We start from the raw sequence: 57,523 nt of genomic DNA on the forward strand, positions 1-57,523 counted from the left end.
ACGGGCACCCACGGGATCTCGTAGCCGATCATGAACTTGCCGAACAGTTCGTGGACGGCCAGGAGGCGGTCGCCCAGGAATTCGTACGGCCCCACGGCGTTCGCGTCCGTCGACGGCGTGCCGGTCTCCGGGTCGACCTTCGTACCCTGCGCCATCATCAGGCGCGAGAGGATTTCCGAGTTGGTGAGGTCGCCGGCGCCGTGGGCCTGGTCGCGTCCCATCTCGACGTGCTGGATCTGCGGGGCAATCTCTTCACCGGTGGCGTCGTTCTTCGTCACCAATCGGAACAGCTGCTTGATCGAGCCGGTCCACGCGGGGTCCGGCGCGTCCTTGTTGACCATGAACCATTCGACCGCCTGGTTGTACCCATCGCGGTCGCCCATGAAGATCGAACCAGACATCTTCGCGATGGTCGTGTACAGGTGCTGGTTCATGAACCGGCAGTTGCAGTTGTCGTCGGTCAGGATCACCGGCACGATGAGGTTGGCCGAAAACCTCTGTGTGTCGTCGTCCGTCCACGCGAGCGCAGGATCCTGGGTGCTGGAATAGCGAAGGATTTCCGCCGCGCTCACCATGCGCTGCATCGGGATCCCCGTATGGATGTGCGCATCGGTGTAATACGCGTACTTGGCCGGATCCATCTGCTCGTACAGGCGGATGATCCGCATGGCGTTGGCGCGATAGACCGAATCGCCCGTGACGTAGTACAGGATCGCCTGCGTGTAGGCGGTGAGCGCGTCGGCGATGAAGATGCCTTCGGCGCCCTGCGAATCGATCCCGTCGATCCGCGGTTGCGTCGGATCCGAGCCGTTGACGTTCGAGATGCCCGGGGTGCGCGACGCCTTGGCCGACTTCAGCATCATGTTGAAGTGGGTGTTCCAGGGTTCCTTCTTCGCGAGCACTTCGGCCCGCATGTTTTCCAGCATGTCCTTCGTGAGCCCGACGCCGGGATGCTTGAAGCCGCTGGCGTCGACCGATTCGCTGATGACCGGCTGGTAGCTGGTGACCATCGTATCGATCGGGTCCGCGGCCAGCGCGACCCGGGCCGGGACCAGGGTCGCGACGATACCGATTGACAAGGCCACGCACGCGATGCGCCTGCATGCATGGTCCAACTTGAATGCTCTCATGTATGTCCCCTCATTGTTCGACCTCGTTATGTGTCGTTGTTACCGATAACATCTAGCGCCGAAAACGGTGCGGACGGGCAGGGCGCGGCGACGCCAGCTGCGACCCGGCACCGGGTTCCAGCGGTATTCTTTGATGAAGTACGGTTGAATCCAAGGCATATCGACGACGTCCCGCACCGTCCGGACGGCTGCGTGCCGGACAACGCCACCGCAGGCCCCGCGCCGCGCGACGAACACGGCGGGGGCACGTCAGCGGGTTTGCGTTATCGATACCACGCAATTGTAGACCCGATTGCAACCCGCGCACACGATTTTTTTTTGCATTCTTGTCGCGTCGGGTGGGCGGTTACCGGATTTGCCGATTGGGCACCCGGCCGACGAGAAATCCGTGGACAGGCATGCAACGGACGTCTAGTATCCGCGATCGATAACACGTGCCATTCTCATCAACACGAACCATGTCGATTCAACGCGCAGCCAACCGTCCCGACCCCTTCCGCCGCCGCGCCGCCGCGCTCGCCGCCCTGTTTGCCGCAGCCGCCGTCGCGACGGCGCCGTCCCGGGCCGCAGAGGCCGTGGCCTGGGGCGCCTGGACGCAATGGGGCGACCTCGGCAACGGCCGCTATCGCAATCCCGTGCTCCCGGCCGACTACAGCGACCTGGATGCGATCCGCGTCGGCGACGACTATTACGCCATTTCATCGACGTTCCAGTTTTCGCCGGGGATGGCCGTGCTGCATTCGCGCGATCTGGTCAACTGGGAGACCGTCGGCCACGCGGTGTCCGACCTGACGCAGATGTCGCCGGAACTCGACTGGCGCCGGATGAACCGCTACGGCCGCGGCATCTGGGCCGGCACGATCCGCCACCACGCCGGCCGTTTCTGGATCTATTTCGGCACGCCGGACGAAGGCTATTTCATGACGAGCGCCGCGCAGGCGGAAGGGCCGTGGACGCCGCTCAAGCGCGTGCTGCCGGAGGCCGGCTGGGACGACTGCGCGCCGTTCTGGGACGACGACGGCAAGGGCTACCTCGTCGGCACGCACTTCAGCGACGACTACAAGATCCACCTGTGGGAACTGGGCGCCGACAACGCGAGCCTCGTGCCGGGGACGGACGAGGTGATCTACCAGTCCAAGGGCAGCGAAGCGAGCAAGCTGTACAAATTCAACGGCACCTATTACCACTTCTTCAGCGAAGTGCAGGCGGATGGGCGCGTCATGATGATGCGGCGTGCGCCGTCGATCCACGGGCCGTGGTCGGACAAGCGCCAACTGATGCGGGGTGACACGGCGGCCATGGAGCCCAACCAGGGCGGCATCGTGCAGGGCCCCGACGGCAACTGGTATTTCTTCACGCACCACGGCAGCGGCGATTGGGCGGGCCGGGCGGCGAGCCTGTTGCCCGTCCACTGGATCGACGGCTGGCCCGTGATCGGACAGCCCGACACCGCCGGCATCGGCACGATGGTGTGGGAAGGCCGGATGCCGGCCGCGCCGTCGACGCGGCGTTTCCCGCAGGGCGGCAACGACGACTTCAATGCCGCCGCACTGGCCCCCGTCTGGGAGTGGAATTACCAGCCGAGGGCAGGCAAGTGGTCGCTCGCCGCCCGTCCCGGCCATCTGCGGCTGCACGCGTTCCCCGGCCTCGACGGCGGCAACCTGCTCAAGGTCGGCAATGTGCTGACGCAGCGGGTCGTGCGCGCGCGCGACCCGGCGTTCGTCGCGCGGCTCGACCTCGCCGGCATGGCCGACGGCCAGCATGCGGGCCTGGCGCACTTCACGGCGCAGCCGTGGGCCGCCAATCCGGCCGCGTCGAGCGCGTCGGCCGGCGTCGTGATGGTGGAAGGCAGGCGCTACCTGGAAGTGTCGCGCGACGGCACGTACACGCGGCTGCAGCCGTGGCCGCACGACCTGATCTGGCTGCGCTCGGCGTGGGGGCTCGACGGCAAGGCCACGCTTGCCGTCAGCGCCGACGGCAAGCGGTTCGTCCCCCTGCTGTCCGACGTTGCGTTGACGTGGGGCGCCTATCGCGGCAGCCGCGTGGGGCTGTTCACGTTCAATCCGGACGGCGAACGTGGGTATGTCGACGTCGACAAGGTGACGTACGACATCGACGGCGCGGCCCGCTAGATCAAGCCGAGCGGCGCTGGCGCACGTCCAGCCCGGAGCCGGTCTCGCGGCCGAGTTCCTCGAACGCGTCGTGCGTCAAGGCCATCAGGCGCTCCGGATCGGGCACCATGGCCTGGTCGACGAACAGTGCCAGCTGCATCTGGCCCGCGTACGAGATGAGGGCGAGCCCGACGCCGATCATGCCCGCCTGCGGCACCCAGCAGATCACGTCCGTCATGCGCGCGCCCGCGAGGAAGCGGGTGCTGGCCGGTCCTTCGATATTCGTCAGCACGACGGAGCCCTTCGACGTGAACAGGTTCAGCGCGAGCCTCTGCAGTGCCCGCGGCAGGGCGCCGGCGATCGACAGGAAGGCCATCGTGGCGCGCGGTTGGTGCGAGCGCTTGATGGCGTTCATGCGCGCGCTCGACAGGCGCAGCCGTTCCAGCGGGCTGGCGACGTCGGTGGGCAGCGCCACCGCGACCAGGCCGAACTCGTTCCCGAGCTGGAACGCATTGCTCTTCTCGCGCAGGTTGAACGTGACGGCGGCGCGCAGCATGCCATCGTCGACCTTCTCGCCGCGCTCCAGCAGGTAGGTGCGCAGCGCACCGGAAACGGCCGCCACCCACACGTCGTTGATCGTCGCGCCCATCTTGCGGGCGAGGTCGTGCACCTGCCACAGCGCGATCGGCGGCAGCCACACGAGCTGCTTGGCGCCTGCCATCTTGTGTTTGAGCCGGGTACGCGCATCGAACGGCAGCGCGGCCAGCCGCGCGATGTGGTACGCGACCTTCAGCCACGACAGCCCCGCGCCGAGCACGAAGCACGCGGGGCTGCGCGCGCCGACGCTCCAGTGCGGATGGTCGCGCCGCGCGGGCAGCGCCGCGCCGTGGCTGTCCGTGTCGTCCGTGAGGTGGCGCAGCACGTGCACGAGCCCGAGGCCGTCCGTGATGCAGTGGTGGACGCGGAACACGATCGCGTGGCCGCCTTCGACGCGGTCGATCACGCTCATGTGCCACAGCGGACGGTTGTCCGCGAGCGGCGTCAGGGCCATGCCGCTCACGAGCGCCTGCAGCGCGTCGCGGCTCGTGACGCCGGCGACGGGCAAGTGCTCGACGTGCGCGTCGATGTCGAACGTGTCGTCCTTGACCCAGTACGGCACGCCCCAGCGCGTGCGCACGACTTCGGTGAAGCGCGGGTAGTTCGGCAGGCGCTGCGCGATGGTCGATTTCAGGCGCTGCAGGTCGAGCGGTCCGGCGAACAGCAGCACGCTGTTGATGACCATCAGGTTGCGGTCGCCATCCATGCGCAACCACGCGAAATCACGCCGCGTCATGCGGGTGCCGGTCTGTCTCTTCACTTGGGCGCTCCTCGATGCTTTTTATTCCCACCCCTGTCCTCGACGATCGCGACGCGACGGGGTATTCACTCAAGAATAATTTAGTGGCAACAACTTGTTTTGGATTGTGCTTGTTCCTGGAGGCCAAATTGATGCCTTTTGGAGTCAGTGTGGCGCGTTGAGCAAACCGCGTCCGGCAAGCGCATTGTCGCGAACGCCCGTACGCTGATGAGTCGCTGATGCGCTAGTGCTAACATGCACTTTTTTACTTTGTGACACTGCATGAAGCTGCCGTCGGCATTCACCGCGGTCACGTCCTGCGTCATCGTCCTGCGTCAACGTCCTGTTGATCGTGTTGTTCAGGTTGTCGGTCAGCTTTTGGGCGAAGATCAGTGAGCGCCGGGCTTCGGACGCACGAACGCATAGGTGGTCGCCGAGGATCGGGCCGGGGTGTCCGCCGCGCCGCCGCCACCACCACCACCGCTGCATCCGGTCAGCAGGGCGGAAATCAATAGGCCAGCGGCGAAGTGCTTGCGGGTCATCGTTGCTCCAGTCTTGAAGGGTGTGCGGATCGGCAGTGCGGGCGCGACTATACCGTTGTCAAACCAGAAATTAATTGCCGGAACATTACGATACAATTTGTGACGTCCCGGACGTAGGCCCGAACGCAGCGGGTATGGCATTCGGATCCGCTCGTGGAGAGCGGCAGCCGTCTGGCGGATATATCCCTTGACGAAAGTCAGCACGCCCGGTGCACAATGTGGCAACCATCACGCGCCCACATTCCATGACTTCCTTACCTCTCCATTTTCAGCCGGTCGCTTGCGACGAGCCCGGCGTCTATCGCACGTTGTTGGAATCGACGAAGGCGATCCCGTGGCGGATCGACTGGGCCACGATGCGCTTTACCTATATCGGTCCGCAGATCGAAGCATTGCTGGGATGGAGCCCGGCGAGCTGGCAATCCGTGAACGACTGGGCCGATCGCATCCACGAAGAGGATCGGCAGAAGACGGTCGATTTCTGCGTGGCGCAATCGCAGCGGGGCGTCGATCACGAAGCCGACTACCGGGCCATCACGCGCCACGGTGACTACGTCTGGATCCGGGACGTCGTGCACGTCGTACGCCGCCCGGATGGCAGCGTCGATTCCCTGGTCGGCTTCATGTTCGACATCACGGCGCGCAAACAGGCCGAGGAGAAGATCCTTCAATTGCAGCGCGAGCTCGAAATCCTGTCGTACCGCGACAGCCTGACCGGCGTCGCCAACCGGCGCATGTTCGACACGGTCTATCCCGTGCAATGGGCGAAGGCGCGCGACACCGGCCACCCGCTGTCGCTCGTCATCGTCGACATCGATTACTTCAAGCAGTACAACGACCATTATGGCCACGTGCAAGGCGACGATTGCCTGCGCCGCGTGGCCCAGGCGCTGGACGCGGCTGCGTCGCATCCCGGCAATTTGTGCGCACGCCTCGGTGGCGAGGAATTCGTGCTGCTCCTGCCGGGGACGGACGCCGAGGGGGCGCGCCATCAAGCGGAGCGCTGCCGCAAGCTGCTGATGCAAGAAGACATCCCGCATGCCCGTTCGGGGGCGGGGCGCGTGGTGACCATCAGCCTGGGCGTCGGCACCATCGTTCCCACCGCCGATGACGATCCCGGCGTCTTCCTCGACCGGATCGACCGCCGCCTGTACCAGGCCAAGTCCGCAGGGCGCGACCGGCTTTGCGACGTCGAAGCATAGATCGCCACACGCCCATTCAGGCGGCCCGACCATGAAACCGACATCCATTGCGTTCCCACTGTCCGCAACCCTCGCGTTCCCACCATCACACGCGGGCGGGCCAACCTCGTCGAACTGGACGTGAGCGGCCATTGGACGCTGCATTTCGCAAACCTGGCCAATGGGTTGATGACCGACCCGATGGAGGGCTCGTTCAAGGACGGCCAAGGCATCTTTTATGGCAAGGACACGGTGAACGGGCGCGAGGTGGCGGTGCGCTTTCTGATCTTGCCGATGAGCGCCGGCCAGTGGCGCTTCGAGCAGGCATATTCGGCCGACGGCGGGCAGCGTTGGGAGACCAACTGGATCGCCATCGATACCCGCCGCGGCGCGCCCCATTAATCGCGGGCGACGCGCACCAGGCGTTCCGCCCGCTGGGGCAGCACGATCACGAGCAAGAGCATGCAGGCGACGAGCGCGCCGGACGCCGCGTACCGGCTCAGCGCGAGGCCGCCGGCCGCGACGGGCTTGTCGAGATAATCGCCGACCGTCGCGCCCAGCGGCCGCGTGAGGATGAACGCGGCCCAGAACAGCACCGTACGCGATGTGCGCGTCCACCGGTACAGCGCGACGACGACGAGGAGGCCGGCGCCGAACAGCGCGGCGCCCCCGCCATAGCCGAAGCCCCACCCGGTGTCCGGATCGGCCACCCAGTCGCCGAGCGCCGTGCCGAGCGTCTGCGAAAACAGGATCGTGAGCCAGTAGAAGATTTCCGCCGCGCGGGTGTCGAGCCGCCGGATCGACACGGAGCCGAGGCTGCGGTGCCACGCGAACAATGTCGCGGCCAGCAGCGCGAACAGCAGCGCGGAGCCGCCCAGGTGGCCGATGCCGAGCGAGCGGTCGCACAGGTCGGCCAATGTGGTGCCCACCGTCGTCGTGGCGACGATGACGGTCCAGAACAGGAACGGATGGAAGCGGCTGGCGCGGATCTGCGCGGCCAGCGCCAGCGCCAGCAGGGCCGCGAACACGCCGGTGCCCGCGAGGTAGCCGAGGTGCATCGACATCGTGACGGTGTCGCCGGCCGTCTCGCCGAGCGTCGTCGCGAGGATCTTGATGATCCAGAATCCCAAGGTGACGGCGGGGACCTTGGCCAGGTCGGCGTGATGGCCATCGTGGGCGGCGGCTGTGGAATGCATGGGGACTCCGATGAACGACGATGCGCGCCATCCTAGCCTAATGCCGCGTCCGCCAGCGTGATTTCTCGGTAACGTCGTGTAGCGGCAGGCGCGATCGCATCCATGCTGGGTTAGCGTGCGACGTCAATCGATAACATTCGTTATATTTAATTCAACTTCCGGCCGCATGCGGCCAAGCGATCGTTGGGTTGACGACATGACGACAACAAAAACAATCTATGGCGCGCTGCTGCTCGCGCTGGCGGCCGGCGCCGCCCGGGCCCAGGACCCAGTGCCGCCGCCCGTGCAGGACCCGCTGGCCGATCCCGCGCCCCGAACGGCCGATGACCGGCCGTACAAAAGCGATGGCGCGGCCGCGCTGGAAATCGTCGGCTTCCAGTTCGCGCTGAACCGCATCGACCACGCGTTCGTCCGCCCCGACGACTACGGCGTGAGCGTGGGGTCGATCCGGCGCAACCTGCACAGCAGCTGGGTCGTCGACAAGGATCCGTTCGAGATCAACCAGCTGGGCCACCCGTACCAGGGCTCCATGTACTTCGGCCTCGCGCGCAGCAACGGGCTGACGTTCTGGGAATCGCTGGGTTATGCGTTCGCCGGCAGCGCCGTGTGGGAGATCGCCGGCGAGACGACGACGCCGTCGCGCAACGACCAGATCACGACGAGCTTCGGCGGCAGCTTCCTCGGCGAGTCGCTGTACCGGATGGCGAATCTCGTGCTGGAACAGGGCTACGGCCTGTCGCCGCGCTGGCGCGAGGTGGCCGCGACCGCCGTGGCGCCGTCGCTGGGGTTCAACCGCTACGTGCGCCCGGGGCGCGCGGGCGCCATCTGGCCCAGCAACAGCCCGGCCGTCTACACGCGACTGCAGCTGGGGGCCGGCGGCATCTCGCGGCGCATCGTCGGGCCGTCGCTGGCGCCGCGCCGCAACGAGCTCGCGGCCGATTTCGCCCTCGACTACGGCCAGCCCGGCAAGCCCGGCTACACGTACCACCGGCCGTTCGACTATTTCCTGTTCCGCCTGCGGCTGTCGAACGTGCAGGGCGTCGAAAGTCTCGCGTCGCGCGGCCTGCTGGTCGGCGCGCCGTATGCGGCCGGCAGCGCCGTGCGCGGCATCGCCGGGCTGTACGGCAGCTACGACTACCTCGCGCCGCAGGTGTTCCGCGTCGCCAGCACGGGCCTGTCGCTGGGGACCAACGCGCAGTGGCGGCTGGCGGACGTCCTCACGCTGCAGGGCCATGCGTCGGCCGGCGTGGGCTACACGTCGACGGGCACGATCCGCGCCAGCACGAGCGGGCAGTACAACTACGGCTTCGCCCCGCAGGCGATGGTGATGGTGCGCCTGATCGGCGGCGGCAAGGTGTCGCTCGACGCCACCGCGCGTAAATTCTTCGACGGCAAGCTGACGAGTCCCGAGACCGGCGGCACCGACCGCGTGTTCCGCGGCGACGCGTCGCTGACGTACCGGTTCGCCACGCACCACGCCGTGGCGCTGAAGTACATCACGTCGCGCCGGACGTTCGCGTTCGCGGGCGTGCCGGAACGGCAGCAGCGGCGCGACACGGTCGGTCTGTACTACAGCTATGAGCCGACTGGAGGCCTCGGCGCCGTGAACTGGTGACGTGCGCCGGCGACGGCGATGGGAGGTGTATCCCTGCGTATCACCTTGTGAGAAACTGGCTGTATTTTACGTTTCTTCAACGGCATCCCGCCCATGCATCACATCGAAAAAACAGTCGTCGCCGCGCCCATGAACGGTGACTTGTGGGACCTGCTGGCCGCACGCCGCCACGTGGGCCTGCGCCGGCTCGTGGCGCCGGGCCCCGACGATGCGGTGCTGGCGCGCATCCTGGAGGCGGCCGCGCAAGCGCCCGACCACGGCCTGCTGCGTCCGTGGCGCTTCGTGCTCGTCCCACAGGCGCGGCGCGACGACCTGGGTGCCGTCTTCGAGGAAGCGCTCGTGGCGCGCGACCCGGCGGCCGACGATGCCACGCGCGCGGCCGCGCGCGCGAAGGCGCAGCACGCGCCATGCGTGCTCGTCGCGATCCTCGTCGACGATCCCGCGACGCCCGTCCCGGGCACCGACAAGCTCGTGTCGCTGGGCTGCGCGATCCAGAACATGCTGCTGGCCGCGCAGGCGCTGGGCGTCTCCAGCGGGCTCGCGAGCGGCGGCGCGCTGGAGACGCCCGGCATGCGCCGCCTGTTGCGCCTTTCCGCGCACGAGCGCGCCATTTGTTTCATCGGCTTCGGCACGGCCGGCGCGATGAAGCCACCGCGGCCGCGGCCGCAGCCCGCGCAATTTTTTTCGAGCCTGTAGCGCCCAGGGACGCATCGGCGTTTGTCGTAGAAATTGTGACATCGCCCGCGTGCAGAATTGCCTGAAACGGGCCTATCGCTTGTCATACAGGCACTGGAAGTGTCTTTGTTATGACACAGTCGGTGCAATACACGAACATTCTCCACGGCAATGTTTTATAGTTCCGGTGTACGGCTTGATTTATCTTAAGCCTTGTGAGTTCTTCAGACACTGCCATGACCGCAGCCAATACACAACATCCAGCGACCACCGACCGCAGCATCATTTGCGGTCCGGTGCGGTCCGCCCCGGTGCCGGTGCCGCCTTGCCCCGCCGGGTACGTCGCGCTGGAATGGCTCGAGCACGCACCCGGTTTCGTCGCCTGCCTCGTCGGCCCCGACTTCGTGTTCGCCCACGCGAACGACGCGTACAAGCGGCTGGTGGGGCGCGCGGACCTCGTCGGCCTGCCGTTCCACGTCGCGCTGCCGGACGTGGCCGAACAGGGCGTCATGCCCCTGTTGAAGAGCGCCATGGCGACGGGCGAACGACTCGTGCAGAGCGCCCGCCCGGTGCATCTCGCGAGCCCAGACGGCGGCACCCAGCTGCGCTACGTCGACTTCGTCGCCCAGCCCATCCCGCACGGCGGGGCGGAAGGCGGCACGGCCCTGCTGATCCTGGGCAGCGACGTCACGATGGAGACCGTGTCGCAGCGCGACCTGGAGTTCAGCCTCACGCACGACGTGGTGACGGGCCTGCCGAACCATGCGCTGTTCCGCGACCGGCTCGAGCACGCGCTGCGGCGCGCGGCGCGGGCCCAGCATCCGCTGCAGGTGGCCGCGCTGCGTCCCGACCTGTTCAAGCGGGTCAACGCCCTCGTCGGCAGCGAAAGCGGCCAGCGCATCCTCCACGAGATCGCGCGCCGCATCGAGCGCGCGGCCGGGCCGGAGGCGACGGTCGCCAGCGACAAGGGCGACAAATTCCTGATCCTGCTGGAAGGCGGGCAGCAGCCGCAGGCGGCGAGCACGATCCAGGACATCGTCCGCGCCGTGGCGGAGCCGTTCGACCACGCCGACCAGGCCGTGTACGTCACGTGCTCCGTCGGCGCCGCCGCGTTTCCCTTGAGCGGCCAGACGGCGGACAGCCTGCTGCTGGCGGCCGACCGCGCCCTCGCGCGCGCGAAGGAAGCGGGTGCGGGCGTGGTGCGCTGGGACGACACGCCGCCGGACGGCGCCGACATCGAGCGGCTGCGCCTCGGTTTCGCGCTGCGTGAAGCGCTGGCGGACGGCAAGCTGCAAGTCCGTTACCAGCCGCGCGTCGACCTCGTGACGGGGGCGATCACCGCGGTGGAAGCGTCGGTGCACTGGGACCGCGACGGCGAGACGGTGGCGCCGGCCACGCTGACCGGGATCGCCGACGAATGCGGCTTGAGCGGCGACCTCGGTCACTGGGTGCTGCGCACGGCGTGCGCGCACGCGGCGGGGTGGCGCGCGCAGGGCCTGACGGCGGTGCGCGTTGCCGTGAACCTGACGGCGCACCAGTTCACGATGTGCGACCCGGAGCAGTCGATCGCGGCGGCGCTCGCGGAGGCCGGCCTGCCGGCGGACGGCCTCGACCTGGGACTGACGGAAAACCTGCTGATGGGCGACATGGAGCGTGCCGTCGCGTGCCTGCAGGCGCTGCGCAACCTCGGCATCCGCCTGTGCCTCGCGGGCTTCGGCACCGGCTACTCCAGCCTCGCCAACCTGCAGCGCCTCCCGCTCGACGTGCTCAAGATCGACGGCTCGTTCCTCACGCGCGTGCCGGACGAGGAGGGCGCCGCCGCCGTGGTGAACGCCATCGTCACGATGGGCCATAGCCTGGGCATGCGCGTCGTCGCCGACGGCGTCGAGCGCGAACCGCAGTGCGAATTCCTGTCGCGCCATATGTGCGACGAGGTGCAGGGCGGCTACGTGTCGTTTCCGCTGGCCGTCGACGCCATGACCGCGATGCTGCGGGCGGGCGCCGGCCTGGCACCGCGCCTGCTGCGCTTCAACCGCACGCAGCCCACCTTGCTGCTCGTGGACGACGAGCCGAGCATCCTGTCGTCGCTGCGGCGCCTGCTGCGCGGCGACGGCTACCGCATCCTCACGGCGAACAGCGGCAGCGAGGGCTTGCAGATCCTGGCGGAGAACGCCGTCGACGTGATCGTGTCGGACCAGCGCATGCCGGAGATGACCGGCGTGGAATTCCTGCGCAAGGTCCGCCAGTCGTACCCGGACACCGTGCGCATCGTGCTGTCCGGCTTCACGGAGCTGCAGACGGTGACGGACGCCGTCAACGCGGGCGCGATCTACAAATTCCTCACGAAGCCTTGGGACGACGAGCAACTCCGCAGCCATATCCAGGAAGCCGTCGCGTACAGCGCGATGGCCAACGAGAACCGGCTGCTCGCGCTGCAGGTGCGCACGGCGAACCAGAAACTCGCCGCCGTGAACCGCCAGCTCGAGACGGTGCTGGCGCGCCAGCAAAGCGAAATCGAGCGCGGCGAGATCAGCCTGGACATCGTCCATGAGGCCCTCGACAACGTGCCCGTACCCGTGCTGGCCAGCGACGACCTCGGTATCGTCGTGCTCGCGAACCGGGCCGCGCAAGGCATGTTCGCGGCGTACGGGCTCCTGCTCGGCTGCGACGTGCGCCAGCTGTTCCCCGACCTGCCTGACCGCATGGAGGAAGGCGCCGGATTCTCGTTCGACTACGAGCACGAGGGCAAGCGCTTCGCGGCCAGCGTGCAGCCGATGGGCAGCGGCAGCCAGTCGCGCGGCTGGCTGATCGCGGTGACTTTGCCGGCATGACGACGATGACACGGTTCCGAGCAGTTCCCATCGACGAGGCCCGCGAAGGCGCCGTCCTCTACGACGACGTGCGCGACGCGGCGGGCAACGTCCTCCTGCCCAGGGCGACGGCGCTGGACGGCGCGATGCTGCGGGCGCTCGTCCGGCGCGGCGTCGCGACGCTGCACGTCGTCGCCGACGTGCCCGCGCCGGACCACCTCGCCGCCGAGCGCGCGCGCGTGCGGGCGCGCCTGGCGTACCTGTGCCGGCACGCGGGCGACGGCCCCGCGAACGGCCTGTTGCGCCTCGTCGTCGAGCAGTACCGCCTGGCGGAGTTGCCATGACCGCACGGGACGTCACCTTCGTGGTGAACAATCTGCGCGACCTGCCGGCCCTGCCGTCCGTCGTCCTCGACCTGATCAGCGCCTTCGGGCGCGACGACATCGACGTGACGACATTGGCGGACAAGATGTCGATGGACCAGGGCATGGCGGCGAAGATCCTGCGCATCGCGAACTCGTCGTTCTACGGCCTGGCCGGGAAGGTCAGGACGGTCAGGCAGGCCGTCCTCGTGCTCGGGTTCGACAATGCGCGCGCGCTGGCCGTCGCGAGCAAGGTCATCGACCATTTCGCGGGTGCGCACCGGGCCCGCATCGCCGAATTCTGGCGCCATTCGATCGCGACGGCGGTGTGCGCGCGCAGCCTGGCACGCCACGCGGGCCTGGACCACGATGCCGCGTTCATCGCGGGCCTGCTGCACGACATCGGCCGGCTCGTATTGGCCGTCGGTTTCCCCGACGAGTATGCGCGCGTGCTCGACGCGTGCGCGGCCGACGAGGCGACGCTCCATGAGGCCGAGCTGCGCATCCTCGGCGTGGACCACGAGCGTGTCGGGCAGATGCTGGCCGAGGCGTGGAAATTCCCGCCCGTGATCCGGCGCGCGATCGGCAACCACCACGCGCCGGCCGGCGCCGACCTGGCCGACATCCCCGGCGTCGTGCACGCGGCCAATGCGGTGGTGCTGGCGCTCGACCTGGACGGCGCCACGCACGCCGCCGTGCCCCCGCTGCTGGACGGGGCCTGGGACAGGCTGCGCCTTACCGATTCACACCTGCTGGCCGCCTGCCGCGAGACGGAAGGACAGTTCGAGGAAGCGTGCCGCCTGCTGATGCGAAGCGAGGATCATGAACGATAACGTCGACATCGATAAAGTGGATGCATCGGAAGGTGCAGCGGTCGAGGCGGAACTGCTGCGCGAACAGCTGTCCATGGCCCAGGCGCAGCTGCTCCAGTCGGAAAAGCTCGCGTCGATCGGCCAGCTCGCGGCCGGCGTGGCGCACGAGATCAACAACCCGATCAGCTTCGTGTTCTCGAATTTCGGCACCTTGCAGACGTATGTCGCGAGCCTGCTGCGCGTGCTGGCCCGGTACGAGGAGGCCGAACCCTTCATCGCGGACGCGGACGTGGTGAAGGGCATCGCCGACCTGCGCGAGGAGGTGGACCTCGCGTTCCTGCAGGAGGACGTGCTGGCGCTGATGGCCGAGTCGCGCGACGGCATCGAGCGGGTGCGCAAGATCGTGCAGGACCTGAAGGATTTCTCGCGCGTCGACGTGCACCAGCAGTGGCAGTGGGCCGACCTGCACCAGGGCATCGACTCCACGCTGAACATCGTCAACAATGAAGTCAAGTACAAGGCCGACATCGTCAAGGAATACGGGACGATTCCGGAGGTCGAATGCCTCCCGTCGCAGATCAACCAGGTCATCATGAACATCGTCGTCAACGGCGCCCAGGCGATCGAGGGCCCGCGCGGACGGATCACGATCCGCACGGGCGAATCCGGCGGCAACGTGTGGATCGAGATCGCGGACAACGGCTGCGGCATCCCGCAGGCGATCCAGTCGCGCATCTTCGACCCGTTCTTCACGACCAAGCCCATCGGCACCGGCACGGGCCTCGGCCTGTCGCTGTCCTATGGCATCATACAAAAGCACCGCGGCCGGATCGACATGCAGAGCGAGGAGGGCGTCGGGACGACGTTCCGCATCGAGCTGCCGATCCGGCAACCCGACGCGGACGACAGTACGGAGAAGCTGGCATGAATACGAGTGCGGCCATGACCCTGGACGAGCCCGTGGGCACGATCCTGTGCGTCGACGACGAGCCGAACATCCTGGCGTCGCTGCGGCGCCTGTTCCGCAGGGAGAACTACCGCGTCCTGTGCGCGGGCAGCGCCGCGGCCGGCTGGGCCGTGCTGGAGGAGGAACACGTCGACATCGTGATCTCCGACATGCAGATGCCCGAGGTGAACGGCACGGAATTCCTCGAGACCGTGCGCCAGCGCTGGCCCGACACCTTGCGCCTGCTGCTGACGGGCCACGCCGACCACGAGGCGACGATCGGTGCCATCAACCGCGGCGAAGTCTATCGCTACATCACGAAGCCGTGGAACGAGGACGCCATCCTCCTGATCATCCGCGACGCGTTCGAACGCCAGGCGCTGCAGCGCGAAAAGGTGCGGCTGGAAGCGCTGACGAAGGCACAGAACGAGCAGCTGCGCGAACTGAACGCGACGCTCGAGCAGCGTGTGCGCGAGCGCACGGCGGAGCTCACCTCGGCCCAGAAATCGCTGCAGGCATCGCACGAACGGCTGAAGACGAACTTCCTCACCCTGATCAAGGTGCTGTCGAGCCTGACCGAGATGCGCAGCGGCGCCGTCGCGGGGCACGGCCGCCGCGTCGCCGACCTGGCGCGCCGCATCGCGCTGCGCATGGGCCTCACGGCGCGCGAGGCGCAGGACGTGTTCGTGGCCGGCCTGCTGCACGAAATCGGCAAGACGGGCTTTCCCGACACCTTGATCGGCATTCCGGAATCGCTGCTGAAGGGCGACAACCTGGGCCTGTACCGCAAGTACCCGCATCTCGGCGAAGAGCTCCTGATGCCGCTCGAGGAATTGCGCGAGGCCGCGCGCATCATCCGCACGCACCGCGAGCGCTTCGACGGCGCCGGCTTCCCGGAAGGGGCGGCCGGCTTCGACATCCCGCTGGGCGCGCGCATCCTCGCCGTCGCCCACGACTTCGAGGCGCTGCAGCAGGGCGTGCTCGCGCAGCGCCGCATCGACGCCGCGCAGGCGACGGAGCTCGTGGCCGAAAGCCGCGGCAAGCGCTACGACCCCAGCGTCGTCGAGGCGTTCTACGATATCCGCACGGGCCGCACCATTGCCGAGGTGATCCCGGAAGTCGCCGTGGGCGTGGCGCAGCTCAAGCCGGGCATGGTCCTGAGCCGCGACCTGATGTCCGCGGAAGGCGCGCTGCTGCTGTCGGCCGACCACGTGCTGACCGACCGGATGCTGAAACAGCTCGCCGAGTTCGAGCGCCGCGCCGGCAATGAATTGCAATTGTTCGTGAAATCGGGAGCCGCGGATGCGCCGGATACTCATTCTTGACGACGAGCCGTCCGTGCTCCAGGCGCTGCGCCGCACGCTGCGCGCCGCGTTCCCGCAGGACGACGTCGTGATCGAAGCCTTCGACGAGCCGGAACTGGCCGTGCACCGCGCGGGCGAGCAGGACTTCGACGTCGTCATCTCGGATTACCGCATGCCGGGACTGAACGGCGCCGACGTGCTCCAGCTGGTCAAGGGACTGCAGCCGGACGCGATCCGCATCGTCGTCAGCGCCACGACGGAAATCCTCGACATCGTCGCCGCCGTCAACCGCGCCGAGGTCTTCCGCTACCTGGCCAAGCCATGGGACCAGGAGGAACTCGTGGCGACGGTCACGGAGGGTTTCGCGCGGCGCGACCAGCTGGCGGCGGCCAAGAAGGGCAAGCTGGCCGTGCCTCCTGCCGCCGTGCCTGTCGCCGCGCCTGCGGCCGTGCCGGACGACGCCGGGGACGGCGCCCAGGAGGCCGTGCTGCGCCGGCTCGAGCAGGAGGAGCCGGGCATCACGCGCGTGGATTGGGACGAGCATGGCAACATCCGCCTGTTCTGACCTGCGGGGGCCGCACGGCCCCGAAAAATTCATGCCGGGGCATTGGCAATCGGATGCCGCGGGACTAAGATAGTTGCAATACGGAATTTTTTTGGCATAATCCGGGACCGATCGGTTTAACCGTTTTGCCAAGGGGTGATATCTCATGGGTTTCTTATCTCGTTTAATGGGCGGCGCGGACAGCGGCGCCAGCCAGGTGGACGCCGCCGCGCAGGCCCAGCAGCAGGCGCGGCAGGCCGAGCGCATCAGCCATGAGATCGACGCGGCATACTACCGCTGGCTGACGGGCACCGCGCGCTACGAGGCGCCCGCCGAGGTGCAGACCACGATCCTCGACCAGGTGCGCGGACTGACGGCGCGCCCGGAAGAGGCGGCCGGGCTCGTGCCGCGCGTGCCCGAGGTGATTCCGCAGCTGCTCAACAGCCTGGCCGAGGAAGACGTGTCGGCGTCGGAGTTGTCGCGCCTCGTCGTGCAGGACGTCGTGCTCACCGCGGAAGTGATCCGCGAGGCGAACAGCGCGTACTACCGCCCCATGACCCAGGTGAAGACGGTCGAGGCCGCCATCATGATGCTGGGCCAGAACGGCTTGCGCATGCTGCTGGCCCGCGTCGCGTTCCGGCCCATCATCAAGATGCAGGGGGACGGTTTTTCGCGCCGCGCCGCGCCGCACGTGTGGGGCCAGTCGGAACGGTGCGCGCTCGCGGCGAGCCTCGTCGCGCCCGGCCTCACGGCCGACGTGTTCGAAGCCTACCTGGCAGGCCTGATGCAGAACGTCGGCCTGATCGTCGCGTTCCGCCTGGCCGACGGCGTGTGCCCGAACGCCACGATTCCCGGCGGCGACGACTTCGCCCGCGAACTGCTGGCATGCGGCCGGCAACTGTCGGCCGGCATCGCGCGCCACTGGGAATTCCCGCAAGAAGTCACCGAGGCCATCGCACACGCGGGCGATCCGGGCGACTTGTACCTCGCGCAGGCGCTGTCGCTGGGCGATCGCATCGCGAAGCTGCGCCTGCTGATCGACGCCGCCGTCGTGGCCGAGGACGACGATCTCGTGACGGAAGGGCTCGACAGCTTCCAGCGCCGCTGCCTCGGGAAGCTGAGCCATCTCGAAGCCTGACGCCGGCCGGCCCGTATGTACAGCAAAACGCATCGATAAATGTCAATTTTTCGCAACAATTTATCGATAACGGCTGTCGTTTAATTTACGACACAAATGCCGGTTTTGATGCATGTCATACGCAGAATTGCGGTTTATTAACGGAAATTTCACGAAATCCGCGTGTTAAGCCCAGCCGGGCGGTCTTTACATGCGCATTTGTAGTGCATCACGGCCGCGCCCGCCTGGGACGTCTTGGCCGAGGTCCGCTAGGATCGAGTCGTGTGAGCAGAATGCCATCGGTCGAATGGCCCTCACGCCGACAGGAGTACGTCATGGTTTCATCCGCCTTCGCGCCCGAAGCGGTGTTGTCGATGCGCCCGTGGGGGGGCGCGCATGTTGAGGCGCTATGAGCACACCACCCGACAACCGCAACGACATCGAGATCCTGGTCGTGGAGGACAGCGCGACCCAGGCCCGCCAGCTTGCCCGGCTGCTCGAGACGGCGGGCTACCGCGTGCGCGTCGCCGCCGACGGGCGCGCCGGCCTCGAGGCGGTCCGACAGACACCGCCCACCTTGGTCGTCACGGACATCGCCATGCCCCGCATGGACGGCTTCGAGATGTGCAAGGCGATCAAACAGGACGAGGCCTTGCGCGACATTCCCGTGATCCTGCTGACGTCCCTGAGCAGCCTGTACGACGTGATCAAGGGCCTGGACTGCGGCGCCGACAATTTCATCCGCAAGCCGTTCGAGGCCGACTACCTGCTGGGACGCATCCGCTTCATCCTCGCCAATCGGGCGCTGCGCTCGAACGAGCGGGTGCAGCTGGGCATGAAGATCAACCTGGGCGGGCAGACGCATTTCATCACGGCGGAGCGCCAGCAGATCTTCGACCTGCTGATCTCGACGTACGAGGAAGCGATCCACATGACTGAGCAGTTGCGCGCCCAGCAGGAGCGCATCGCCCATTCGTACCAGTCGCTGGAAGGCCTGTACCGCGTCGCCGAGGCGATCAACCCCGTGCTGTCGGAGCAGGACGTGGCCGAGCGCGCGCTCGACCGCGTGCTCGACCTGCCGCGCGTGTCGGGCGCGACGATCCACCTGCTCGACCACGACGGCAAGCCATCGTTCGCCGTCGCGCGCGACGCCAGCGGCGCCGTGGTCGCGCCGTGCGACTGCGCCGTTGCGCCGGGAACGGGGCAGCCGGCCGTCGTCGCGCGCGCCACGTGCCGCGGGGAGCCCAGCGTGCGCGTGCCGCTGACGACGGGCGTGCGCAGCCGCGGGATGATGTGCCTGACGCTCGCCGACGGCACCCTGGCCGACGACGACCGCCAAGTGCTCGAGACGGTCGGCAGCCAGATCGCCGTCGCGATCGAGCGCGCGCACCTGTACGGGAACATGGAGCGCCTGGTGGACGAGCGCACCGCGGCGCTGGAGTCGGAACGGGCATTGCTGTCGGCCGTCGTCAACCTGAGCGGCGCGCTCGTGTGCGTGCTCGACGGCGACGGCAACATCCGCCTGTTCAATCCGGCCTGCGAGCAGAGCTCCGGCTGGCGCGCCGACGAAGTGCTGGGCCGGCCGTTCCGCGACCTGTTCCGCCGGGCCGACAGCGCGCCCGTGGAAATCAACGCGTCGCCCGCCGGCGCCGTCCCGGTGCAGCAAAGCGGCGAGTGGGTGGCGCGCGACGGCAGCGTGCGTCAGGTGATCTGGTCGTCGACGATGCTGCGCCGCGCCGACGGCGCCGTGCAATACGTCGTCACGACGGGCATGGACGTGACGGAGCTGCGCCGCGCCGAGGAAAGCCTGCGCTACCTGTCCAACTTCGACCGCGAGACGGGCCTGCCGAACGACGTGCTGCTGCGCGACCGCGTGCGCCAGATGCAGGCTCGGGTCATCGACGGCAAGCCGCTGCTGGGCCTCATGCTGCTGCGCCTGACGCGCCTGCAGGTGATCCGCGCGACCCTGGGCCTGGACGCCGAGCAGGCGTTGCTGCGCCAGGTGGCCGCGCGCCTGGGCGAACTGGGCGAAGCCGACCTCACGGTCGCGCGCACGGGCGAGCGCACGTTCGCGCTCGCGGTGCTGCGCGCGAACGAGGCGGAGCTGGCCGCGCTCGCGCGCCACGTGCTGGAACGGATGGACCAGGTCTTCGTGCATGGCGACGAAGAGGTCCACCTGGACCCCTGCGTCGGCATCGCGCTGTTCCCGAACGACGCCGACGACTACGACGGTCTCACGCAGGACGCCGAAGCCGCGCTGCAGCGCGCGCTGGCCAGCAAGGACGAGCGCTATGCGTTCTACCGGCCGGAACTCAACGACGGCGTGTACGAGCGCTTCCGCTTCGAGAACGCGCTGCGGCGCGCGCTCGAGCGCGACGAGCTGGTCGTGTACTTCCAGCCGCAGGCGAGTCTGTCGACGGGCAGGATCATCGGCTTCGAAGCGCTGCTACGCTGGCAGCATCCGGAGCAGGGCCTGATCCCGCCGGGCCGCTTCATCGCGCTGGCGGAAGAGACGGGGCTGATCCTCGCGATCGGCGAACGCGTGCTGCGGCGCGCGTGCGAGCAGTGCTGCGCGTGGCAGCGCGCGGGCCTGCGCGCCGTGCCGGTGTCGGTGAACCTGTCGGCGCGGCAGTTCTCGGAGCGGGTCGTGGAAACGGTCGGCCGCATCCTTGCCGAGACGGGGCTGGAACCCCGGCTGCTCGAACTGGAGCTGACGGAAAGCGCGTCGATGGAAGACCCGCAAAAGACGGTCGACATCCTGTGCGAGCTGAAGGCAATGGGCGTGCGCCTCGCCATCGACGATTTCGGCACCGGCTATTCGAACCTGAACTACCTGAAGCGCTTCCCCGTCGACCGCCTGAAGCTCGACCAGTCGTTCGTGCGCGACCTCACGTCCGACCCGGACGACCTCGCGATCGCGCGCGCGGTCGTCGCGATGGGGCATGGCCTGCGGCTCGAGGTGATCGCGGAAGGCGTCGAGACGGAAGGGCAGCTGGCGCTGCTGGCGCAGAACGGCTGCGACGAGATCCAGGGTTATCTGTTCGGCCGCCCCGCGCCCGCCGACGAGTGCGCGCGCATGCTGCGCGACGACAAGGCGCTCGATCTCGGCAAGCTCTCTCCGCAGCCGTACCACCGCACCCTGCTGTACGTGGACGACGAGGTCAACCTGCTGACGGCGATCCGCCGGTCGATGCGCCAGAACGGCTACCGCGTGCTCGTGGCCAGCAGCGCGCGCGAGGCGTTCGAGATCCTCGCGACGACCGAGGTCGGCGTCATCGTGTGCGACCAGCGCATGCGCGGCATGAGCGGCACGGAATTCCTCGCGCGCGTGAAGCAGATGTACCCGGCCGCCGTGCGCATGGTGCTGTCCGGGTACACGGACCTGCAGTCGGTGACGGACGCCGTCAATCGGGGTGCGATCTTCAAGTTCCTCACCAAGCCGTGGATCGACGAGGAGCTGGAGGAGGCCGTGCGCGAAGCGTTCGTGGAGTTCGAGGCGAAGCGGGGAACGACCGGGCGTTGATCGCGCCACGCCAGGCAGGGTGTGCTATCGCGCTTTTGGATACCCGCCCGGCCAATTCGTATAGGTGCGCGCGGCGGGGCTGGCTCATACTCCAGCTTTCCCTCTCGACAACCCGCCAACGACCGATCCGTGACCATGACGCTCCTTCCCCGTTCCCTCACCACCATCGCGTTCGGCGTCGCCGTGCTGTGCGGCGCCGCGCATGCAGCCGATATGCCCGCGCGCGAACGCGCGTCGTTCGACGCCGACTGGCGCTTCGCGAAAGGCGATCCCGCCGGCAGCGCCGCCCAACTCGACGACGCGAAACTCTCCGACCCGGCGACCGCCATTCCCGCCGCCCAGCCGGGCTTCGACGACGCCGCGTGGCGCAAGCTCGACCTGCCGCACGACTGGGGCATCGAAGGGCCGTTCAAGCAGGAATATCCGGGCGAGACGGGCAAGCTGCCGTGGTGGGGCGTGGGCTGGTACCGCAAGCACTTCACGCTGCCGGCCGCGGACGCGGGCCGCCGCCTGTACCTGGACATCGACGGCGCCATGTCGCACGCCGCCGTCTGGATCAACGGGCATTACGTCGGAGGCTGGCCGTACGGTTACGCGTCGTGGCGCGTGGACCTGACGCCGTACGCGAAGCCGGGCGGCGACAACGTGGTGGCGATCCGCCTCGACAATCCGCCCCATTCGTCGCGCTGGTATCCGGGCGGCGGCATCTACCGCAACGTCTGGCTCGTCAAGACGGCGCCCGTCCACGTCGCGCAGTACGGCACGTACGTGACGACGCCGCAGGTGTCGAAGGACGCGGCGACCGTGTCCATCCAGACGACCGTGGAAAGCGACGGCCAGGCCGCGCAGGTGCAGGTGGCGACGGAGATCTACGCGCTCGACGCGGCCGGCAAGCGCAGCGGGGCGCCCGTCGCGCACCAGGCGGCGTCGGCATCCGCCAAGGTCGTCGCGGACCGCCAGGCCCAGCTCACGCAGACGCTGACCGTACCGAAGCCTCACCTGTGGAGCATCGCGAGTCCGCAGCGCTACGTCGCGGTGACGACCGTGACGGACAACGGCAAGGTGACGGACGTCGTCGAGACGCCGTTCGGCATCCGCACCGCGACGTTCGACCCGGCACGCGGCTTCCTGCTGAACGGCCAGCGCGTGCCGCTGAACGGCGTGTGCATGCACCACGACCTGGGCGCGCTGGGCACGGCGATCAACGTACGGGCGCTGGAGCGGCAGCTGGAAGTGCTGCGCGAGATGGGCACGAACGCCATCCGCACGAGCCACAACCCGCCGGCGCCCGAGCTGCTGGACCTCGCGGACCGCATGGGCTTCGTCGTGCTGGACGAGGCGTTCGACATGTGGCACGAGGCGAAGACGCCGAACGACTATCACCTGTCGTTCGACGCCTGGCACGAGAAGGACTTGCGCGCGCAGATCCGGCGTGACCGCAACCACCCGAGCGTGATCGCCTGGAGCACGGGCAACGAGATTCCGGAGCAGGGCAGGCCGGAAGGCTGGAAGCTGGCCGCGCACCTCGCGGAAATCGCGCGCGGTGAGGACCGCACGCGTCCCGTCACGTCCGCGTACAACCACACGGAATCGGGCTATAACGGCTTCCAGAACGTCGTCGACCTGTTCGGCTACAACTACAAGCCGGGCGAATACGGCAAGGTGCATGCGTCCGCGCCGTACCTGCCGATTTTCGGCAGCGAGACGGCATCGACGATCAGTTCGCGCGGCGAATACTTCTTCCCCGTCAGCGACGACAAAGCCAAGGGCGCGGCGAACTTCCAGGTCAGCAGCTACGACCTGACGGCGCCGCCGTGGGCCACGTCGCCCGACGTCGAATTCAAGGGCCAGGACGACAATCCGTTCGTCGCGGGCGAATTCGTGTGGACGGGTTTCGACTACCTGGGCGAGCCGACACCGTACAACGACGACGCGACGAACCTGCTGAACTTCACGGACCCCGCGCAGCAGCAGCGCGCCGCGCAGGAACTGGCCACGTTGAAGAAGATCGCGATGCCGTCGCGCAGTTCGTACTTCGGCATCGTCGACCTGGCCGGCTTCAAGAAAGACCGCTTCTACCTGTACCAGGCCCGCTGGCGTCCGGACCTGCCGATGGCGCACCTGCTGCCGCACTGGAACTGGCCGGAGCGCGTGCGCCAGGTGACGCCCGTGCACCTGTACACGTCCGGCGACGAAGCGGAGCTCTTCCTGAACGGGAAGTCGCTGGGCCGCAAGAAGCGCGGCCCGCGCGACTACCGCCTGCGCTGGGACGACGTCGTGTACCAGCCCGGCACGTTGAAGGCCGTCGTCTACAAGCACGGCAAGCGCTGGGCCGAGGACACCGTCGCGACGACGGGCCAGGCCGCGAAGCTCGTCGTGTCGGCCGACCGCACGAAGCTCACGGCCGACGGCCACGACCTCGCGTTCGTGACGGTGGCCATCGCCGACAAGGACGGGCGCCAGGTGCCGCGTTCGCATGACCGCATCGCGTTCAAGCTGTCGGGCCCGGGCGAGATCGTCGCAACGGACAACGGCGACGCGACGAACCTGGAACCGTTCCAGTCGCACGAGCGCAACGCGTACAACGGCCTGGCGCTGGCCATCGTCAAGACCCGCGCCGGCGAGGGCGGCAAGGTGACGTTGACGGCGAGCGCGGACGGCCTCGAAGGCGCCCAGGTCACGCTCGACAGCGTGGCGCACTGAAGGGATCACCGTGCCGGACGCCGTACCATGCGGCGTCCGCGCACGGGTTCGGCTAGACTGTCCCGCCACGGCTTCATCGACAGGGGGACAACCATGCAGGATGATTTCGATGCCTTCATGCGCCAGCGGATCGCGGCGTCCGACGCATTCGTCGGCGGCGACTACGGCCCGCTCGGCGCCATCTCCACGAACCGGCCACCGGCCACCATCTTCGGACCCAAGGGCGATTGCGTGCAGGGCCCCGATGCCGTGAACGCGGCCAATCGCGCCGGCGCCGCGCAATTCGGCCCCGGCGGCGAGAACCGCTTCGAGGTGCTGCACAGCGCCGTCGACGGCGACCTCGCGTACTGGGCCGGCATCCAGCGTTCCGTCGTCAACGTCAAGGGGCAGCCGCATCCGGTCCCCATGGACTTGCGCGTCACGGAGGTGTTCCGGCGCGAGGAGGGCGCCTGGAAACTCGTCCACCGGCATGCGGACAAGCTGGCCGGCGACCACTGACGGGCCCCTCATGCGCGGAGTGTTGTAATCAGGCGATAGCGCCTGTAACACTTGCGTATTAGAGTTTCAATAAAGCACCATCTTTGTCCGTTTCCTCCGGATAATGGAACTCCGCACTTACGTCGAGCCACCGCCATGGAATTTGAAGTTTTCGACTCGTTGACGTCGAGCCCCGCGCCCGCGCAGGCCGACGCGACGTCACCGCTCGTCCGGTTGCAATATCTGATCGATAACACGCCGGCCATCATCTATGCCACGGTGCCCAGCGGCGACTTCAAGATGACGTTCGTGAGCAACAACGCGTACAACGTGCTCGGCTATCGACCGGAAGAGATGGTGGCGGACCCGAACTTCTGGTTCGACCACATCCACCCGGACGATGCGCCCAGCATCTTTTCCAGCCTGGCCCAGCTGTTCGTCGATGGCGAGAAGACGTACGAATACCGGTTCCGCACGGCGAGCGGCGAATTCCTGTGGATGCACGACCGGCTGCGCCTGATCTACGACGACCGCGGCACGCCCGTCGAGGTGATCGGCGCGCTGACGGACATCACGGTGCGCAAGCTGATGGAGCAGGAGCAGCAGCAACTGATCGCGAAGCTGAGCGAGGCGCACGACCAGCTGCTGCAATCGGAAAAGATGGCGTCGATCGGCCAGCTGGCGGCGGGCGTGGCGCACGAGATCAACAATCCGATCGGCTTCGTCAACTCGAACATGGGGACGTTGCGGCACTACGTGGGCACGTTGCTGTCGGTGATCGACCAGTACGGCCAGGCCGTGCAGCAGGCCGCGCCCGGCTCGCCCCTCGCGACGCAGATCGAGGCGATCGGGCGCAAGGCCGATCTCGGCTATTTGAAGGAAGACATCGCCGACCTCGTCACCGAGTCGATGGACGGGCTGAAGCGCGTGAAGGACATCGTGCAGGCGCTGAAGGATTTTTCGCACGTGGGCCTGATGGATTGGCAATATGCGGACGTGCACTCGGGCATCGACACGACGTTGAACATCGTCGCCAACGAGATCAAGTACAAGGCCACCGTCGAGAAGCACTACGGCAAGCTGCCCGAAATCAAATGCCTGGCGTCGCAGCTGAACCAGGTATTCATGAACCTGCTCGTGAACGCCGCGCAAGCGATCCAGAGCAAGGGTGTGATCACGATCGCCACCGGCGCGTCCGAGGGCTGGGTGTGGATCAGGATCAGCGACAACGGCTCCGGCATCGCGCCGGAAAACCTGAAGCGCGTGTTCGAGCCGTTCTTCACGACGAAGCCGGTCGGCAGCGGCACGGGCCTCGGGCTGTCGCTGTCGTACAGCATCGTCAACAAGCACGGTGGTCGCATCGAGGTCGCGTCGAAACCGGGTGTCGGCACCGTCTTCACGATCCGCCTGCCGGTCGTGCCGCCGGGCTCCGCGGCAGGCGCCGGCGTCGCCGCGGACTGATCCGCCTATTCGTCGTGCAGGGTGATCGCCCGCTGTTCGTCGGCCGGCTTGTCCAGCCAGCGGCGGTGCAGCGCCCGTTCGATGGGCTTGCCGCACACGAACAGCACGAACACGAGGACGAGGGCGATGGCCGCGATCTGCCACGACCCCATGCCGCACAGGACGCCGAGGATGGCCGTGATCCAGATCGACGCCGCCGTCGTCAGGCCGCGCACGCGGTCGCTGCCGTTCTCGCGGATGATGACGCCGGAACCGAGGAAGCCGATGCCGGTGACGAGGCCCTGGATGACGCGGCTGATGGCGGCGGTGTCGGCCTGGCGGCCCGTCGCGAGGTCCGCGCCGGCCAGGGTGACGGCGCAGGCGCCCACGCACACGAGGCCAAGCGTGCGGATGCCCGTCGGCTTGCCGTGCAGGTTGCGGTCGAGGCCGATCAAGCCGCCGACGAGCAGGGACGCCGTCAGGCGCACCATGATTTCCAGATAGTCCATGCGAGGTTTCCGATTCGTTCGCGATCCCGTATTGTCCCGCATCCCGGGCGGTCGTGAACGACCGGGGATGCTTGTGCAACGGACAAATACTCTTGAAGTAATCGTAATGTCGGGTCGTCGGGGACCCAAAAATCTGTGTCGTTTGCGCCCGGAATCGCCGTTTCGGCGTTTTTTTTCGAGCACAACGGACTGCGTTGCGCTAATATTGACGTGCAGAAACTTTCTACCCAACGCATATGAAAACTCGTTCCCTGTCCACGCGGCGCGAACGCGGCTTCACGCTGATCGAGATCCTCGTCGTCGTGGCGATCGTCGGCATCCTCAGCGCCATCGCCGTCCCGGCCTACCAGGATTACGTCATCCGCGCGCGTCTGACCGAAGCATTCTCAGCCCTGGGGAGCATACCGACGGCGGCCGAGGACTACTGGAATACCAACAGCCCGCACACGTACGCCGGCTTCGACCGCATGCCGCCGAACAGCGCCAACTTCACGTACGCGCTGTCCGGCGCGAGCGCGTCCGCATACACGGTGACGGCGACCGGCGCGGGCCCCGTGGCGGGCTTCGTCTACACGATCGATCAGAACGGCAACCGCGCCACCACTGCTGCGCCGAGCGGCTGGGGTACGAGCACGTCGTGCTGGATCGACCGCAAGGGTGCGCAGTGCGTGCAATGATGCATCGACGGCAAGCGCGCGGCTTCACGCTGGTCGAAGCCGCGGTCGTCGTCGCGATCATGGGCATCGTGCTCGCCGTCGCGCTGCCGTCGATGTCGAACTGGCTGCTGGGACGCAAGGCGTTCGCGGCGGCCGTGTTCTACCAGGACGGCTTCACGCTCGCACGCAACACCGCGATCGCACACAACAGCCACAGCCGGCTCGTGCTGGCGGAGAACGCGGCGAACGGCAAGATGGACTGGCGCGTCGACATCTGCTTCCCGACGACCGCCATCCCCTGCAACGCCGATACGGGGTCGTGGTCCACGGCTGCCGCCGACGCCGCCGACGACCCCGACCCCGCGCAGGTGTTCCGCTCGATTGGACGCAGCGCCGAGGCAATGCCGGGCGCAGGCGACCTGGCGCTCGGCGTGGTCCCGTCCGGCGCCACCGAAGTCTATTTCACGCCGCTGGGCTGGGTCGACACGAACGTCGGGTCGCGCGTGTCGCGCGTCAGCCTCGCGCCCTCGCTCACGCGCGCGAACGCGTTCGCGCCGCTGGCCGTCGTGCTGACGCTGGCCGGCATCGCCAGCATTTGCGATCCGGCGGCGCCGGCGCACGACGTACGGGGCTGCCCACCATGATCGCACGCCGCCAGCAGGGCATGGCCCTGATCGAGTCGATTGTCGCGGCCGTGCTGTTGGCGGTCGGCCTGCTGGGCGCCATCGGCCTGCAGGCGCGGTCGACGAGCGCGCTCGCCGACGCCGGCATGCGCGCGGAGGCCACCATCGCTGCCGACAAGCTGCTGGGCATGATGGCGGTCGATCTGCCGAATGCAGGCGCCTACGCGCTGGCGGCCGGCGCGACGCCGACCGCGCGGCTGCAGCCCTGGTACGACGAGACGCGCGGGCGCATCCCGAACGCACAGATCGTCGTGGCGGTGACGCCCGCGACGGGCCGCACGCGCGTGGAGATCACGATCGCTTGGACGCGCAAGACCGGCGCGGCGCAGAACGCGCACCGCGTGGTCTCCTACCTGTCGGCGGCGACATGAAGACCTCGTTCCCGACCCGCTCGCGAGGGTTCTCGCTGGTCGAGCTGATGGTCAGCGTCGTCATCGGCCTGCTCGCGCTGCTGTTCGCGGTGCGCATGGTCGGCGGCGCCGAGCAGGCGCGCCGCTCGGCGCTGGGCGGATCCGACGAGATGCAGAATGGTATGGTCGCGCTGTTTTCGCTCAGCAACGACGCCGGCAGCGCGGGCTACGGCCTGAACGATCCGATCATCGCGGGATGCAATACCCAGTTCAACGACACGAAGGGCTACCAGTTGGCACCCGCGACGCGCGGCGCCACGGCCGTGACGCCGCTGGCGCCCGTCGTGATCGAGTCGCACGGCGCCAGCCCTGACAGGGTTTCCTTCTATTCCGGCACCTCGGTCGGCGGCACGCCCACGCTGCGCCTCACGAGCGATGCGGCGGCCGGCGCCACGCAGCTGGACGTCGACCGCATCGCGTACGGCTTCAACCAGGGCGACGTGCTCGTCGTCGCGCCGGAACAGCCGGGTGGCGATTGTCGGCTGGTGCAGCGTTCCGACAGCGATTCGACGGCGACCCGTGTCATGCTGGCCGCGGGCGGCGGCATGCGCTTCAACGGAGGCAATCCCACGGCGTCCTTCAAGGGCTACGCGGCGCGCGTGTTCGACCTCGGCCCGGTCGGAAGCCTGGCGTTCCGTTCATGGTCGGTGGCGGACGGTTATCTGCAGTTGCGGGCGACGGGGCCGGACGACACGTCGGCGCAGCCGTCGACCGTGGCCGAGAACATCGTCTCCATCAAGGCGCAGTACGGATTCGACACCCGCGCGGGCGGTGCGTTCCTTCCTCAGAACGGCTTGCAGGTCAACCGCTGGTCGGCCACGATGATCGACGCCGACGGCTCCGGCATCGTGGGGGACGCCGGGGATTGGCAGCACATCGCGGCGGTGCGCCTGGCGATCGTCGCCCGCAGCAAGGCCTTCGAGCACCCGGCGGCGGGCGCGGCCTGCACGACGACGACGGCGCAGCCGGTCGTGTTCGCGGGCGACGCGCCAACGGGTGTGGCGGGCGTGCCGATCACGTTGAACGTCGCCGTCGCCGGCGATCCGCTCGACTGGCGCTGCTACCGCTACCGCGCGTTCGAGACGGTGGTCACCCTGCGCAACGCCGGCTGGAGACCGAATCCATGACACGGAGCCGATACCACGCGCGCGCAGGCGGCATGGCGCTGCCCGTCATCCTGATCATCCTTGCGGTCATGCTGCTGGGGAGCGTGTACCTGCTCAAGTCCGTGCACTCGACAGCGCTCACGACGGGCAACCTCGCCTACGACACCACGCTGAGCCGCGAGGCGGACCTCGGCCTGCACACGGCGTTCGCCTGGCTGAGCCAGACGGCCCAGACCAACAAGGCGGCGTTGAACCAGGACGACGCCACGAACGGCTACGTGTCGACGTGGGACGCCGCCAGCCAGCCGCGCGACGGCGCGTTCTGGACCGGCAGCCGCACGATCGACGGCGACGACGGCACGCGCATCGAATACGTGATCCACCGCCTGTGCGCGTCCGCCGGCTCGTATAGCGGCGCGAACCGCTGCATGCAGACGGCCGCCAACACGGCCACGGCGGGCAGCACGGTGGCGCTGGGCGACAGTCTGGCGTCGGATGCCCCGTCATATGCCGGCACGCCCCAGCTGCACTATGTGATCACGGCGCGCATCACCGGCGGCCGTGGTGCCAACGTGACCAACCAGATGATCGTCCTGATCGGCGCATGACCCGACCATCATGAAAAAACTCCTCGTTCTACTGGGCCTCGTCGCCCAGATGCTGGCCGGCGCCGCCGGCGCGGCCGTGACCAGTATCGCCCAGCTGCCGCTGCTCAACGTCGACGGCACCGGCAATGTCAAGCCGAACCTGATGCTGCTGTACGATAACTCCGGCTCGATGGCCAGCGCGTTCACGCCGGACTACATCGACGACAGCACGACGTGCCGCTCGCGTGCGCTGATGTCCAGCGGGACGCGCGGCTGCGCGGTCGGTCACCCGCCTTTCAACAGCGCGGACTTCAACCGCCAATACTACAACCCGGCCGTGCGCTACGTGCCGCCCGTGCGCGCGGACGGCACGTCGTACACGTCGATGACGCGCAGCGCCACCACCAACTGGACGGTCGTGACGACCGACGGGTTCGGCGTCAACAAGCGCGACCTGCTGGGTAACAGCGCTTCCAGCACGAACCTCGCGACCGGGTACCCCGACCTGCGCTGGTGCGACACCAACAGCGCCAACTGTGTCTACAACTCGGCCACCTACAGCTACCCGAACGACGTGCGCTACACGGCACAGGTGTACACGACGAATCCGTACTACTACACGATCAACGTCGCCGAATATTGCACCACCGCCGCCCTGACCACATGCGTGACGACTGCGGTGGGCGCGGCCGCGCCGGCCGGTTATCCGTTCCCGGCCAAGGTGCGCTGGTGTGACAGCACGGCGCTGTCGAACTGCCAGGCAAAATACGTGGGCAATTTCAAATACCCGCGCTTCTCGAATCCGAACGGCGGTGTGGTCGCCGCCTACGGGACGATCACGATCGGCACGTCGGCGTCGAGTGGGTCCATCACCATCAACGGCGTGTCGGTCGCGGAACCCGCGGGTGCCGTCGTCATCACCAACAATGCGGTGACGGCCGCGACCGGCACCAACACGATCAGCAAGCAGGCGACGGTGGCCACTGCGATCGCGGCCTCCATCATCGCCAAGACCGGCCTCACGAACCAGTACCTGGCTTGCGTGCGCACGCCGGCGTCCGGCTACAGCGTGCCGGCCTGTTCGACCTACGGCATCACGCTCGGCACCGACAACGTCGTCGCCGTGATCCCGATCGACTGCGCGAGCGGCGTGAGCGGCAAGTCCATCGGCGTCTGCTCGGTGCTGACGGACAGCAGCCGCTCCGGTTGGGCCATCACCGTCGACGCGCCGGCGGCGGTGGTGCAGGCCGCGCAGCCGGCCACCGCGCTGATCACGGTGTCGGGGACGGCGAGCAACAGCAAGACCACGACCAGCCGCACCGTGCTGTCGGCCGGCACGAAGCTGGGCGGCAAGACGCTGATTTCCTTCGACCGCACCTTCGGCAAGGGCGCCAGCAACACGTCCGTCGCCTCCACCATTGCCGGCGACATCGGCGTGCAGGGCACCGTGACCGCCTACCTCGGCGGCAATGCTGTCACGCCGGCTTGCGCGGCGAAAGGCGCGGACACGATCTGCGTTGCCGACAGTGGCGCCGCCGCGGGCGGCGCCGCGATCACGATGGGCACGCTCACCAACAACGGCGGCAACATCAGCTTCGCGCTGACCCCGGCATCGGCACCGGTGGCGGCCATCTACGACACGATCCCCGTGACGACGACCCCGCTGGGCAGCGGTGCCGCCGTGTTCGTGCGCACCGACATCGTTCCGAGCGTGACCAGCTACCCGAAGGCGGCGGGCCGTACGGATTGCGCGGGCAGCACCTGCACGTACGACGAGGAGATGACGAACTTCGCCAACTGGTATGCCTACTACAAGACGCGCAACCAGATGATGAAGTCGGCCGTCGGCCTCGCGTTCCAGCCGCTCACGTCGAACTACAACGTCGGCATCGTCTCGCTGTCCACGGCGGCGGCGGAAGGCGCGATGACGCCACCACAGCAGTTCACGGGCGCCGCGCGCACGAGCTGGTATGCCACACTGTATGCGATGGACGGCAGCAATTCGACGCCGCTGCGCCAGGCCCTGTACGCGATCGGGAAGATGTACGCCAACCAGTCGCCGTACGTGGCCGCGGCCGGCTCGGAAGTGGTGCAGTACCCCTGCCAGCAGAATTTCACGTTCATCACGACGGACGGCTACTGGAACGGCGGCGCAGCGTCGACCGTCGTCAACAACGACAACGTCGAGAGCACGGCACGCTTCTGCACGCGGGGCAGCGGCTGCTACGACCCCAGCGCGCAGACCTACAACTCGCTGGCCGACGTCGCGCTGTACTGGTACAACGGCGGCTCGAACGCGACCACGTCGTCGCTGCGCACGTCGATCGAGGACTGGACCAAGCCGGGCCTCGTGCCCGCGCAGACCGGCGAGAACACGCGCCTGCACATGAACACCTACGCGCTCGGCCTGGGCGTGGACGGTGTCATGAACTACGAGGAAAAATACGACACGGCCCCGCTGCCGTCCGGCGACTTCTACAAGCTGGTCACGGGCGCGACGACGGGTTGCCCGTGGAACGGCAACGGTGCCTATGTGTGGCCGGATCCGAAGACGGGCGACTCCAGCGGTTCGGCAGCGTACCAGTCGCGCGTGGACGACTTGTGGCACGCCGCCATCAACGGCCACGGGCACTATTTCAGCGCGTCCGACCCGACACAGGTGGTGCAGGGGCTCAGTTCGGCGCTGTCGTCGATCCAGGTGCGTATCGGCGCCGCGTCGGCGGCCGCGACGTCGACCCCGAACATCTCCCAGCAGGACAACGACATCTTCTCGTCGACGTTCACGACGGTCCGGTGGTACGGCGAACTGGCCGACCGCAAGATCGACCCCGTCACGGGGACCGTGTCGACCACGGCCGCGTGGACGACGTCCGACACCGTCGGCCGCCTCGTCGGCGACAGCAGCGATACCCGTACGATCTGGATGGCCGACGTGGCGAACGGGGGGCTCAAATCGTTCACGTACGGGAACCTGAGCGCGACCGAAAAGGCCTGGTTCGACAACAAGTGCGCGGCGCTCGCACAGTGCGCCAGCCTGTCGACCACGGACCGTGCGACCGTCAACGCCGGCGCCACCATCGTCAACTGGCTGCGCGGCCAGCAGCAGTATGCCGACGGCACGATCCTGCGCGCCTACACGCGTACCGACCACAACCCGCCCGGCCTCGCGACGACGATCCCGATCGTGCTGGGCGACATCGCCTCGTCGAAGCCGGCTTACCTGCGCGATCCGCGCAAGGGCTATTCGATCGCCGGCTACGCCGACTACAAGGCAACGAATGCCACGCGCCGCCCGACCGTGTTCGTGGCGGCCAACGACGGCATGCTGCACGCGTTCGACGCGGCCGCCGGAACCGAACTGTGGGCCTACGCGCCCCGTATCACGATGAAGAAGCTGTACCTGCAGGCCAGCACCACGTACGGCACCAATCACCAGTTCACGACCGACGGCGCGCCCGAGGTGGCCGACGTCAAGATCGGCGGCGCATGGCGCGCCGTCCTCGTGGCCGGCCTGAACGCGGGCGGGCGCGGCTATTATGCGCTGGACGTCACGGACCCCGCGAATCCGCGGGCGTTGTGGGAACTTTGCGCGGACTCGACGGTGTGCAGCGGCACGAACTACGATGCCGACATCGGCCTCACCTTCGGCAACCCGCAGTTCGGCACGTGGAAAGACAGTGGCGGCGCGGAGCACTGGGTCGTGTTCCTCACGTCGGGCTACAACAACGTGCCGGGCACCGACGGCGTGAGCGGCGGCAGTGGCGCCGGCTACCTGTACGTCGTCGACGTGGCCACGGGCCAGGTGCTGAACAAGGCCGCGACGGGCGACGGCGACGCGACGACCCCGTCGGGCTTCACCCGCATCACGGCGGTCACGGCGAATCCGCTGACGGACCCGCTGGTGACCTATGTGTACGGCGGCGACAACCAGGGCAAGATGTACCGCTTCGATTACACGGCGGGTGGCGCACCCGTGGTCGTGCAGATGGCCGACGCCGGCGCGGCCCAGCCGGTGACGACGCGCCCCGAGATCACGCTGTGCCAGGTCAACGGCACGGATGCGCAGGGCAACGCGACGACGGGTTCGCGCACGATGGTCGTCTACGGCACGGGCCGTCTGCTGGACCTGTCCGATATCGCGAACACCGATACGCAGAGCGTCTACGTGTTGAAGGACACTGGCACGGGCATCCCGGCCGTCGACTGGCGCACGGCCACGAAGATGGCACGGATGCGATTGACGAAAAGCTCGGCCGGCGGCACCGACACCTATGCGATCGGCGGCTCGACGGTGAACTGGGGCACGCAGTCCGGCTGGTACATGGACCTCGACCAGAACCGCGGCGAGCGCGTCAACCTGGACCCGAAAGTCGTCTCCGGCACCCTGAACGTGGTGGCGAACCTCCCGACATCGTCGTCGGCGTGTTCCGTCGGCGGTACGAGCAACCTGTACCAGCTCGATGTCTGCACGGCGCAGCCGCTGCTCGTCGGTGCGAGCAACAATCCCATCGTAGGGCGGACCCTGTCGAACACCTCGGCCGCGGTCGGGTTCATCATCGTGCGCCTACCGAACGGTGCGCTGAAACTCATCGCGACGACGGCGGACGGCAAGAACACGCCGTTCGACCTGCCGGCCGCCGCCGCGCAGGCGGCGCGCAAGGCTGGCTGGCGCCGCGTGCGCGACTGATCGATCAGGGCGGACCGGCCGGCAGGTCCGGCGCCGGTCCGATCGCAGCAAGCGTCTGCGTGACGCTTGCGCCCGGCTCGTCCACGCGCAGGCGCACCGGCAGCCAGCCCCGGTCCGGTGCAAGCCAGACGTCGAGGCGGGCCACGCCGGGCGCTGCCAGTTCCGCGAGATGCCAGGTCGCGACCGCGCCCACGCCGGTCGCGACTGTTTCCTGTCCCAGTACCCGGAAGCGCGCGATGCGCCGGTCGCGTGCGCCGGCCACGACGATGTCGACCGTATCGCGTAACTGATCGGGCTCAGCCAGGCCGATGCCGGCCAGTTGCAGCAGCACCGACGCGCGGTCCTGGATGCCGACGTTGTCGGGGCCATCGGTTCCCGTCGCCCGAAACAGTACCCGATGGCCGTCGGCGTCGAATTCCGTGACGAGCTGGCCGGCATCCGTGTCCTCGCTTGCGCGGCGCGGCACGATGCCGGCGTCGCCGCTCGCGCCCTCGCTGTGCAGACGACCGAGGGCGCCATCCAGCTCCAGCACATAGCGGTCGCCGTCGGTGCGCCAGGACAGCCGCGCCGTTCCGGCAGGGACCGGCGCGCCGTCGGCCGGCTGGCGCACGACGTCATAGGTGAGCTGGGCGGGGGCGGGCAGGCGGACCCGGTATCGGCCCGGCATCTGCATCAGTGGCGGACCGGCTTCCGCTGCCGGTTCGGCCACGGCCGGTGCCGCAACGGCCGGTTCGGCCACGGACGGAACCGGCGTCGCGGCGCGCGCGCGCGGCGCTGTCGACGCTGGACGACGCGTGGCGGCGGGCACGGGCCGCGGACGGGGCGGTGGCGTGGCAGGCGGCGTGGCAGGCGGCGTGGCGACGGGCGCGGCTTCCGGTACCGTCGGGCTGCCTGGCACGAGTCGAATGCTCAGGTCGCTGGCGACGTGCGCCGGCACGGGACCAAACGGCCCGGCGCGGCGAGCGGCGAGCAGTTCCAGCACGGCGAGATGCGCCACGGCGGAACACGCACACAGGACCAGCAGACGCCGGTGCCGGGTCAGGACGGCTAGCTTCATCCCGCTAGTTTAGCGCACGCGACGGCAGGGGCGGATCGCGTCAGCCCGTCTTTTCGACGGCCTTGACCATGCATTTCGACAGCTTGTCGAAATGGGCCAGCGCCGCCTGCGTGAGCGTGACCTGCTTGCGCCGCGTGTCCTCGGTGTCGGTCAGCATGATCCAGCCCTTTTCGCGCATCGACGTCAGGCGGCTGTGGACGGTCGCGGGCGCGCCGAGTTCCTTCTTGGCCATCATGTCGCGCACGCACAGCCGTTCTCCGTCCTGCATGGCGCGGGCGACGGTGCCGAGGATGCGCTCTTCGAGCGGATCGAGCGAGGGTAATGACGGCAAGCCGCGCAACGCCTCCGCGAGTTGCAGGAAGCGCAGATAGATGTCGGCTGGCCGGGTAGATTTGCTCATGCACGGATTATAATGCGAGAGCCTAGCGAACTCCATCCATCATTAACGAAACTAATGCCGACACCCTATCCACCACGCGACGACATCGGGCAGGGTGCGGCCGAGCGGGCCGGCCTCGCATGCGCCGGCATCGTCGGCGCCGCGCTGTTCTACCTGACCCTCGCGCGCCTGCAGGACTGGGCCTTTCCCCACGTTGAATTCGTGCGCGGCGTGGGCTGGATCTACCTGCCGGCCGGCGCCCGGCTGCTGTGCCCGTTGCTGCTGGGCCTGCCCGGCGCGATCGGCGTGCTCGTGGGGTCGTGGTGCGAGTGCTTCTTCCATTTGTATCCCGACGATCCCGTGCGCTCGCTCGCCGGCGGCCTCAGCTCGGCCCTCGCGCCTTACCTCGTGTACCTGTTCGCGCTGCGCGTGCTGGGCATGCAGGCGTCGCTCACGAACCTCACGTCGCGCCGGCTGCTGCTGCTCGTGCCGCTGTTCGGCGTCGCCAGCCCCCTGATGCACCACCTGTGGTTCTGGCTCCATGGCGACCCCGTCGACCTGGCCCAGGGCTTCGTCGTGATGGCCGTCGGCGACATGGTCGGTGCGCTCATCGTCCTGTACCTGCTGAAGGGCATGCTCGCACTGGTGCCCGCGCGCCGTCGTTGACGCGCGGCTTCACGCCGGCGCCAGGCACACGAGCTTGATCTCCAACTGCGCCGCGACGAGCAAGGTCGTCTGCACGAACCCGAGTTCCCCGCGCACGGGATGCCTGAACCGGCGCTCGCCGCCTTCGCGGTGCAATACGTCCTGCCGCTCCCAGCACCGGGCGAACAAATCGCTGTCGCGGCGCAGCCCGTCGACGAGCGCCTGCATGACCGCGTCGGCCGGGCGCCGGTGGAAGTCGGCCCGGAATTCCGCCGCGAGCCGCCGCGCCCGCGCTTCCCACCCGACGATGAGGTCGCGCGCAGCCGGGTGCAGGAAGACGTAGCGCAGCAGGTTGCGGTCGCTCGTGTCGTCGTCGAGCCATCCCGTGAACAGCGCGGCCGCCGCGCCGTTCCACGCGCGCGCCGTCCACGCGTGGTCGAGCAGGTACGCGGGCGCGCCCACGAGCGCCGGCAGCGCGAGCAGGGCGGGCGCCAGGCCGTCCGTGTGGTCCGCGGCGCGCGGGTCCTTGCGGCCCGCGAGGTCGAACAGCGATGCGCGCTCGGCCGCCGAGAGCTGCAGCGCCTCCGCGAGGCGCCCCAGCGCCGCCGCGGAGGCCTGCACGTCGCGGCCCTGTTCCAGCCACGTGATCCAGGTGACACCCAGCCCGGCGGCATCGGCCAATTCCTCGCGGCGCAGGCCCGGCGTGCGGCGCCGGCCGCCGGGCCGCGCGGGTGTCAAGCGGGCGCGGTGCGCGCGGATGAAGGCGCCGAGCAATTCGCGCCGGTGTGCATCGTGCATGGTGCTCCTTATACCAGGATAACTAGGCTCCTTGTAACAGGAAATAGCCTGCCCGACAATGGGTTTCCTTTCCACGACCGGAGCCGCCATGGATACCGCCACCCCCGCAACGCACGACACGACCGTCCTCGAACAATACGATTCCCGGGCGCAGGCCTACCTCGCCAGCGCCGTCCACGCCGCCGGCGCCGACCTGGAGCGGATGGCCGCGCTGGTCGGCCAGCGCCCCGACGCCGTCGCCCTCGACCTGGGGTGCGGCGGCGGCCATGTGGCGTTCCGCCTCGCGAGCCTCGTCGGTACGGTGGTCGCGTACGACCTGTCGGCGCCGATGCTGGACACGGTCGCCGCGGAAGCGCAGCGGCGCGGCCTCGACAACATCGTCACGAAACAGGGCGCGGCCGAGACATTGCCATGTCCATCCGCCGCGTTCGACGTCGTCGCCACGCGCTACAGTGCCCACCACTGGGGCGCGTTCGCGGACGGGCTCGCGCAGATGCGGCGGGTGCTCAAGCCGGACGGCCTCGCGCTGTTCATGGACGTCGTGTCGCCCGGCGTGCCGTTGCTGGATACGTGGCTGCAGTCCTTGGAACTCCTGCGCGATCCGTCGCACGTGCGCAATGCGTCGGTGGCCGAGTGGCGGGCCACGCTGGCGTCCGTCGGCTTCGCCGTGGAGGACGTCGTCACGTACCGGCTGCGGCTCGAATTCGCGCCGTGGATCGAGCGCATGCGCACGCCCGACGTCCACGTGGCCGCGATCCGCGCGCTGCAGCGGCGCGCGCCCGCGGAGGTGCGCGGGCATTTCGCGCTGGCGGACGACGGCAGCTTCACGGTCGACACGGCGCTGATCGTCGCCAGGCCCTGCTGAACGGGGTCAGCCCGTGAGGCGGTCGATGCGCAGCCGCTGGCGGTCGTCGGAGAGCGCGCGCACGGCCAGCAGCGCGGCGCCCACCGAGGACAGCCCGCTGGCGCCGGCCAGCAGGAACATCAGCAGGATCTGGTATTTGACGGCATCCATCGGGTCCATGCCGGCCAGCAGCTGGCCCGTCATGATGCCGGGCAGCGTGATGATGCCGGCCGCCGACATCTGGTTCGCGACAGGGATCATGCCGCGCCGTGTCGCGCTGCGCACCAGCGGCCCGAGCGCAGTGCGCAGCGGCGTGCCGAGCGCCAGGCGCGCCTCGATGCGCGTGCGCTCGCGCTGGACGCCGTCGAGGATCCCGTCCAGCGCGAGGCTGGCGGCATTCAGCACACTCCCGAGCACGATGCCCATCAGCGGGATCGCGTAGCGCGGCTCGTACCACGGCGTCGGCCGCACGGCGGTCGCCAGCGCCAGCAGCACCGTCGCGAAGCCGGCGCACGACACGACGGCGGCGCTGATCCGGTAATTCATGTGGTGCGCAAGACGCTGGCGCGGGCGCGTGGCCACTTCGCGCGCGGCCGCGGCGATCATGAACAGGACGACGGCCAACGTGGCCGGCGCGGAGGCCGTCGCGAACACGTGGCGCAGCACGAGGCCCACGATCGTCAGCTGCGCGACCATGCGCACGGCGGCGACGAGGATCTGACGGTGCAGGCCGAGGCGCAATGCGAGCGACAGCGCGGCGTCCAGCACGATAAGGAGGGCGGCCGCGAGCAAGTCCCACGTGCCGAGATGGACGGCGTTCATGGCGCCTCCCCGCACGTGGTGAGCCGGCCGTTCTGGAGGCGGAAGACGCGCCGCGCGAGGCGGCGCGCCTGCTCGGCGGCGTGCGTGACGACCAGCATCGCCATGCCTTGTGCGAGCCGGTCGCGCAGCAGCGCTTCCACGCGCGCGACGGCGTCCGGGTCGAGGGCCGCCGTCGGCTCGTCCAGCAATAGCACCCTGGGCCCGCGCGCCAGCGAGCGGACGAGGGCGAGGCGCTGGCGCTCGCCGGTCGACAGGCGCTCGATCGGCACGTCCAACAGCGTGGGCGCGAGGCCCAGTGCGCCCAGCGCTTCGTCCACGAAGGCGCCGTCGGCGGGCGCGAAATGGGCGCGCGCCGTGGGCTCCCACCATGCCGGCTCGGCGGCCTGGTAGACGACCAGCGCGCGCCAGTCGGGTGCCGGCATCGACGTGGCGGCGCGGCCGTCCAGCAGCGCGTCGCCGTCGTGCGGGTCGAGGTCGGCCAGCATGCGCAGCAGGACGCTCTTGCCCGCGCCGGACGGGCCCTGGATCGCGATGCATTCGCCCGCGTGCACGTCGAACGTGAACGGTCCGCCGAACGGCGAGCGCAGGCCGCGTACGGCGAGGCGCACGGGCGCCAGGTCGCTCACGAGCGGGCGGCCGCGCGGATCAGGTCGAACGGCGAGGCGTCGGCAACGAACGAGCGCGAATTCAGGATGCTCATGTCGAACTGGCCGAAGCCGCCCAGGCCCTGGCGGTCGTGCCAGTGGCGCAGCGGGGCATCGTCGGCGCCGAATTGCGCTTCCGCCTCCAGCTGCCGCACGCGCGCAGTGAGTGTCGCGACGGTATTGCGCAGCGCGGCCAGTTCGCGGTCGCGTTCGCGCAGCGCCTGCTCGTGGTCGAGCCGGAGCTGGCGCAGGCGCTCGTCCGTGTCCGCGTGCAGCCGGTCGGCCAGCTCGTCGACGAGGGCCTGCAGCGCGCGGCCCGTGTCTTCGCGGCGGGTCCCGGCGTCGCCGTCCTCGTTGCGCAGCTCCTTGACGTATTTGTGGATGGTCGACTTGGAACCGATGTCGCCCAGCGCGTGGCGCAGCGCGTCCACGGACGGATGGCGGCCTTCCGCCAGCAGGCGGTCGCGCGCTTCCCTGACCTGAGATTTCGTGAGTCCGCTGCGTGCCATGCGTTGCTCCGTGGTTGTCTGCGCCGATCAGGAACTGGCCTGATTCACCAATCCCAGGCAGCGTGCGCGATGCAGCTTCGGATGCACGACCGGGACGGTCAGCATTGTACTGCCGACGGCCATCAACAGGAGCGCCGTGAACGTCTCGTTCGTGATGATCTGCTTGTCGAGGAGGATGTTGGCGAAGATGATCTCGATGAGGCCCTTCGTCTGCAGCAGCCAGCCGATGATCGACGCTTCGCCGTCCTTCCATTTCAGGATGCGGCCCGCCACGTGCGCGCCCAAGAGCTTCCCGGCGACGGAGGCGAATAGCAGGAGCCCCGCCGCGAAGAAGACGGCGTAGCCGCCCAGGTCCCATTTCGTGCGCAAGCCTGTGCTGAGGAAGAATACGGGCATCAACGCCAGCAGCACGTTGTGGAAGAGGGTATCGAGGTGTTCCTGCTCGAACCAGTCGGCGTCCATCACGACACCCGCGAGGAACGCGCCGACCATGAAGTGCAGGCCGGCCCAGTCGGCGCCGAACGAGCAGGCGATCAGCCAGATCAGCGCCGCGTACCAACGGTCGCTCCACCCCAGCCGTGCCATCAGGCGGCGGAACACGAACGTCAGCACGGCGAACGCGGCGAGGAAGCCCAGCTGGCGGCCGATGCGCTCCCAATCCAGCAGGATGAGGGCGAGGACGCCCCAGATCGCAACGTCGTCCAGGCTGCCGTAGCGCAGGATGCGCTGGCCCATCGGCAGGCGCAGGATGTCGAGCTTTTGCATCAGCAGCACGAGGATCGGCAGCGCCGTCACGGCGCAGGCCATGCCCGTGCCCAGCGTGAACTGCCACGCGGCCGCCTTCGCGCCCATCCAGCCCGGGTACGCCATCAGCAGGGCGGCGGCCGCGCAGCCGAACAGCAGCGGCGTGCCCAGCGCAAGGCCGGCCGTCGTCGCGCTCTCGCGGCGGTAGGTCCAGGCTTTCTTCAGGTCGAGTTCGATACCGGCCAGCATCACGAACAGCATGACGCCCCACTGCGCGATGCCGTTGAGCGTCTTGACGACGTCGGGATTGAATACGAACCGGTGGTAGTCGGGGAAGGCGGCACCCAGCACGCCGGGGCCCAGCACGACGCCCATGATGATCTGGACGATGACGAGGGGGGCGAAATATTCCGTGCGACCCAGCCGCCAGACGAGATAGGGCACGACGAAGATGATCAGCAGCGCGAGCAGGAAAATTTCCGTGGTACTCATGGTCTCCTCGGTATGTAATTATGTAATGATGGAATCGCCATCCTAGCGGGAAATTGAACACATGAAAAGGATTTCATACCTGGCAGAACAACGAGGTCGTGTCGTTTCCACATGGCCGCGAAAAAAATCCGGCGGTGCCGGCTGCCTCCTATGTGTTGATGCTCTACAATAGGTGTTCGGTCGCGCGTCAATGGGCGTTCGTGCCTGCCCGCGCAAGTATCAGGAACCCGGATCAATGCTTCACCTGCACAACTCGGTACGCCGCTCTGCGCCGGCGCTGGCCTGCCTGGCCCTGTTCGCAGCGTTGCGCGCGGCCGCCGCCCCTGTCGCCGGGTCCGGCGTCTACCTCGAGGAACTCACGTCGCCCGAACTGCGCGACCGCATCGCGGCCGGCACGACGACGGCGCTCGTGCCCATCGGCGGCACGGAGCAGAGCGGTCCCCACATCGTCCTCGGCAAGCACAACGTGCGCGCCCGCGTGCTGGCGGGACGCATCGCCACGCGCCTGGGCGACGCCGTCGTCGCGCCCGTCGTCTCCTACGTGCCGGAAGGCGCGATCGCGCCGCCGGCAGGCCATATGCGCTTCGCGGGCACGTTGTCGATCCCGGACGCCGCCTTCGAATCGCTGCTGGAAGCGACGGCGAAGAGCCTGTGCCGGCACGGCATCCGCGACGTCTTCTTCCTGGGCGACCACGGCGGCTATCAGAAAAACGAACAGGCGGCCGCCGCGCGCGTGAACCGCGCCGGCGGCTGCCGCGCCCACGCGCTCGCGGCGTACTACGATGCCGCGACGACGGGGTTCTTCGCCGACCTGAAGCGGCGCGGCTTTAGCGACGCCGAGATCGGCACGCACGCGGGCCTGGCCGACACGGCCCTGTCGCTGGCCGTCGACCCGGCGCTCGTGCGGCCGGCGCAGGTGGCGGCCGGTGCGCGCGGCGGCGCGGCCGCAGGCGTCCACGGCGATCCGAGCCGCGCGACGGCCGAGCTGGGCCGGATGGGCGTCGAGCGCATCGTCGACGCGTCCGTCGCCGCCATCCGCGCCGCCCGGCAGACTGCATCCGACCCGAATCCGAATCCAACCAAACGAAAGTAAAGAAGCCATCGTGTCATCCAAAGTTATCGTTGGTGCCGTCCTGGCACTGTCCGTCGTGGCCGGCGGGGCCGTCGTGTCGCGTGTCGGCGGCGCCTCCGCGCCGCCCGCCTTCGTCAAGCCCGCTCCGGCGGTCGCCACCATCGCGACCGTGCCCGGCATGCCGCCCGTCGTCGATGCGCGCAACCTGTACAGCGAGACCGGCCCCACGCACCTGAGCGCGGCCGTGCAGGGCGACCTGGAACGCATCTACGTGCCGAACCTGCGCTCGAACGACGTCAGCGTCATCGACCCCGCGACGATGAAGGTCGTCGACACGTTCAAGGTGGGCCGCAGCCCGCAGCACGTGATCCCGTCGTGGGACCTGCGCACCCTGTGGGTCGCGAACAATGCCGAGCGCCACGGCGACGGCAGCCTCACGCCGATCGACCCGCGCACCGGCAAGCCGGGCCCGAACGTCACGGTCGACGATCCGTACAATATGTATTTCACGCCGGACGGCAAGTCGGCCATCGTCGTGGCCGAGGCGCGCCACCGCCTCGACTTCCGCGATCCGCACACGATGGCGATGCAGTACGCGATCGAGGTGCCGCAATGCGGCGGCATCAACCATGCCGACTTTTCGATCGACGGCCGCTACGTGCTGTTCACGTGCGAGTTCGACGGCAGCGTCGCGAAGATCGACCTCGTGAACCGCAAGGTGCTCGGCTACCTGAAGTTGTCGATGCCCTCGACGCGCTTCCGCGAAGGTGTCGACCCGACGGCGCCCGGCGCCACCGAGATCTGCTCGGCGAAGAAGGGCATGCCGCAGGACATCCGCAGCTCCCCGGACGGCAAGCGCTTCTACATCGCGGACATGGATGCGGACGGCGTGCACGTCGTCGACGGCGACAACCTGAAGGAAATCGGCTTCGTCCCCGCCGGCATCGGCACCCACGGCCTGTATCCGAGCCGCGACGGCAAATACCTGTACATCGCGAGCCGCGGCACGCACCGCATCCACGGCAAGCGCAAGGGCCCGGGCAGCGTGGCCGTGCTCGATTTCGCGACCGGCAAGATCGTCGCCAACTGGCCCGTGCCGGGCGGCGGCAGCCCGGACATGGGCAACGTCAGCGCCGACGGCAAGTGGCTGTGGCTGTCGGGGCGCTACGACGACGTCGTCTACCGCATCGACACGAAGACCGGCGACATGCAGAAAGTGAAAGTCGGCGGCGAACCCCACGGCCTGACCGTGTGGCCCCAGCCGGGCCGCTATTCGCTGGGCCATACGGGCAACCTGCGCTGACACGGCGCCCGGCGTTGGCGGAGCGGCAACGGTTCGTTGCGCAGCGGCCACGTATCGACGAAAACGGATAAATACAGACCTGGTTCATTTCCAAGTGACCAGGTCTGTTTCTATAATTCAAGTACCTTCCGTTCTCATCGGCGCCGCCATGTTCAAAAATATCACCATCAAAACGCGCCTGATCTTCGTGATCGCGCTCCTCGGTTTCGAATTGATCGTCGGTGCCACCGTCGGCATCGTCAGCCTGGGTCAGGCGAATGCCCGCATGCAGTCGATGTACGCCAACCAGCTCGTGTGCCTCGGCCAGCTGGACAAGGTCGTGCGCAGCATGAACCTGAACCAGCTGGCCCTCGCTCGCGCGCTCACGATCGAGCCGGCCAAGATGCCGGCGCTGCTGTCGGACATCGAACACAACGATGCCACCATCGACGAGCAGTGGAAGGTCTATGCCGGCACGACCATGATGGAGGGCGAAAAAGAAGCGGCCGACCGCTTCCTGCAGGCGCGCGCCAAGTTCGTCGCCGATGCCCAGCGGCCGTTGCTGGAGGCGCTGCGCGCCGGCGACGTGGCGCGTGCGACCGTGCTCGTGCACGGCCCGATGATCGAGCTGTTCGCGCCGGTCCGCGCGGCCATCAATTCGCTCATCCAGACGCAGCTGGACGAAGCGGCGAAGGCCAACAGCAAGTCCCAGTCGACATACGAGATGGTGCGCCTCGTGTGCCTGTCGGGCATGGCGCTGGGCCTGGTCCTGGCGGCCATAGTCGGCGCGATGCTCGTGAAGGGGATCGTGAACCCGCTGGACGAAGCCGTGCGCATCGCCGGCGCCGTGGCCGCGGGCGACCTGACGCAGGACATCCGCGTGCGCGCCAACGACGAGACGGGCCACCTGATGCGCGCGCTGAACGACATGAACGCGGGCCTCGCCCGCCTCGTGGGACGCGTGCGTGCGGGCACCGACACCATCGCGTCCGCGTCGGGCGAGATCGCGACCGGCAACCTGGACCTGTCGACGCGCACCGAGCAGCAGGCCGCCTCGCTCGAACGCACGGCGGCCTCGATGGAAGAGCTGACGTCGACCGTGAAGCAGAACGCGGACAATGCGCGCCAGGCCAACGTGCTGGCGCAGTCGGCCTCCGCAGTGGCCGCGAAGGGCGGCACGGTGGTGACGCAGGTCGTGTCGACGATGGGGGCGATCAATACGTCGGCCACCCGCATCGCGGACATCATCGGCGTCATCGACGGCATCGCGTTCCAGACGAATATCCTCGCGTTGAACGCCGCCGTGGAAGCGGCGCGCGCGGGCGAGCAAGGGCGCGGCTTCGCCGTCGTCGCGTCCGAGGTGCGCAACCTGGCGCAGCGCAGCGCGGCGGCCGCGAAGGAAATCAAGGAGCTGATCGCCGACTCGGTGGAGAAGGTCAATCACGGCTCGGCGCTCGTCGACCAGGCCGGTGCCACGATGGGCGAGATCGTCGGCAGCATCAACCGCGTGACGGACATCATGGCCGAGATCATGGCGGCCAGCCAGGAACAGTCCGTCGGCATCGAGGAAGTGAACCGCGCCATCGTCCAGATGGACCAGACCACGCAGCAGAATGCCTCCCTGGTCGAGGAGGCCACGGCCGCCGCCCAGGCGCTGCGCGAGGAGGCCGAAAGCCTGGCGCTTGCCGTCGGCGCGTTCCGCATCGATGCGCAGGCGGTCGGCATGCGCCGCACCGCCGTTCCCATGCTGGCGGGCGCGCGCGGCTGAAGGCGCACCGCAGCGCATCGACTTCCCCCTCCCGCCATCGCCCGTCCGTGCCCACCGCGGGGCGCGGACGGCGCGTCCATCGCGGCCGCCCCGCGTCCCGCTCGAGTGTCTCCCCCGAATGCCGCAGCCAGTTCGGCCCCGCCTGCGCCGCCCTTACGTAAAAATGCGTAATTTGTTGTTTTCGGTTATCAAATATTGCAAATTGAGAAGAAATTTCTGTCTGTAAATCGATTGATTTGATAAATTTGCTGAAAACAAGCGGGTATGTACAAAGCCGCGCTTGCACGAGCGGCAGCGCCGTCCATAACGAGAGAGGAATCACCCATGTTGGAAAGATTGACGGTCCGGTCCCGCGTGCTCGCGGGTTTCGCCACGGTGCTGGCGCTGTTCGTGGTCGTCGCCGGCCAGAGCGTGTATCGTGCGCGCGAGTCCAGCGCGATGACGGATTACCTGTTGCACGATAAATTGCACATCGAACGCCTGATCCTCGAGCTCGACGCCATCATCCACGTCAACGTGGCCGACACGGTCGCGGCGGCGAAGACGGACGACGCAACCTACGAGGCGAGCCTCGTGGAGGCGACGGGCAAGCGGTCGGCGCGCGCCACCGAGATCGTCGACGAGCTGGTGCACACCGTCGCCGACGAGCGGGCCAAGACGCTGCTTGCAAGCCTCGTCGCCCGCCGCGCCGCCTACCGGCAGGCGCGCGCGGACGTGCGGGCGCTGAAGGCGCGCGACGGCCGGGCCGCCGTCGACGCGTACATCGCAGGCACCTTGCGGCCCCAGAGCGACGACTACCAGGCCATTGTCGACAAGCTGGCCGCGCGCCAGGAGCAGCTGATCGACGAGCGCCGCGAGGCGACGCATGCGGCCAACGCGGCCGCGATCCGTGTCACGCTGGGCCTCACGGCGCTGGCCGTGCTGCTGGGCGTCGCGGCCGCCGTGGTGGTCGGCCGTTCGGTCGTGCGCCAGCTGGGTGGCGAGCCGGACGTGGCTGCCCGCATCGCGCACCGCATCGCCGAGGGCGACCTGGGCGTGCGCGTGGAGGTGGCGCCGGGCGATACGGCCAGCGTGCTGCACGCGATGGACGCGATGCGCGCGCGCCTTGCCGGCATCGTTGCCGACGTGCGCCACGGCACGACGGCGATCCAGGCGGCGTCAAGCGAGATCGCGCAAGGGTCGCTCGAATTGTCGGGCCGCACCGAGCAGCAGGCCGGCGCGCTCGAGGAGACGGCGTCGTCGATGGAAGAGCTGACGGCGACCGTACGCCAGAACGCGGACCACACGGCCGAGGCGCGCCGCCTCGCCGGGTCGGCGGAGACACTCGCCGCCGAGGGCGGCAGCGCCGTCGACGCGGTGGTGGCCACGATGGAGGCAATCAAGACGTCGTCCGGCCAGATCGCGGCCATCATCGCCGTGATCGACGGCATCGCGTTCCAGACCAACATCCTCGCGCTGAACGCGGCCGTGGAAGCGGCGCGCGCCGGTGAGCAGGGCCGCGGGTTCGCCGTCGTCGCGGCGGAAGTGCGCACCCTCGCGCAGCGTTCCGCCGCCGCCGCGCGCGACATCAAGCAGCTCATCGAAGCGTCCGCCGGCAACGTCGAGCAGGGCTCGGCGCGCGTGGCCGAGGCCGGCGCGAAGATCGCCGCCGTCGTCGCCAGCTTCCGTACGGTCAGCGGCATCATCGCCGAGATCGCCACCGCCAGCACCGAGCAGACGGCGGGCATCGAGCAGGTCGGCCATGCCGTCGTCGAGATGGACAACATGACGCAGCAGAATGCTGCGCTCGTCGAGGAATCGGCCGCGGCCGCCCAGGCGATGCGCGAGCAGGCCGAGGCGCTGGCGCGGCTCGTCGGGTTCTTCCGGCTCGACGGTACGCCCGTCCGTGCGCAACACCGGGGCCGCGCCGCGGGTGTCGACCCGGTCGGCATGCTGACCGTGGCGTAGGGGATACCCGACAGCACGCGTGCGGGCGCGCCGCTGGCGCCGGCCGCGCGAGCCGAGCAGAATGGGAGATCCGATCGACACTGACGAACAGGAGACTCCCATGAACGACAAGGTGGCACTGGTAACGGGTGGTACGCGTGGACTCGGCAAGGCGATCGCGCTGGCATTGCGCGAGCGCGGCTGCAAGGTGGCCGCGACCTGGCACGGCGACGAGGCCGCCGCGCGGCGGCTGGAGGAAGAGGCGGGGATCGCCACGTTCCGCTGGGACGTGGCCGATTTCGATGCGTGCCGGGCTGGTGTCGCGCGCGTCGCCGAACGGCTGGGGCCGGTCGACGTGCTCGTGAACAACGCGGGCATCACGGCCGACGCGATGTTCCACAAGATGGACGAGACCCAGTGGTGGGACGTGCTGCGCACGAATCTCGGGTCGATGTTCAACATGACGCGCCAGGTCATCGAAGGCATGCGCACGCGCCATTACGGGCGCATCGTCAACATCAGTTCGATCAACGGCCGCAAGGGCCAGATGGGCCAGAGCAACTACGCGGCGGCGAAGGCCGGCATCTTCGGCTTCACGAAATCGCTGGCGCTGGAAAACGCGGCGCACGGCATCACCGTCAACGCGGTGGCGCCCGGCTACTGCGACACCGACATGGTGGCGAAGGTCAAGCCGGAAGTGCTGCAGGCGATCGTCGCCGGCATTCCCGTCGGCCGCCTCGGCACGCCGCAGGACGTGGCGCGCATGGTCGCGTTCCTGGCCGACGAGGCCGCGGGTTTCGTCACCGGGGCCACGTTCGACGTCAACGGCGGGCAATACCTGGCGTGACGCGACGGCCGTCCCGGTGACGGCCGCCATGCTCCGTCAGTGCGCGAGCAGGACGGGGATGTCCGCCTCGGCCAGCACGGTGCGGCTCGCACCGCCCAGGCACAGTTCGCGCAGCCGGCTGTGGCCGTAGCAGCCCATCACGAGCAGGTCGGCGCCTTGCGCGCGCGCGAGGTCGAGCAGGGCACCGCCTTCGTCGCGCGCGGCCGCGCCCAGCAGCGTGTCGGCCTGGATGCCGTGACGGGTGAGCCAGGCGCGGACGTCGGCCAGCTGCGCCTGGAAGTCGCCGCCCGCGGTACCGGCCAGGTCGGCGATGACGACGGCGCTTGCGCGCTCCAGCAGCGGCAACGAGGCGGACAGCGCAAGCGACGCTTCCTTGCCGCCGTCCCAGGCGAGCAGGATGCGGCCGGGCAGGGCGGGCGGTTCGGCGCGATGCGGAACGATCACGACGGGTCGGGCCGCATTCAGGATCACGTAGTCGGGCAGGCGCACGACGCTGCCGGCCGGCGCTTCGTCGGGATCGTCCCGGCTGACGACGACGAGGTCGGCGAAGCGCGCGAGACGGGCGAGGCCCTCGTCCGGCTGGTCGCATACGAGCCGGGTGTCGTGCGCCGTGCGTTCCTCGGCGGCGATCGCGTCGAACGCGGTGAGCGTGCGCCGGGCGTTGACTTCGAGCGGCTCGAAACAGCTGGCTTCCAGCGTCCCGGGGCGGATGTCGAAGCCGGTCGGGAACACGGCGCGCGACACACCCGTGAACGCGGCGCCGAGGAGCAGCGCGCCGTGCTCCCGTGCGAGGCGGGCCGCGTAGCGGATGCGCGCCGGCGCGTGGCGCGATTCGTCCACATGCACGACGATCGTCTTGTAGTCCATGGCCTGCCTCAGTGCGCGTGGTGGACGAGGTCCCGGCGCGGGCGGGCGTGGCGGCGTGGCGGTGCGCGGTCGGGCATGCGGCCCGTCGCCGGCTCGCAGGGGAGTGCCAGCACGGCGTCGAGGGCGTCCGCCACCTGCCGGCCCAGCGCGACGTCGCCGCCTTCGACCTGCGGGACGGTGCGGTGCAGCGCGCACAGGATGATGGCGTGGTCGGCGCGGCGTGGGTGCAGCCATCCGTCGCCCAGCAGCTCGAGCAGCGTTTCCTCGTGGCGGAACCCGGCTTCGAGGGCCGCAACGACGCCGGGAAATTCTTGCGCGAACAGGTCGTCGGGTTGCGTCCGCAGCCGGGCGACGCGGGAGCGGAGGTCGCGGCGACAGCGCTGCAGGGCGGCCGCGGCGGCGGGTTGGGCGAGGCCGGGATCGGAGATTCGCATGATAGACCTCAAACTTGTCGATGATGCCAACCAGTGTCTTTGGTGTGGCACCCGTTTCGTTTGATTTACCTCAAAAACGCCAGAATCTGTTGAATTCGGATTAACGGACGAGTGGCAATGGCGCCTGCGCGTGCTAACAGCTCAACCTTTAAGAATAGTTCGGACGGTCGGAAGAGCAAATTGATTCCGCCAATCCCGTCGGGCCGCGCGATCGAAAAAATCATCGGCAGAGCGCAGCACATGAGCATATGCTGAATTCGTATATACATATACGGAGACGACGATGAAATTCGGTTCGACGCCCGCCCGCATGAGGGCTCACCTGCATCTGTCCCACATCCACCGGCCGCACATCCACCTGCCGCACATGCACCGCGACTGGCACGCGTTCGAACCCGTGCTGCGCGTCTGCCAGATCGTCCTGCTGGTCGTGCTGGCCCTGCCGTTCGCGCAATTCGTGGCGAAATCGATCGTGTGGTTGTTCGAAAGATTGTTCGGCTGATCCGTTCCGCGCATCGATCGGCGAATCGATCAGCACATTGAGCCGCGTCGCGGGCGCGGCTGCATTAGGATGATCCGGATATCGACTTCCGATCCGGACCCTATGCCCGTACCCGTTTCCGCCCGCCGCCGCGTCGCCCTGACGCTGCTGTCCCTGCCGCTGTTGTCCCTCGCACTGTCTCGCCGCGCCGCGCATGCCGCCGCGCCGGACGGCAAGCGCATTTCGATCATTGATACCGGCGCCGTGGCCGACGGCGCCAACGTCAATACGCGCGCCATCCAGGCCGCGATCGATCGCGCGTCCGGACAGGGCGGCGGCACCGTCGTCGTGCCCGCCGGTGTGTTCGTCAGCGGCGCGCTGTTCCTGAAGCCGGGCGTCCATCTCCACCTCGAGCGGGGCGCCGTCCTGCGCTGCTCGACGGACATGCGCCATTTCCCCGTCCAGCGCACGCGCATCGAGGGCCACTTCGAGGAGCGCTTCAATCCGGGCTTGATCAACGCGGCGGGCTGCGACGGATTGACGATCACGGGCGCGGGCACGCTGGACGGCGCGGGCCGGCCGATCTGGGACCGGTTCTGGCAGCTGCGCAATGCTGCCAAGGACAAGGCCGCGTTCCGCAACCTGGACGTGCCGCGCGCCCGGCTCGCGGTCATCGAGGGCTCGCGCGGGGTGACGGTGGACGGCGTCACGTTCAAGGATTCGCAGTTCTGGAACCTGCACCTGTACCGCTGCCGCGACGTCGTCGTGCGGGCTTGCCACTTCGAGGTGCCGGACGATTACGTGCAGGCGCCCAGCACGGACGGCATCGACATCGACAGCTGCCAGGACGTGCTCGTCGACGGCTGCCATTTTTCCGTGACGGACGACTGCATCGCGGCCAAGGGCTCGAAGGGCCCGCATGCGCCGGACGACAAGGACAGCCCACCCGTCGAGCGCGTGCGCGTGCGCAACTGCGACTTCCGGCGCGGCCACGCGATGTTCACGTGCGGCAGCGAGGCGACAGTCGTGCGCGACGTCGTCGTCGAACATTGCACGGTGAGGGACGTAGGCGCAGTCGCGCACCTGAAGCTGCGGCCGGACACGCCGCAGCGCTACGAGAACATCGTGATGCGCGACCTCGTGCTCGATTCCACCAAGGGCGAGATCGTCGCGATCCGGCCGTGGAGCCAGTACTTCGACTTGAAGGGCGAGGCGCCGCCGCATTCGTCCGTGCGCGGACTTGTGCTGGACGGCATCCGCGGGCGGTTCGGCGCGTTCGGCATCGTGGCGCCGAATCCGGGCCAGACCGACATCTCGGGCATCGTGCTGCGGAACCTAAATTTGCAACTAACCGACGAGCGGCTGCAGGTAAAAGGCGCGGCCAGCCCCGCGATGGAGAACGTCGTCGTCAACGGCAAGCCCTACACGGCGTAGGGCCTGCGCACCGCCAGGCCAGATCAGCGCACGAGACACGGGCGCTTGTTGTCGAACTTCCAGCCCGGGATCAGGAACTGCATGGCGGCCGCATCGTCGCGCGCGCCGAGCCCCATGTTCTTGTAGGCCTGGTGTGCCTTCTCCAGCTCGGCCTCGTCCAGTTCGATGCCAAGGCCCGGTCGTGCCGGCAGGTGCACGTGGCCGCCCTCGATGCGCAGCGGTGCCTTGGTCAGGCGCTGGCCGTCCTGCCAGATCCAGTGCGTGTCGATGGCGGTGACCTTGCCCGGCGCCGCCGCGCCCACGTGCGTGAACATGGCGAGCGAGATGTCGAAGTGGTTGTTGGAGTGCGAGCCCCACGTCAGGCCGAACATCTGGCACAGCTGCGCCACGCGCACGGAGCCCTGCATCGTCCAGAAGTGCGGATCCGCGAGCGGGATGTCCACGGACTGCAGCTGGATCGAGTGGGCCATCTGGCGCCAGTCCGTGGCCACCATGTTCGTCGCCGTCGGCAGGCCCGTCGCACGGCGGAATTCGGCCATCACTTCGCGGCCCGAGAAACCGTTCTCCGCGCCGCACGGGTCTTCCGCGTAGGCGAGGATGCCGTGCTTGTCGCGGCATACGCGCACGGCTTCCTTGAGCGACCAGGCGCCGTTCGGGTCCAAGGTGATGCGGGCGTCGGGGAAGCGCTCGTGCATCGCAATGACCGCGTCCATCTCGTCGTCGGCCGACAGCACGCCGCCTTTCAGCTTGAAGTCGTTGAAGCCGTAGCGCGCGCGCGCGGCCTCGCACAGGCGCACGATGGCGTCCGGGGTCAGCGCCTCCTCGTTGCGCAGGCGCAGCCAGTCGTCGTCCGCGTCCGGTTCCGCGCGGTACGCGAGGTCGGTCTTCGTGCGGTCGCCCACATAGAACAGATAGCCCAGCATCTCGACGGCCTGGCGCTGCACGCCTTCGCCCAGCAGCGCGGCGACCGGTACGCCCATGAACTGGCCGAGCAGGTCGAGCAGGGCGGATTCCACCGCGGTCACGGCGTGGATCGTCGTGCGCAGGTCGAACGTCTGCTGGCCGCGGCCGCCCGCGTCGCGGTCGGCGAACGCCGTGCGCATGGCGTTCAGCACGTTGTTGTACTCGCCCAGCGTCTTGCCGACGACGAGCGGGCGCGCGTCCTCGATCGTCCGGCGGATGTTCTCGCCGCCCGGCACCTCGCCGAGGCCCGTGTTGCCGGCGCTGTCCTTCAGGATGACGATGTTGCGGGTGAACCAGGGGCCGTGGGCGCCGGACAGGTTCAGCAGCATGCTGTCCTGGCCGGCGACGGGCACGACGCGCAATTCGGTGACGACGGGGGCACTGGTAACGATGGTGTTCATGGTCTTTGTTGAGGTGGTGAGTGTTATCGGGTCGACAGCGATTTCACGAGCTTGACGCGCTTGATGTCGCCGACGACGAACAGGTAGCAGGCAATGGCCAGCGCCGCGTTGGCGCCGACGTAGACGAGGGCACCGGCGAACGAGCCGGTCGCGTCGACGATGTAGCCGATGGCGATGGGCGTCGTGATGCCGGCCGTGTTGCCGAAGGTGTTGAACAGGGCGCCCGACAGGCCGCCCGCTTCCTTCGGCGACGTGTCGGACACGACGGCCCAGCCCAGCGCGCCGACGCCCTTGCCGAAGAAGGCGAGCGACATCACGGCGACGACGAGCGTGTCGGCCTCGACGTAGTTACAGGCGATCATGCTCATCGACATCAGCATGCCGACCACGATCGGCACCTTGCGCGACACGGACAGCGAGTAGCCGGCCTTCGCGAGGCGGTCGGACAGCCAGCCGCCGGTGATGCCGCCGAGGAAGCCCGCGATTGCGGGGAGCGAGGCGACGAAGCCCGCCTTCAGGATCGTCATATGGCGTTCCTGCACGAGGTACACGGGGAACCACGTGAGGAAAAAATAGGTCAGCGTCGTGATGCAGTACTGGCCGACGTAGACGCCGAGCAGCATGCGGTTGCCCAGCAATTCCTTGATGCAGGCAAGGGTGTCCACCTGGCGCGCCGCCGCCGTGCGCGCGCCGCCCTCGAGGTCGACGAGGGCGCCGCCTTCCTGGATGTAGGCCAGTTCCGCGGGGTTGATCGACGGGTGGTCCTTCGGGCCGTGGATCGTCTTCAGCCACAGTCCGGCCATCAGGATGCCCAAGGTGCCCATCACGTAGAACACGCTGTGCCAGCCGAACGAATGCACGAGCCAGCCCATGATGGGGGCGAACAGCACGGTCGCGAAATACTGGGCCGAGTTGAACACGGCGGCCGCAAGTCCCCGTTCGTGCGTGGGGAACCACGCGGACGCGATGCGGCTGTTGCCGGGAAACGAAGGCGCCTCCGCCGCGCCGACGAGCAGCCGCAGCACGAACAGCAGCCCGACGGCGGCGCCGCCGGCCACGAAGCCGGCCGCGCCGGTGAACAGGGTGAACGTCGACCACAGCAAGATGCTGAAGAAATAGGTGATCTTCGAGCCGAAGCGGTCGAGCAGCCAGCCGCCCGGCAGCTGGGCGACGACGTACGACCAGGCGAATGCGGAGAACACGAAGCCCATCTGGACGCCCGACAGGCCCAGTTCCTTCTTGATGTCGGGCCCCGCGATCGAGATCGTCGCGCGGTCGGCGTAGTTGATCGTGGTGATGGCGAACAGCATGGCGAGGATCAGCCAGCGGGTGCGCGTGCGGGCGAGTACGGCGCTTGCCGCCTTGACGGTATGTGCGTTGTTCATAATCTCTTCCGTTCATGGTTAAAGAAGAGAGACATGCTGTACCTGGCCGGCCGACCGCAGTGAGAGTGTCTCGGATGCTACCCGGATCGATTGTCCAGGTGGCTTATGTTCTGCGGTGATCATAAGCCTTGACCGATACACGATCAAACCAAAGTATGACGGGAAGAATCCAGGAATTGAATCAGTCGACGCGGAAGGTGGGGAGAACGTCGTGCAGGAACAGGTCCAGCACGGGATTGTCGTTGTCGCGCCGGTACATGCACACCATGTCGACGGGCTCCGTCGCCATCTTGCGCATGACGATGCCGTCGAATTTCAGCCGGGCCGCGCCTTCCGCGATCAGGGCGGCGCCGATGCCCGCGCGCACGAGCGCGAGCATCGTGTGGACTTGCCCGACGTACTCCACGACGTCGGGCACGACGCCGGCGCGGGCGAAGCGCTCGGTCAGCATCTGGTGGAACGGCCGCGCCTCGTGCGGCGAGTACATGACGAACGGGCGGCCATGCAGGTCGGCGAGCGTCGGATCGAGGGGCCAGTCGCCCGCGTCGCGCTCGTGGATCGCGAGCATCAGCGATTCCGTGGCGATCAGCTGGCTGGCGAGCTCGCCGTTCACGGGGTGCGGACGCATCAGCCCCAGGTCCAGTTCGCCCGCGTTCAGCGCTTCCACTTGCACCGTGCTCACAAGTTCCTTCAACGTGAGCGACACGCCTGGCGCGCGCTCGCGCAGCCGCCCCACGACTTCCGGCAGCAGGCTGTAGCCGGACGCCGACGTGAAGCCGATCGCGAGCGTCCCTTGCTCGCCCTTGGCGGCGCGGCGCGCGACGAATGCCGCTTCCTCGGCGATGCGCAGGATGCGCGCGGCTTCCGGGAAGAAGGCCCTGCCGGCGGCGGTCAGCCGCACGGAGCGGCTGTTGCGCTCCAGCAGCCGGGCGCCCACGTGGTGTTCGAGCAGGCGGATCTGGCGGCTCAGCGGCGGCTGCGTCATGTTCAGGCGTTCGGCCGCGCGGCTGAAATGCAATTCCTCGGCGACGGCAACGAAGCAGCGGAGCTGGCTGATCTCGAACATGGACTTTCCTTGGGTAATCCGGTGGACGACCGCGATTATGACCGATGCGCCGCCCGGTGGGGCCCTCGTGTTATCGTCGGGCCGAATCTAGTACGCACGGGAGGGAACATGAGTGTCGACCAGCGCATCGCCATCGTCACGGGCGCGACCGGCGGCATCGGGCAGGCATTGGTGCGGCGCCTGCTGCACGACGGGGCCAGCGTCATGCTGGCCGACTTGCACCAGGACCGCCTCGATGCCACGCGCGCGGAGCTCGGGCGCGAGTTCGACGTCGCCCGCATCGGCACGGCCGTGTGCGACGTGTCGCGCGAGGATCTCGTGGTCGCCGCCGTGGACGCGACGATCAAGCAGTTCGGCGCGTGGGACTACGTCGTCAATAACGCGGGCCGCATGCTGTTCAAGCCCATCGAAACGCAGACGGAGCAGGACTGGCGCGACATCCTCGACGTCGACCTGCTGGGCGCCTTCTTCTTCACCAAGCAGGCATTCCTGCGCATGCGCCGCGGTGGCGCGATCGTCAACGTGTCGAGCGTGCACGCCGTCGAGACGGAACCGCTCGTCGCGCCGTACGCCGCCGCGAAGGCGGCGCTGCTGTCGCTCACGCGGTCCGCGGCGCTGGAGGGCAAGGCGAAGGGCATCCGCGCGAACGCCGTGCTGCCGGGCGCCGTCGACACGCCCATGTTGTGGAGTAATCCGAACGTGGCGGCCGGTGTGGAAGTCATCGACAAGGCCGACGTGGGCGCCCCCGAGGACCTCGCCGCCGCCATCGCCTTCCTGCTGGCGGACGACGCCCGCTTCGTCGACGGCACGTCGCTGCGCGTCGACGGCGCGCGGCTGGCGCGCCTGTAGGGGCGCAGCGCCCCGGCCGGGGTCAGTGCCAGCGCACGGGCATCAGCATCTTCGAGCGGAACCAGCGCGCCAGCAGGTTGCCGCACATCCGCGCGAGACCCAGGTGGCCCATCACGTGACGCTGGTACGTGAGGCCGTACATCGCGATGGCGAACGGGCCTTTCACGTGCAGGTGGCGGATGCCGAGCGCGCGGTGCAGGATGCCGACGGCGCCCGCCCGGCCCAGCGACACGAGCGTGCCGTAGTCGCGGTACCGGAAGCCCGGCAGCGATTCCGGTGCCTTGTGCGCGAGCACGTGCGCGAGGTAGACGGCCTGCTGGCGCGCGGCCTGGGCGCTCGGCGGCGCCATCGCGGTCTTGTCCGGATTGAGCAGGGTGCAGCAGTCGCCCATCGCGTGGATGTCCGGGTCCGTCACGCTGCGCAGCCGCGCGTCCACGACGACCTGGTCGTTGCGGTTCAGCGCCACGTTCAGGCTCGTGCTGAAGCGCGGGCCCTTTACGCCGGCCGCCCACACGGTGATCGCGGCGGGGAACACGCGGCCGTCCGTCGTCTCGACTTCGTCCGCGCGCACTTCGGCGACCGAGGTGTCCGTGCAGATATCGATGCCCATCGCCCGCAGCTTGCGCACCGCGAGGCTCGCGGCCTCCGCATCCAGCGACGGCAGCACCTGCGGCCCGCGTTCGACGATGCGGATATGGACCTGGTGCGGCGATTCCAGTCCCGCGAGGCCGTAGTGGGCCAGCGTGTCGACCGTGTGCCGCAGGTCGGCCGCCAGTTCGATGCCGGTGGGGCCGGCGCCCACGATGACGATGTCGATCAGCGGCGCGCCCGCGTCCGTGCGGGCGTTGCGGCGCCGCCCGGCCTGCGCGCACAGGCCGAGGAAGCGCTGGCGGAAGCCTTCCGCGCCCGCCACGCTGTCGAGCGCCAGGCAGTGCTCCTGCGCGCCGGGGATGCCGAAGAAATTCGTCACGGAGCCGTAGGCCAGCACGAGGCGGTCGTAGTCGATGACGGTATGCGCGTCGGGCGCGTCATCGAACCTGCTGCGCACGGTCAGGGTGCGGCGGGCGCGGTCGACGTGGACGACTTCGCCGCACACGAACGTGAAGTGGTTGTCGATGGCTTGGCGCGCGTAGTCGATCATGTGGTCGGCCGGGTCGATGGTGCCGGCGGCGACTGCATGCAGCAGGGGTTTCCAGAAGTGGGTGGGCGCGGTGTCGACGAGGATGACGCGGTCCCTGTGGCGGCTGCCTAGGCGGCGTCCGAGCCGGGTGGCGAGTTCGAGGCCGGCGACGCCGCCTCCGACGATGACGATGGACTGCATGGTGTGCTCCCTTCTTTTTCGAATCGATGGG

50 protein-coding genes (1 of these 50 cut by a window edge) are annotated in these 57,523 nt (G+C 68.4%); 32 read left to right on the forward strand and 18 right to left on the reverse strand.

Annotation, left to right across the window (positions count from 1 at the left end; all coding sequences use genetic code 11):
• Positions 1–1,130: the 5' portion of a discoidin domain-containing protein gene (locus tag NX784_RS03920; protein ID WP_258815383.1), read on the reverse strand. Its footprint begins 3,625 nt before the window's first position; the window shows 1,130 of its 4,755 coding nt (coding positions 1–1,130); it begins with the start codon at positions 1,128–1,130; the stop codon falls past the left edge of the window.
• Positions 1,131–1,588: 458 nt separating this feature from the next.
• On the opposite strand from NX784_RS03920, the gene NX784_RS03925 reads away from it, so the two are divergent.
• Positions 1,589–3,262, forward strand: coding sequence for a glycoside hydrolase family 43 protein (locus tag NX784_RS03925; RefSeq protein WP_258815384.1), 1,674 nt, complete (start codon positions 1,589–1,591; stop codon positions 3,260–3,262).
• A gap of 1 nt (position 3,263) precedes the next feature.
• Here the strand turns inward: NX784_RS03925 and NX784_RS03930 are convergent, their stop codons facing one another.
• Together NX784_RS03930 and NX784_RS03935 are read right to left on the reverse strand one after the other, a co-directional pair.
• Positions 3,264–4,598 carry a wax ester/triacylglycerol synthase family O-acyltransferase gene (locus NX784_RS03930; protein ID WP_258815385.1) on the reverse strand — a complete coding sequence of 445 codons (1,335 nt, stop codon included), beginning with the start codon at positions 4,596–4,598 and terminating at the stop codon, positions 3,264–3,266.
• A gap of 368 nt (positions 4,599–4,966) precedes the next feature.
• On the reverse strand, positions 4,967–5,323 hold the full coding sequence (locus NX784_RS03935) for a hypothetical protein (RefSeq protein ID WP_258815386.1): 357 nt from the start codon (positions 5,321–5,323) through the stop codon (positions 4,967–4,969).
• 41 nt (positions 5,324–5,364) lie between these two features.
• Here NX784_RS03935 and NX784_RS03940 point away from each other — a divergent pair, with 41 nt between their 5' ends.
• Both NX784_RS03940 and NX784_RS03945 read left to right on the forward strand, forming a co-directional pair.
• A complete protein-coding gene (locus tag NX784_RS03940) occupies positions 5,365–6,321 on the forward strand; it encodes a sensor domain-containing diguanylate cyclase (RefSeq protein WP_258815387.1) in 957 nt (318 codons plus the stop codon).
• A gap of 120 nt (positions 6,322–6,441) precedes the next feature.
• A complete protein-coding gene (locus NX784_RS03945; protein WP_258815388.1) occupies positions 6,442–6,702 on the forward strand; it encodes a hypothetical protein in 261 nt (86 codons plus the stop codon).
• Here the strand turns inward: NX784_RS03945 and NX784_RS03950 are convergent.
• A complete protein-coding gene (locus NX784_RS03950) occupies positions 6,699–7,496 on the reverse strand; it encodes a COG4705 family protein (RefSeq protein ID WP_258815389.1) in 798 nt (265 codons plus the stop codon). The two genes, NX784_RS03945 and NX784_RS03950, sit on opposite strands and share 4 nt — an antisense overlap.
• Positions 7,497–7,692: 196 nt before the next feature.
• Here NX784_RS03950 and NX784_RS03955 point away from each other — a divergent pair, with 196 nt between their 5' ends.
• The 13 genes from NX784_RS03955 (at position 7,693) to NX784_RS04015 (ending at position 25,845) form a co-directional block, all read left to right on the forward strand.
• Positions 7,693–9,111: a DUF3943 domain-containing protein gene (locus tag NX784_RS03955; RefSeq protein ID WP_258815390.1), complete on the forward strand. Its 1,419-nt coding sequence runs from the start codon at positions 7,693–7,695 to the stop codon at positions 9,109–9,111.
• A 93-nt stretch (positions 9,112–9,204) separates the two neighbouring features.
• Entirely contained in the window at positions 9,205–9,807 is a 603-nt protein-coding gene (locus NX784_RS03960) for a nitroreductase family protein (RefSeq protein ID WP_258815391.1), read from the forward strand.
• A 215-nt stretch (positions 9,808–10,022) separates the two neighbouring features.
• Positions 10,023–12,617 carry an EAL domain-containing protein gene (locus NX784_RS03965; protein ID WP_258815392.1) on the forward strand — a complete coding sequence of 865 codons (2,595 nt, stop codon included), beginning with the start codon at positions 10,023–10,025 and terminating at the stop codon, positions 12,615–12,617.
• Positions 12,618–12,622: 5 nt separating this feature from the next.
• Positions 12,623–12,940 (forward strand): hypothetical protein, encoded by a 318-nt coding sequence (locus NX784_RS03970; protein ID WP_258815393.1) that lies wholly within the window; start codon positions 12,623–12,625, stop codon positions 12,938–12,940.
• Complete coding sequence (locus tag NX784_RS03975) at positions 12,937–13,791, forward strand: HDOD domain-containing protein (protein ID WP_258815394.1); 855 nt, start codon at positions 12,937–12,939, stop codon at positions 13,789–13,791. The genes NX784_RS03970 and NX784_RS03975 overlap by 4 nt, the downstream gene beginning before the upstream one ends.
• Positions 13,781–14,698, forward strand: a complete 918-nt coding sequence (locus tag NX784_RS03980) for an ATP-binding protein (RefSeq protein ID WP_258815395.1) — start codon at positions 13,781–13,783, stop codon at positions 14,696–14,698. Before NX784_RS03975 ends, NX784_RS03980 begins: the two co-directional genes overlap by 11 nt.
• Complete coding sequence (gene nosR, locus NX784_RS03985; protein ID WP_258815396.1) at positions 14,695–16,041, forward strand: response regulator c-di-GMP phosphodiesterase, NosR family; 1,347 nt, start codon at positions 14,695–14,697, stop codon at positions 16,039–16,041. Before NX784_RS03980 ends, nosR begins: the two co-directional genes overlap by 4 nt.
• Positions 16,019–16,585, forward strand: coding sequence for a response regulator (locus NX784_RS03990; protein WP_258815397.1), 567 nt, complete (start codon positions 16,019–16,021; stop codon positions 16,583–16,585). Before nosR ends, NX784_RS03990 begins: the two co-directional genes overlap by 23 nt.
• 145 nt (positions 16,586–16,730) lie before the next feature.
• The gene (locus tag NX784_RS03995; RefSeq protein WP_258815398.1) at positions 16,731–17,702 is read left to right on the forward strand and encodes an HDOD domain-containing protein; all 972 of its coding nucleotides are present in this window, start codon (positions 16,731–16,733) and stop codon (positions 17,700–17,702) included.
• A 388-nt stretch (positions 17,703–18,090) separates the two neighbouring features.
• Positions 18,091–21,204 (forward strand): EAL domain-containing protein, encoded by a 3,114-nt coding sequence (locus NX784_RS04000; RefSeq protein WP_258815399.1) that lies wholly within the window; start codon positions 18,091–18,093, stop codon positions 21,202–21,204.
• Between the two features lie 135 nt (positions 21,205–21,339).
• Positions 21,340–23,907, forward strand: a complete 2,568-nt coding sequence (gene galB / locus NX784_RS04005) for a beta-galactosidase GalB (RefSeq protein WP_258815400.1) — start codon at positions 21,340–21,342, stop codon at positions 23,905–23,907.
• Positions 23,908–24,000: 93 nt separating this feature from the next.
• Entirely contained in the window at positions 24,001–24,405 is a 405-nt protein-coding gene (locus tag NX784_RS04010; protein ID WP_258815401.1) for a YybH family protein, read from the forward strand.
• A gap of 135 nt (positions 24,406–24,540) precedes the next feature.
• The gene (locus tag NX784_RS04015; RefSeq protein ID WP_258815402.1) at positions 24,541–25,845 is read left to right on the forward strand and encodes an ATP-binding protein; all 1,305 of its coding nucleotides are present in this window, start codon (positions 24,541–24,543) and stop codon (positions 25,843–25,845) included.
• Between the two features lie 5 nt (positions 25,846–25,850).
• Here the strand turns inward: NX784_RS04015 and NX784_RS04020 are convergent, their stop codons facing one another.
• Positions 25,851–26,333: an MgtC/SapB family protein gene (locus NX784_RS04020; protein ID WP_258815403.1), complete on the reverse strand. Its 483-nt coding sequence runs from the start codon at positions 26,331–26,333 to the stop codon at positions 25,851–25,853.
• Between the two features lie 236 nt (positions 26,334–26,569).
• Between NX784_RS04020 and NX784_RS04025 the strand changes: the two genes are divergently transcribed.
• Genes NX784_RS04025 through NX784_RS04050 form a run of 6 tightly spaced genes read left to right on the forward strand, consistent with a single transcriptional unit; the run spans position 26,570 to position 34,462 of the window.
• On the forward strand, positions 26,570–27,010 hold the full coding sequence (locus NX784_RS04025) for a type IV pilin protein (RefSeq protein ID WP_258815404.1): 441 nt from the start codon (positions 26,570–26,572) through the stop codon (positions 27,008–27,010).
• Positions 27,007–27,633, forward strand: a complete 627-nt coding sequence (locus NX784_RS04030) for a pilus assembly FimT family protein (RefSeq protein WP_258815405.1) — start codon at positions 27,007–27,009, stop codon at positions 27,631–27,633. The genes NX784_RS04025 and NX784_RS04030 overlap by 4 nt, the downstream gene beginning before the upstream one ends.
• The gene (locus NX784_RS04035) at positions 27,630–28,043 is read left to right on the forward strand and encodes a prepilin-type N-terminal cleavage/methylation domain-containing protein (RefSeq protein ID WP_258815406.1); all 414 of its coding nucleotides are present in this window, start codon (positions 27,630–27,632) and stop codon (positions 28,041–28,043) included. Before NX784_RS04030 ends, NX784_RS04035 begins: the two co-directional genes overlap by 4 nt.
• A complete protein-coding gene (locus tag NX784_RS04040; protein ID WP_258815407.1) occupies positions 28,040–29,209 on the forward strand; it encodes a PilW family protein in 1,170 nt (389 codons plus the stop codon). The genes NX784_RS04035 and NX784_RS04040 overlap by 4 nt, the downstream gene beginning before the upstream one ends.
• Entirely contained in the window at positions 29,206–29,796 is a 591-nt protein-coding gene (locus tag NX784_RS04045; RefSeq protein ID WP_258815408.1) for a pilus assembly PilX family protein, read from the forward strand. The genes NX784_RS04040 and NX784_RS04045 overlap by 4 nt, the downstream gene beginning before the upstream one ends.
• Before the next feature lie 10 nt (positions 29,797–29,806).
• Complete coding sequence (locus NX784_RS04050; protein WP_258815409.1) at positions 29,807–34,462, forward strand: pilus assembly protein; 4,656 nt, start codon at positions 29,807–29,809, stop codon at positions 34,460–34,462.
• 4 nt (positions 34,463–34,466) lie between these two features.
• Here the strand turns inward: NX784_RS04050 and NX784_RS04055 are convergent, their stop codons facing one another.
• Both NX784_RS04055 and NX784_RS04060 read right to left on the reverse strand, forming a co-directional pair.
• On the reverse strand, positions 34,467–35,519 hold the full coding sequence (locus tag NX784_RS04055; RefSeq protein WP_258815410.1) for a DUF3108 domain-containing protein: 1,053 nt from the start codon (positions 35,517–35,519) through the stop codon (positions 34,467–34,469).
• Between the two features lie 40 nt (positions 35,520–35,559).
• Positions 35,560–35,919, reverse strand: a complete 360-nt coding sequence (locus NX784_RS04060; RefSeq protein WP_075791842.1) for a MarR family transcriptional regulator — start codon at positions 35,917–35,919, stop codon at positions 35,560–35,562.
• A gap of 54 nt (positions 35,920–35,973) precedes the next feature.
• On the opposite strand from NX784_RS04060, the gene NX784_RS04065 reads away from it, so the two are divergent.
• Positions 35,974–36,564 carry a hypothetical protein gene (locus NX784_RS04065; protein WP_258815411.1) on the forward strand — a complete coding sequence of 197 codons (591 nt, stop codon included), beginning with the start codon at positions 35,974–35,976 and terminating at the stop codon, positions 36,562–36,564.
• A gap of 9 nt (positions 36,565–36,573) precedes the next feature.
• On the opposite strand, the gene NX784_RS04070 is transcribed toward NX784_RS04065, so the two are convergent.
• The gene (locus NX784_RS04070; protein ID WP_258815412.1) at positions 36,574–37,341 is read right to left on the reverse strand and encodes a helix-turn-helix transcriptional regulator; all 768 of its coding nucleotides are present in this window, start codon (positions 37,339–37,341) and stop codon (positions 36,574–36,576) included.
• Between the two features lie 88 nt (positions 37,342–37,429).
• On the opposite strand from NX784_RS04070, the gene NX784_RS04075 reads away from it, so the two are divergent.
• Positions 37,430–38,206, forward strand: coding sequence for a class I SAM-dependent methyltransferase (locus NX784_RS04075; RefSeq protein WP_258815413.1), 777 nt, complete (start codon positions 37,430–37,432; stop codon positions 38,204–38,206).
• Positions 38,207–38,212: 6 nt separating this feature from the next.
• Here NX784_RS04075 and NX784_RS04080 read toward each other — a convergent pair whose 3' ends face one another.
• The 4 genes from NX784_RS04080 to NX784_RS04095 are packed head-to-tail and all read right to left on the reverse strand — an operon-like array spanning position 38,213 to position 41,396.
• Positions 38,213–39,007, reverse strand: a complete 795-nt coding sequence (locus NX784_RS04080; protein WP_258815414.1) for an ABC transporter permease — start codon at positions 39,005–39,007, stop codon at positions 38,213–38,215.
• The gene (locus NX784_RS04085; protein WP_258815415.1) at positions 39,004–39,633 is read right to left on the reverse strand and encodes an ABC transporter ATP-binding protein; all 630 of its coding nucleotides are present in this window, start codon (positions 39,631–39,633) and stop codon (positions 39,004–39,006) included. The genes NX784_RS04080 and NX784_RS04085 overlap by 4 nt, the downstream gene beginning before the upstream one ends.
• Positions 39,630–40,160 (reverse strand): DNA-binding protein, encoded by a 531-nt coding sequence (locus NX784_RS04090; RefSeq protein WP_258815416.1) that lies wholly within the window; start codon positions 40,158–40,160, stop codon positions 39,630–39,632. Before NX784_RS04090 ends, NX784_RS04085 begins: the two co-directional genes overlap by 4 nt.
• Positions 40,161–40,187: 27 nt before the next feature.
• On the reverse strand, positions 40,188–41,396 hold the full coding sequence (locus tag NX784_RS04095; protein ID WP_258815417.1) for a cation:proton antiporter: 1,209 nt from the start codon (positions 41,394–41,396) through the stop codon (positions 40,188–40,190).
• A 235-nt stretch (positions 41,397–41,631) separates the two neighbouring features.
• Here NX784_RS04095 and NX784_RS04100 point away from each other — a divergent pair, with 235 nt between their 5' ends.
• The 5 genes from NX784_RS04100 (at position 41,632) to phbB (ending at position 48,291) form a co-directional block, all read left to right on the forward strand.
• The gene (locus tag NX784_RS04100) at positions 41,632–42,489 is read left to right on the forward strand and encodes a creatininase family protein (RefSeq protein ID WP_258815418.1); all 858 of its coding nucleotides are present in this window, start codon (positions 41,632–41,634) and stop codon (positions 42,487–42,489) included.
• A 157-nt stretch (positions 42,490–42,646) separates the two neighbouring features.
• Entirely contained in the window at positions 42,647–43,771 is a 1,125-nt protein-coding gene (locus NX784_RS04105; protein WP_258815456.1) for a YncE family protein, read from the forward strand.
• 148 nt (positions 43,772–43,919) lie between these two features.
• Positions 43,920–45,518, forward strand: a complete 1,599-nt coding sequence (locus tag NX784_RS28785; protein ID WP_307735788.1) for a methyl-accepting chemotaxis protein — start codon at positions 43,920–43,922, stop codon at positions 45,516–45,518.
• A 324-nt stretch (positions 45,519–45,842) separates the two neighbouring features.
• Complete coding sequence (locus tag NX784_RS28790; RefSeq protein WP_307735790.1) at positions 45,843–47,465, forward strand: methyl-accepting chemotaxis protein; 1,623 nt, start codon at positions 45,843–45,845, stop codon at positions 47,463–47,465.
• A gap of 100 nt (positions 47,466–47,565) precedes the next feature.
• Positions 47,566–48,291 carry an acetoacetyl-CoA reductase gene (gene phbB / locus NX784_RS04130; protein WP_258815419.1) on the forward strand — a complete coding sequence of 242 codons (726 nt, stop codon included), beginning with the start codon at positions 47,566–47,568 and terminating at the stop codon, positions 48,289–48,291.
• A gap of 36 nt (positions 48,292–48,327) precedes the next feature.
• On the opposite strand, the gene NX784_RS04135 is transcribed toward phbB, so the two are convergent.
• Both NX784_RS04135 and NX784_RS04140 read right to left on the reverse strand, forming a co-directional pair.
• A complete protein-coding gene (locus NX784_RS04135) occupies positions 48,328–49,158 on the reverse strand; it encodes a universal stress protein (RefSeq protein WP_258815420.1) in 831 nt (276 codons plus the stop codon).
• 8 nt (positions 49,159–49,166) lie between these two features.
• Positions 49,167–49,592, reverse strand: coding sequence for a hypothetical protein (locus NX784_RS04140; RefSeq protein ID WP_258815421.1), 426 nt, complete (start codon positions 49,590–49,592; stop codon positions 49,167–49,169).
• 283 nt (positions 49,593–49,875) lie between these two features.
• Here NX784_RS04140 and NX784_RS04145 point away from each other — a divergent pair, with 283 nt between their 5' ends.
• Together NX784_RS04145 and NX784_RS04150 are read left to right on the forward strand one after the other, a co-directional pair.
• Entirely contained in the window at positions 49,876–50,094 is a 219-nt protein-coding gene (locus tag NX784_RS04145; RefSeq protein WP_258815422.1) for a hypothetical protein, read from the forward strand.
• Between the two features lie 102 nt (positions 50,095–50,196).
• The gene (locus NX784_RS04150) at positions 50,197–51,507 is read left to right on the forward strand and encodes a glycoside hydrolase family 28 protein (protein ID WP_258815423.1); all 1,311 of its coding nucleotides are present in this window, start codon (positions 50,197–50,199) and stop codon (positions 51,505–51,507) included.
• A gap of 23 nt (positions 51,508–51,530) precedes the next feature.
• Here the strand turns inward: NX784_RS04150 and gudD are convergent, their stop codons facing one another.
• The 3 genes from gudD to NX784_RS04165 all read right to left on the reverse strand — a co-directional run bounded on the left by gudD (position 51,531) and on the right by NX784_RS04165 (position 55,322).
• Positions 51,531–52,871, reverse strand: coding sequence for a glucarate dehydratase (gene gudD / locus NX784_RS04155; protein ID WP_258815424.1), 1,341 nt, complete (start codon positions 52,869–52,871; stop codon positions 51,531–51,533).
• 23 nt (positions 52,872–52,894) lie between these two features.
• Positions 52,895–54,256 carry an MFS transporter gene (locus NX784_RS04160; RefSeq protein ID WP_258815425.1) on the reverse strand — a complete coding sequence of 454 codons (1,362 nt, stop codon included), beginning with the start codon at positions 54,254–54,256 and terminating at the stop codon, positions 52,895–52,897.
• 181 nt (positions 54,257–54,437) lie between these two features.
• A complete protein-coding gene (locus tag NX784_RS04165; RefSeq protein WP_258815426.1) occupies positions 54,438–55,322 on the reverse strand; it encodes a LysR family transcriptional regulator in 885 nt (294 codons plus the stop codon).
• Positions 55,323–55,430: 108 nt separating this feature from the next.
• Between NX784_RS04165 and NX784_RS04170 the strand changes: the two genes are divergently transcribed.
• A complete protein-coding gene (locus NX784_RS04170; protein ID WP_258815427.1) occupies positions 55,431–56,171 on the forward strand; it encodes an SDR family NAD(P)-dependent oxidoreductase in 741 nt (246 codons plus the stop codon).
• Positions 56,172–56,193: 22 nt separating this feature from the next.
• Here NX784_RS04170 and NX784_RS04175 read toward each other — a convergent pair whose 3' ends face one another.
• A complete protein-coding gene (locus tag NX784_RS04175) occupies positions 56,194–57,492 on the reverse strand; it encodes an NAD(P)/FAD-dependent oxidoreductase (protein WP_258815428.1) in 1,299 nt (432 codons plus the stop codon).
• Positions 57,493–57,523: the final 31 nt, after the last annotated feature.

This window comes from Massilia pinisoli (genome assembly GCF_024753285.1).
Classification (GTDB): Bacteria; Pseudomonadota; Gammaproteobacteria; order Burkholderiales; family Burkholderiaceae_D; genus Telluria; species Telluria pinisoli.

Bases quoted from the DNA above. Each gene is read 5' to 3' on its own strand.
- NX784_RS04165 (WP_258815426.1), bottom strand. From the start codon at position 55,322: ATGTTCGAGATCAGCCAGCTCCGCTGCTTCGTTGCCGTCGCCGAGGAA.
- NX784_RS03955 (WP_258815390.1), top strand. From the start codon at position 7,693: ATGACGACAACAAAAACAATCTATGGCGCGCTGCTGCTCGCGCTGGCG.
- NX784_RS04095 (WP_258815417.1), bottom strand. From the start codon at position 41,396: ATGAGTACCACGGAAATTTTCCTGCTCGCGCTGCTGATCATCTTCGTC.
- NX784_RS04065 (WP_258815411.1), top strand. From the start codon at position 35,974: ATGCCGACACCCTATCCACCACGCGACGACATCGGGCAGGGTGCGGCC.
- NX784_RS04015 (WP_258815402.1), top strand. From the start codon at position 24,541: ATGGAATTTGAAGTTTTCGACTCGTTGACGTCGAGCCCCGCGCCCGCG.
- phbB (WP_258815419.1), top strand. From the start codon at position 47,566: ATGAACGACAAGGTGGCACTGGTAACGGGTGGTACGCGTGGACTCGGC.
- NX784_RS04100 (WP_258815418.1), top strand. From the start codon at position 41,632: ATGCTTCACCTGCACAACTCGGTACGCCGCTCTGCGCCGGCGCTGGCC.
- NX784_RS04020 (WP_258815403.1), bottom strand. From the start codon at position 26,333: ATGGACTATCTGGAAATCATGGTGCGCCTGACGGCGTCCCTGCTCGTC.
- NX784_RS03975 (WP_258815394.1), top strand. From the start codon at position 12,937: ATGACCGCACGGGACGTCACCTTCGTGGTGAACAATCTGCGCGACCTG.
- NX784_RS04070 (WP_258815412.1), bottom strand. From the start codon at position 37,341: ATGCACGATGCACACCGGCGCGAATTGCTCGGCGCCTTCATCCGCGCG.
- NX784_RS04170 (WP_258815427.1), top strand. From the start codon at position 55,431: ATGAGTGTCGACCAGCGCATCGCCATCGTCACGGGCGCGACCGGCGGC.
- galB (WP_258815400.1), top strand. From the start codon at position 21,340: ATGACGCTCCTTCCCCGTTCCCTCACCACCATCGCGTTCGGCGTCGCC.
- NX784_RS04140 (WP_258815421.1), bottom strand. From the start codon at position 49,592: ATGCGAATCTCCGATCCCGGCCTCGCCCAACCCGCCGCCGCGGCCGCC.
- NX784_RS04145 (WP_258815422.1), top strand. From the start codon at position 49,876: ATGAAATTCGGTTCGACGCCCGCCCGCATGAGGGCTCACCTGCATCTG.
- NX784_RS03980 (WP_258815395.1), top strand. From the start codon at position 13,781: ATGAACGATAACGTCGACATCGATAAAGTGGATGCATCGGAAGGTGCA.
- NX784_RS04090 (WP_258815416.1), bottom strand. From the start codon at position 40,160: ATGGCACGCAGCGGACTCACGAAATCTCAGGTCAGGGAAGCGCGCGAC.
- nosR (WP_258815396.1), top strand. From the start codon at position 14,695: ATGAATACGAGTGCGGCCATGACCCTGGACGAGCCCGTGGGCACGATC.
- NX784_RS04040 (WP_258815407.1), top strand. From the start codon at position 28,040: ATGAAGACCTCGTTCCCGACCCGCTCGCGAGGGTTCTCGCTGGTCGAG.
- gudD (WP_258815424.1), bottom strand. From the start codon at position 52,871: ATGAACACCATCGTTACCAGTGCCCCCGTCGTCACCGAATTGCGCGTC.
- NX784_RS03990 (WP_258815397.1), top strand. From the start codon at position 16,019: ATGCGCCGGATACTCATTCTTGACGACGAGCCGTCCGTGCTCCAGGCG.
- NX784_RS28790 (WP_307735790.1), top strand. From the start codon at position 45,843: ATGTTGGAAAGATTGACGGTCCGGTCCCGCGTGCTCGCGGGTTTCGCC.
- NX784_RS04175 (WP_258815428.1), bottom strand. From the start codon at position 57,492: ATGCAGTCCATCGTCATCGTCGGAGGCGGCGTCGCCGGCCTCGAACTC.
- NX784_RS03940 (WP_258815387.1), top strand. From the start codon at position 5,365: ATGACTTCCTTACCTCTCCATTTTCAGCCGGTCGCTTGCGACGAGCCC.
- NX784_RS03970 (WP_258815393.1), top strand. From the start codon at position 12,623: ATGACACGGTTCCGAGCAGTTCCCATCGACGAGGCCCGCGAAGGCGCC.
- NX784_RS03965 (WP_258815392.1), top strand. From the start codon at position 10,023: ATGACCGCAGCCAATACACAACATCCAGCGACCACCGACCGCAGCATC.
- NX784_RS04060 (WP_075791842.1), bottom strand. From the start codon at position 35,919: ATGAGCAAATCTACCCGGCCAGCCGACATCTATCTGCGCTTCCTGCAA.
- NX784_RS04135 (WP_258815420.1), bottom strand. From the start codon at position 49,158: ATGGACTACAAGACGATCGTCGTGCATGTGGACGAATCGCGCCACGCG.
- NX784_RS03950 (WP_258815389.1), bottom strand. From the start codon at position 7,496: ATGCATTCCACAGCCGCCGCCCACGATGGCCATCACGCCGACCTGGCC.
- NX784_RS04035 (WP_258815406.1), top strand. From the start codon at position 27,630: ATGATCGCACGCCGCCAGCAGGGCATGGCCCTGATCGAGTCGATTGTC.
- NX784_RS04105 (WP_258815456.1), top strand. From the start codon at position 42,647: ATGCCGCCCGTCGTCGATGCGCGCAACCTGTACAGCGAGACCGGCCCC.
- NX784_RS03925 (WP_258815384.1), top strand. From the start codon at position 1,589: ATGTCGATTCAACGCGCAGCCAACCGTCCCGACCCCTTCCGCCGCCGC.
- NX784_RS04050 (WP_258815409.1), top strand. From the start codon at position 29,807: ATGAAAAAACTCCTCGTTCTACTGGGCCTCGTCGCCCAGATGCTGGCC.
- NX784_RS04030 (WP_258815405.1), top strand. From the start codon at position 27,007: ATGATGCATCGACGGCAAGCGCGCGGCTTCACGCTGGTCGAAGCCGCG.
- NX784_RS04075 (WP_258815413.1), top strand. From the start codon at position 37,430: ATGGATACCGCCACCCCCGCAACGCACGACACGACCGTCCTCGAACAA.
- NX784_RS03995 (WP_258815398.1), top strand. From the start codon at position 16,731: ATGGGTTTCTTATCTCGTTTAATGGGCGGCGCGGACAGCGGCGCCAGC.
- NX784_RS04045 (WP_258815408.1), top strand. From the start codon at position 29,206: ATGACACGGAGCCGATACCACGCGCGCGCAGGCGGCATGGCGCTGCCC.
- NX784_RS03960 (WP_258815391.1), top strand. From the start codon at position 9,205: ATGCATCACATCGAAAAAACAGTCGTCGCCGCGCCCATGAACGGTGAC.
- NX784_RS04010 (WP_258815401.1), top strand. From the start codon at position 24,001: ATGCAGGATGATTTCGATGCCTTCATGCGCCAGCGGATCGCGGCGTCC.
- NX784_RS04025 (WP_258815404.1), top strand. From the start codon at position 26,570: ATGAAAACTCGTTCCCTGTCCACGCGGCGCGAACGCGGCTTCACGCTG.
- NX784_RS04055 (WP_258815410.1), bottom strand. From the start codon at position 35,519: ATGAAGCTAGCCGTCCTGACCCGGCACCGGCGTCTGCTGGTCCTGTGT.
- NX784_RS04160 (WP_258815425.1), bottom strand. From the start codon at position 54,256: ATGAACAACGCACATACCGTCAAGGCGGCAAGCGCCGTACTCGCCCGC.
- NX784_RS04080 (WP_258815414.1), bottom strand. From the start codon at position 39,007: ATGAACGCCGTCCATCTCGGCACGTGGGACTTGCTCGCGGCCGCCCTC.
- NX784_RS04000 (WP_258815399.1), top strand. From the start codon at position 18,091: ATGAGCACACCACCCGACAACCGCAACGACATCGAGATCCTGGTCGTG.
- NX784_RS04150 (WP_258815423.1), top strand. From the start codon at position 50,197: ATGCCCGTACCCGTTTCCGCCCGCCGCCGCGTCGCCCTGACGCTGCTG.
- NX784_RS28785 (WP_307735788.1), top strand. From the start codon at position 43,920: ATGTTCAAAAATATCACCATCAAAACGCGCCTGATCTTCGTGATCGCG.